The sequence below is a fragment of the Pseudomonas vanderleydeniana genome, assembly GCF_014268755.2.
In the GTDB taxonomy this organism is placed as follows: Bacteria; Pseudomonadota; Gammaproteobacteria; order Pseudomonadales; family Pseudomonadaceae; genus Aquipseudomonas; species Aquipseudomonas vanderleydeniana.
In genome coordinates this window covers 6,893,833-6,950,901 of record NZ_CP077093.1, presented here as the reverse complement: position 1 = coordinate 6,950,901, position 57,069 = coordinate 6,893,833, and the positions used below count along the sequence as shown (strand labels likewise).

Genomic DNA, 57,069 nt, shown 5'->3' with positions numbered 1-57,069 from the left:
GAGATACGGCCAGGAGAGCGGATTCTCGACGGTGCCCGGCGGCTGGGCTATGACTGCCCGCAAAGCTGCCGCAATGGCAACTGTCACGTCTGTGCGGCCCTGCTGGTGGAAGGGCGGGTCGCGCAGGCGGGCGCTGTCCGTGACCATGGCGAGTTCTACACTTGTATCGCCGAGCCCCTGGAAGATTGCGTGGTGCTCTGGGATGGTGTCCTGGCCCTGGGAGAATTGCCGGTGCGTAGCCTGGCGTGTCAGTTGACCGAATGCGTCGAGATCGGCGGCGATGTCTGGCGGGTACGCCTGCGGGCGCCGGCGGGCAAGCCGCCGCGCTACCACGCCGGGCAATACCTGATGATCGAGCGTGACAGCGGCGAGAAATCGGCGTTTTCCCTGGCCTCTGCGCCACATGCCGGGCGCGACCTGGAGCTGCATGTGCTGGCCCGTGAAGCCAGCGCGCGCAAGCTGATCGAGCAGTTGCAGCGCAACCGCATGGCGCGGGTCGAACTGCCGTTCGGCGATACCCACCTGGCCGAGTTGCCGGATGCGCCGCTGGTGCTGATCGCCGCCGGTACCGGCATGGCGCAGATGCACAGCCTGATCGAGCATTGCCGGTCGCGGGGCTTCGAACACCCGGTGCACCTGTACTGGGGCGTGCGGCGGCCCGAGGACTTCTACGCGCTGGAGCATTGGGACGAGTGGCAGAAGTTGCCCAACCTGTTCCTGCACAAGGTGGTCAGCGACCTGTGTGGCTGGGAAGGGCGCTGCGGCATGCTGCACGAGGCGGTCTGCGAGGACATTGCCGACCTGTCGAGCGTGCGGGTCTATGCCAGCGGCTCGCCGGCGATGATCTATGCAACGCTGGATGCGCTGGTCGAGGCGGGGATGGACGCGCACCAGATGCGTGCCGATGTGTTCGCCTACGCGCCCAGGCCCTGATTGGCCTTCAACTGAGACAGTGAGCGCTGTTGTGGTGAGGGGGCTTGCCCCGCTGGGGAGCGAAGCTCCCCTGATGCCGGCTACCTCGCATTACCTGACAGTTCCGGGTGGCAGGTCTGGGGACGGCTGCGCCGCCCAGCGGGGGCAAGCCCCCTCGCCACAACAGCGCTGCGAATGCGTCAGAATCGAACCCCGGTGGTGATCATCGCCGCATTGAACCCCAGTAGCACCAGTTCCGCCGCCACCGGCCCGTAGTAGGTGCCCACCGACGGAATCACCACCGGTGCCACGCCCAGGCGGTTCAACGGGATCTTGTCGCGGTACTCGCCGCGATAGCCCTGCAACAACCCTCCCGTCACCTTCGCATACAGCGGATAACGCGCACTGTCGAAGCGCTGCCCGACATAGCCATAGTACGAGCGCTGGCTGAACGAGTTGCGAAAGGTCGCCGCACCATACAGCCATCCCGAGCCGTCATGACGCTCCAGGCCGAGCAGGTCCTGGTTGTTGTTGTGTTCGGGGGCTGGCGAATAGTGCCGGGTATACAGGCTGGTCTGGGCGTACCAGAAGCCCTTTTCCACTGGCGTGTCCTGGATGGCGAGCGCGGCGCTGGCCGGGCCCAGTGTCAGGGCAAGGATGGCGGCGAGCAAGGTTCGATTCATGTGGCCTGGCCTCTCTGGCATGCGATGGTTCAAGGAGCTGGCCGTTATACGGAGCCTGGCCGCGGCTCGTCAGCTCCTGCTCTCTGAAAGGTCCGTAGGGATTTTTACCAATCTTGCGTTTAGCTTATCCATATTCGATTCCGGTATTTAATTTATTTGTTACATATCATTAGGCTATATGACATCGGACTACCGGCTTTGCATCCTGGCAAACATCAACACCATGACCGACACCGTTCGCCACACGGACCGATCGTGCGAACTCGGGGCATGAGGCCCCGACTTTGGATTCCAAGGGGAGCGGTATGGGGAGCAACACGCAACACCGGCTGTACTCGGCGATTTTGTCCGCTCATTTGCTGACCGCCGCAGGCGCGATGACCTTCACCTCGGTGGCTGCCGCCGACTCGGAAAACACCACGGCCGATGCGCCGAAACTCGATACCGTCATTGTCACCGGCACCCGCGCCCAGGAGCGCACCGCCAGTGGTTCGCTGTCGCCGATCGACGTGATCAGTGGCGACAGCCTGCGCAGCAGCGGCTCGGATGAGCTGGGCACGGTCCTGTCGCGGTTGATTCCCTCGATCAACTTCCCGCGTCCGTCGCTGGTGGATGGCGCCGAGCTGGTGCGTCCGGCGCAACTGCGCGGCCTGTCGCCGGACCAGGTGCTGGTACTGGTCAATGGCAAGCGCCGGCATACCAGTGCCTTCGTCAACCTCGGGGGTGCGGTAGGGCGTGGCTCGGCCCCGGCCGACCTGAATGCGATCCCGATTTCGGCGGTCGACCACATCGAGGTGCTGCGTGATGGCGCCTCGGCCCGCTATGGCTCCGATGCGATTGCCGGGGTGATCAACGTGATCCTCAAGAGCGCCGACCACGGCGGCTCGATCTCGAGCAAGTTCGGCGAATACAAGAAGGGCGATGGCATTCATCGCCAGCTCGACGGCAACAGCGGCTTCGTCCTGGGCGATAACGGTTTCTTCAACCTTTCCGGCGAAGGGGCCGACAACGACTACACCAACCGCGCCGGCAAGGACTATCGCCCGGCCAGCGTCGGCTCGACGACCTATGGCCAGCAGGTGTTCCGCCAAGGCGAGCCGGCCACCAACGAGGGCAAGCTGCAGTTCAACTCCGCCTACAGTTTCAACGACGCCGCCGAACTCTACAGCTTCGGTGGCTACAGCAAGCGTCGCGGCGAAACGGCGGCGTTCTACCGGGCGAGCAACGCTTCGAACAACATCCCGGCGATCTTCCCCGACGGCTACCTGCCACTGATCCACGGCAACCTCGAGGACACCTCGCTGGTGGTCGGCCTGCGCGGCCTGCTGGCGGATGACTGGCACTACGACCTGTCGGCCAACTACGGCAAGAACGAGTACGAGCTGAGCACCGAAACCATCAACACCTCGCTGGGCCTGAACAGCCCGCGCAAATTCGACAACGGCACCCTGAGCAACGACCAGCGCCAGCTGAACCTCGACCTGTCGCGCGAATTCAGCCTCGGCTGGCTGCCGTACCCGGTCTCGGTGGCGCTGGGTGCCGAGTACCTGCGCCAAGGCTACCAGATCAGCGCCGGCCAGCCCGAGTCCTACTACCAGAGCGGCAGTTCGGGCCTTGGCGGCTTCCGTGCCGCGGACGCCGGCAGCTACTCGCGGCACAACTTCGCCCAGTACCTGGACCTGGAAACCCATTTCACCGAGAAGCTCAGCGCCTCGGCAGCGGTGCGCCACGAGGACTACAGCGACTTCGGCTCCAACGTCAGCGGTTCGTTGTCGGCGCGCTACGACTTCACCCCGCAGGTGGCGGTGCGCGGCAGCATTTCCAACGGTTTCCGCGCGCCGTCCCTGGCCCAGCAGAACTTCACCTACACCTCGTCGCAACTGATCGGCTCGACCGTGCAGGAAGCCGGCACCTTCGCCGCCAACAGCCAGGTGGCGCGGCTGCTCGGCGCCGAGGACCTGAAGGCGGAGAAATCGCGCAACTACAGCCTCGGCCTGGTACTGGAGCCGGCGGACAACCTGACGGTGACGGCCGACTTCTACCGCATCGACATCCGTGACCGCATCAGCCTGTCGTCCAACCTGGTGCTGAACAACGCCGCGATCAACTACCTGCAGGCCAACGGGGTCGGCAACATCAACTACACCAGCGCGCGTTACTTCACCAACGCCACCAACACCAGCACCAACGGCATCGACCTGGTGGCCAACTATCGCTATCAGCTGGACAACGGCGCGCGCTGGAACAGCACCCTGGGCTATAACTACAACAGGACCAAGGTCACCGATGTGAAGGACAACCCGGCGATCCTCAATCAACTGGGGGTCAACCTGGTGCGGGTGGATCGTCGTGAGCGGCTGGGCCTGCTGGGCGATACCACGCCCCGGCACAAGCTGACGTTCGGCAACGACCTGAGCTTCGGCAACTGGGTGCTGCACAGCAACCTGACCCGCTACGGTTCGTTCACCAGCTACCAGGCCGACGCGATCAACGACCAGACCTTCAAGGCGGCCTGGCTGCTGGACCTGGCGGCGGACTACAAGCTCAAGCAGTGGACCTTCACCCTGGGCGGCGACAACGTCACCGACAAGTACCCGGAGAAGCTCAGCGCCTACGCCAACAGCGGCGGCAACCTGGCCTACAGCACTTATTCGCCGTACGGTTACAGCGGCGCGTTCTATTACGGTAAAGTGACTTACAACTGGTAACCACTCAGGAGCCCCGCGCGATTCGTCATGGCTGCTACAGATCCTGTGTTATCGGGTTTGGCTTATCCGCCGCGCCTTGAGCTGGGGGCGCAACTGACCCACGAACAATTGCTCAGCTCGATGCAGGCCACGATGGCCCGACACAAGGGAGGGCCGGTCTGGCTGTTTGCCTACGGTTCACTGATCTGGCGGCCGGAGTGTTCGGCAGTGGAGCGCGTGCGGGGGCGGGTGCACGGCTATCACCGTGGCCTGTACCTGTGGTCCCATGAGCATCGCGGCACGCCGGAGTTGCCGGGGCTGGTGTTCGGCCTGGACCGTGGCGGCTCCTGCAGCGGCTTTGCCTACCGGCTGCCGGAGGATCAACTGGAGGCGTCGCTCTATGCCCTGTGGCAGCGCGAGATGCCAGTGCCGTCCTATCGACCGCACTGGCTCAACTGCCGGCTGGAAACCGGACAGACGGTTCAGGCCCTGGGCTTCGTGCTCGAGCGGCATCTGCCCAGCTATGCCGGTAACCTGCCTGACAGCGTGCTGACCCAAGTGCTGCAAAGTGCTTGCGGGCGTTACGGCACCACCCGCGATTACGTCGAACAGACCGCCAGCGCCCTGCGCAGCCATGCCATGCCGGATCGCAACCTGGAGGCACGGCTCAAGCGCTGCCGCTCTGGCTCGCACTGAAGCCCGATGCATGCACGGGATTGCCCGTGTGGGAGACGGCCGGCTCCCACGGGGTGAGGTGGGTCAGGCGATAGCGCTACGGCTCGAACTGGCCGCGCGGGTGTGCCACAGGGTCGGGGCCAGGAAGGCCATGGACAGCAGGCAGGCCACCACCAGCAGGACAAAACCGCCATCCCAGCCGAAGTGGTCGACGGTGTAGCCCATGGCGGCACTCGCCGCGACCGAACCACCCAGGTAGCCGAACAGGCCGGTGAAGCCGGCAGCAGTGCCTGCGGCTTTCTTCGGTGCCAGTTCCAACGCCTGCAGGCCGATCAGCATGACCGGGCCGTAGATCAGGAAGCCGATGGAGAACAGCGCGATCATGTCGACGGTCGGGTTGCCGGCCGGGTTGAGCCAGTACACCAGGGTCGCCACGGTCACCAGGCCCATGAACACCATGCCGGTCAGGCCACGGTTGCCGCGGAAGATCTTGTCCGACATCCAGCCGCACAGCAGCGTGCCCGGAATCCCTGCCCACTCGTAGAAGAAATAGGCCCAGGAGGTCTTGTCGACGTCGAAGTGCTTGGCTTCCTTGAGGTAGGTCGGCGCCCAGTCCAGGACCCCGTAGCGCAGCAGGTAGACGAAGACGTTGGCCATGGCGATGTACCAGAGCATCTTGTTGCGCAGCACGTACTTGACGAAGATTTCCTTGGCGCTGAATTCGCTTTCGTGGCTGGCGTCGTAGCCTTCGGGGTAATCGTTCTTGTACTTCTCGACGGGCGGCAGGCCGACCGACTGCGGGGTATCGCGCATGGTGATGAAAGCGAATGCCGCGACGCCCAGGGCCACGGTCGCCGGTACGTAGAACGCTGCATGCCAATCGTTGAACCAGGCCATGCCGAGCAGGAACAGCGGGCCGATCAGACCCCCGCCGACGTTATGCGCGACGTTCCACACCGACACCACGCTGCCGCGTTCCTTTTGCGACCACCAGTGCACCATGGTCCGTCCGCTCGGCGGCCAGCCCATGCCCTGGGCCCAGCCGTTGATGAACAGCAGGATGAACATCATGGTGACGCTGGACGTGGCCCAGGGTGCGAAACCGAAAATGAACATCACCGCCGCAGAGATCAGCAGGCCGAAGGTCAGGAAGTAGCGCGGGTTGGAGCGGTCGGACACCAGGCCCATGAGGAACTTCGACAGGCCGTAGGCGATGGCGATCGCCGACATCGCCACACCCAGGTCGCCACGGCTATAGCCCTGTTCGATCAGGTACGGCATGGCCAGCGAGAAGTTCTTGCGCAGCAGGTAGTAACCGGCATAGCCGAAGAAGATCCCGGCGAAGATCTGCCAGCGCAGGCGTCGGTAGGTGCTGTCTATTTTTTCCTCGGGCAGGGGTGCCCGGTGTGCGGCAGGTCGAAAGAAGGCAAACATTCAAGAGCTCCAGATTTCTTGTTTTGACTGCGGATGCGAATGTTACATTTTCGTTACCGAAAATAGCAGGCTTTCTCATCTACAAATGTAAGAAATGGAGCATTCTTGATGTTGTTTTTTGAACATGTCGCGAAGGATTAAGTGAAGGACGTTTTCAGGGAGTCCCGCCATCGCCGGGCAGCAAGTGTTCCTGGATCCTTTCGCTGCGCGATTCGACCAGTTTGCCCTGATCATCGAAACGCAGGACCAGCAGCCAGTCGTAGACGTCATCCGGCCAGTGCTTGTGGCCCAGCAGCTTTTTCGTGTCGCCACCAAAGGCCTCGATCAGGTTGTCGATGTGGCCGTGATGCCAGGCGATCAGCAGCACCGGTGCCGGGTTGTCCTTGCCCAGTGACTTGACCAGCTTGTCGACCTGGTCGTCGGCGTACGGTTGTTCGATCGGCAGTTGCAGGCGTTGCGCGAGCGGGGTGAGGGTCAGGCGCGGGCGGTCGCTTTCCTTGCTGTCGCTGGTGGCGATCAGGCGTTGCGGTACCAGGTCCTGGTCCTTGAGCTTGAGCGGGTCGAAGTAGCTGGCATAGGCCTGGGCGCGTTGCTCGCCCCGGGGGCTGAGGCCGCGGCCCTGGTCGGGTTTTTCCGCGTGCCGGACGATCAGCACGGTGGTGTCGCGCAGGCCTTGCGTCTTCTGGGCCTGGGCCGTGACGGGCAGTATCAGCGCCGACAACAGCAGGGCACCAGGTAGCAGTTTGTGCAGCAGCGCAATCATCGATGTGCCTCCATGGGATTGGGAGCAGCGCCCGGGCTGGGCGCTGTCGGTCCATGGGGCTGAATATAGCCCTGTTCGGCGCGAGGGCCGGATGAAACCTGTGTCAGCGGACCTGGACCACCACCTTGCCCACGGCTTTGCGCTGGCCAAGCTCATCGATGGCGCGGGCCGCTTCGGCCAGCGGATAGGTCCGCGACACCAGCGGCTTGAGCCTGCCCTCGGCGAACCAGGCGAACAGTTGCTGGAAGTTCGCCGCGTTGTCCTGTGGCTGGCGTTGGGCGAAGGAGCCCCAGAACACCCCGACCACTGCAGCGCCCTTGAGCAGCGTCAGGTTCACCGGCAGCTCGGGGATGCGCCCGCTGGCGAAGCCGACCACCAGCAGCCGGCCGTTCCAGGCAATGGAGCGCACGGCCTGGTCGAACAGGTCGCCGCCCACCGGATCGTAGATCACGTCGGCACCGTTGCCATCGGTCAGGCGCTTGATCTCGTCCTTGAGGCTGGTTTCGCTGTAGTTGATCAACTCATCGGCGCCGGCGGCCTTGGCCACGGCGAGCTTGTCGGCGCTGCTGGCGGCGGCGATCACCCGTGCGCCCATCGCCTTGCCGATCTCCACCGCCGCCAGGCCGACACCGCCGGAAGCACCGAGCACCAGCAGGGTTTCCCCAGGCTGCAATTGGGCGCGTTGCTTGAGGGCATGCATCGAGGTGCCGTAGGTCATGCTGAAGGCGGCGGCGCTGGTGAAATCCATCGTGGCGGGGATCGGCAGCACGTTGTAGGCGGGTACCGCCACTTCCTCGGCGAAGCTGCCCCAGCCGGTCAGGGCCATGACCCGGTCGCCGACCTTGAGATGGCCGACCTTCTCTCCCACGGCCGTGACCACGCCGGCGGCCTCGCCGCCGGGCGAGAACGGGAAGGGCGGCTTGAACTGGTATTTGCCCTCGATGATCAGCGTATCCGGGAAGTTCACCCCGGCGGCATGGACCTGCAGCAGGATTTCGTTCTTCTTCGCAGTCGGACTCGCGATTTCCTCCAGCACCAGCGTCTCGGCAGTGCCGAAGGCTTTGCACAGTACGGCTTTCATCGGGCTATTCCTTTGGGAGTGATGGCCGATAAGTGTAGGAGTGTGAATCGAAGGGTCAACGAGCATGCCCTGGCCTGATAGTCACCTATAAGCTTTGTGCTTGGGCTATCTGGCACGGCTCGCTATGCTAGACCGCAAACCGGATTGAGGAGCGAATCGTGAAAGCGTGGATCATGTTGATGGTGGCCTTGTCGCTGCCGATGGCGGTGATGGCGGAAGAGGCCAAGGAAGGCGAGGGCGCGGCGCCCAAGGTCAGCTATATCAGCCTGAGCCCGCCATTCGTGGGCAACTATGGCCTGGACGGCACTCCGAAGCTCAAGGTCTACAAGGCCGACGTGGCGGTGCGGGTGACCGGTGATGCGGCAGCCCAGGCGGTCAAGGCCAACGAGCCGTTGATCCGCAACCAGTTGGTGGCACTGTTCGCCCAGCAGACCGTGGACTCGATGAGCAACGTCGAGGCCAAGGAAAAGATGCGCCAGGAAGCCCTCAAGCAGGTCCAGCAGGTGCTCACCGACGAGACCGGCAAGCCGCAGGTGGAAGACCTGCTGTTCAACAACCTGATCGTGCAGTAACGCGGGTTTCTCTGGTATCACGCTGCACCTGTAGGAGCCGGCTTGCTGGCGATAGCGATTTTTCAGTCATCATAGGGTCTCCTGATCCACCACTATCGCCAGCAGGCCGGCTCCCACAATAGGGAATCATCGCAAGGCAAGCACGGCCGCCCACTGCTCGGCCGTTACCGGCATGACCGACAGGCGGCTGCCTTTCTGCACCAGCGGCATTTGCGCCAGCGCCGCCTGCTGTTTCAGGTAGCCGAGGCCGAGCACCTTGGCGAAGGTCTCGACATGCCCGACCTGCAATGCACTCCAGGGATTCTTTTCGGCCGTGGCCTTGGGGTCGTGGTAGTGGCTTTGCGGGTCCAGCGCCGTCGGGTCCGGGTAGGCCGCCTCGACGATCCTGCCGATGCCGGCGATCCCGGGTTCAGGGCAACTGGAGTGGTAGAAGAAGAATTCGTCGCCCACCGCCATGCTCCGCAGGAAGTTGCGCGCCTGGTAGTTGCGTACGCCGTCCCAGCGGGTTTCGCCCAGCTTGGCCAGGCCTTCGATCGAGAGTTCGTCGGGCTCGGATTTCATCAGCCAGTAGGCCATGGTGGTGCTCCTTGGGCAGTTTGTCGGGCAATTTCATACAAACCGACAGTCGGTTGACGCCAGCGTTTGCGTAGTGGTTCACGTTATCGCAAAATGCCGGGATTTTAAGCTTGACGCTGCTGCACGGCTGACTCAACAAACCGCTGCTGTCATCGTATCTGAGTTGCCTAGGGGGGCAATCGATGAAACGCAAACCGGATCTGCTATGGACGTTGGTTATTTTGTTCGGTTTGGGTGTGGTGACTACGGGTTATGCCCAGGGCCTATGGTCCGGCAAGAAGGACGCTCCAGTCGAAGTCGCACAGCAACAGCCCCAGCAGTCGACCCTGTTCAAGCGCTGATCGTGCCAGAAAGGCGTCGCCACCCAGGCTGACGCCCTTGCCTCATTGCGCGATATACCACGCGCTGTCCGTCACCGTTCCCCGTAGCGGTACATCCCAACTGGCCTGGTCCAGTCTCGCCACCTTCTGACATTCGTGGGCCAGCCCGAGCAAGGTCGGCTTGCGCCAGTTCTGTCGACGCGACTGATAGGCCAGGCTGCGATCGTAGAACCCCCCACCCATGCCCAGGCGTCCGCCGAGCGGGTCGAAACCGACCAACGGCAACAGCACCAGGTCGAGCGCCCAGACCTTGCGCTGGGCGGCCGGGTTGATCCGCGGCTCGAGAATACGGAAGCGGTTGGGCCGCAGCTTTTCTCCGGGACGAATCCGCTGGAACACCATCTTGGTCCGTGGCCAGGCGCTCAACACCGGCAAGTAGGTGTACTTGCCCCGGCGCTGTGCCTCGCGCAGCAGCAGGCGCGGGTCGATCTCGCCGTCGGTCGGCAGGTACAGGGAGACATGGCGGGCGCGGCGGAACAGGGGGTGTTGGGCCAGCTGTCGATACAGGCCACGTGCGGCCTGGCGCTGCTCGCCGGGCGAGAGTGCGCGGCGCGCCTTGCGCAGCAGTCGTCGAAGTTGCGGGCGGGAAAGCGGCGCAGGTTCGGTCATGGATTCGTGCTGTAGGCAATGGAGCGGCCAGGACGGCAGCCCGTGAGGGCAAATGTCGGTGTGCACCGACACTGGCCCGGAACTCAGGCTCCCCGGATGTACCGCTGTCGACTTAGCCCTTGAACCCGAAAGTTCAAGGTGGAAGGTGCAGTAGGCGTTAAGGCTTTCCGTCTAGCGGACATGCACACCGGCCCAACGTGCAAATTCCAGGGTAGTGCAAATCGGCTCAGGGACATCGTCAACTGGCAAGCACCCCAGGGAGTGATGCCAGTATAACTGAAAGGGCCGTGGGAATCAGCCTTTGCTGGTGTCCGAATCGGAAGACAGCACCAGGTCCACCCGTTCCAGCAGGTCACGCACCTGTTCGCGCGTCGAGCTGCTGGCCTGTACGTCCGGGCGCTCCTGCTTGTGCAGCAGGTCGTGGGTGATGTTCAGCGCGGCCATCACGGCGATGCGGTCGGCACCGATCACCTTGCCGCTGCTGCGGATCTCACGCATCTTGCCGTCCAGGTAGCGTGCGGCGCTGACCAGGTTGCTGCGCTCTTCCTGGGGACAGATGATCGAGTACTCTTTATCGAGTATTTGCACGGTAACGTTATTGCTTGAACTCATGAGTCTTGCTCCAGGGCCTTGAGGCGCGCAATCATCGATTCAACCTTGCGCCGGGCGTTTTCGTTCTTTTCAATAAGGTGTGCGCGCTCCTCGCGCCAGGTCTTTTCCTGAGCTAATAGGAGTCCGTTTTGGCTTTTTAGTTGCTCGACCCGGTTAATCAACAGTTCGAGCCTGGCCATCAGTGCGTGCAGGTCGTTGTCTTCCATTCGTTATCTACTTTGATGTCGACTGAATATGACTGATGAGCGGTGTTGACTGGAGCGCTTGGCAAACGAGTTGTCCGCCTCGATGGTCTTGGCGTGTCCTCGAATGCTAGGATACAAGGCCTTCATTCTAGACATTGCGCCGTTCGGCGCCTAGCCGCCCATGCCTATTCAGAATTCCCCCTATAACGCCTTTGCCACCCTGTTGAGCAGCAATGGTCATCCGGTCTCGCCGGCCGAACTGCACGGCCTGTTGCTCGGTCGCAGCTGCGCCGGCGCCGGTTTCGAAGCCGACAGCTGGCTGGTGGACGCCGCCGAGCTGCTCGAAGGCGAGCCCCAGGACAACGTGCGCAACGCCCTGATCGGCCTGCAGGAGATGGTCAAGGGCGAACTGACCAGCGATGACATGACCGTGGTCCTGCTGTTGCCGAGCGACGACGCGCCGCTGACCGAGCGTGCCGCCGCACTGGGCCAGTGGTGCCAGGGCTTCCTCGCCGGTTTCGGCCTGACCTACCGCGCCAACGCCCTGAGCATCGAGGCCACCGAGGTGCTGCAGGACCTGGCCGCGATCGCCCAGGTCCAGGACGCCCTGGAAGAGTCCGATGACGGCGAGAGCGACTACATGGAGGTCATGGAGTACCTGCGTGTCGCGCCGCTGCTGCTGTTCACCGAGGTCAACAAGCCGGCCGAACCGGCTGCCAAGCCTTCGCTGCACTGAGTACGACAAGGGAGTTCCCTCTGCCCATGATCCACATCCCCAAAGCGGAGTACGCCCGGCGTCGCAAGGCGCTGATGGCGCAGATGGAACCCAACAGCATTGCGATCCTGCCGGCGGCGGCGGTGATGATCCGCAACCGCGACGTCGAGCATGTCTACCGCCAGGACAGCGACTTCCAGTACCTGAGCGGTTTTCCCGAGCCCCAGGCGGTGATCGTGCTGATCCCTGGCCGGGCCCACGGCGAATACGTGCTGTTCTGCCGCGAGCGCAATGCCGAACGTGAGCTCTGGGATGGCCTGCGCGCCGGCCAGGAAGGCGCGATCCGCGACTACGGGGCGGACGACGCGTTCCCCATCAATGACATCGACGACATCCTGCCGGGCCTGATCGAAGGGCGCGACCGGGTGTATTCGGCGATGGGCAGCAACCCGGAATTCGATCGACACGTGATGGACTGGATCAACGTGATCCGCTCCAAGGCTCATCTCGGCGCGCAGCCTCCGAACGAATTCGTTGCCCTGGATCATCTGCTGCACGACATGCGCCTGTATAAATCGGCGGCAGAGGTGAAGGTGATGCGCGAGGCCGCGGCGATTTCCGCGCGAGCCCATGTCCGCGCCATGCAGGCGGGTCGTGCCGGCCTGCACGAGTTCAGCCTGGAGGCCGAGCTGGACTACGAATTCCGCAAGGGTGGGGCGAAGATGCCGGCCTACGGTTCGATCGTCGCTGCCGGGCGCAACAGCTGCATCCTGCATTACCAGCAGAATGACGCGGTGCTCAAGGATGGCGACCTGGTGCTGATCGATGCCGGCTGCGAGATCGACTGCTATGCCAGCGACATCACCCGGACCTGGCCGGTCAGTGGCCGGTTCTCGCCCGAGCAGAAGGCGATCTACGAACTGGTGCTGGCCGCCCAGGAGGCCGCGTTCGCCGAGATCGCCCCGGACAAGCACTGGAACCAGGCCCATGAAGCCACCGTGCAGGTGATCACCCGCGGCCTGGTGGAGCTGGGGCTGCTGGAGGGCGAGGTCGACGAATTGATCGAGACCGAGGCCTACCGGGCTTTCTACATGCATCGGGCCGGTCACTGGCTGGGGATGGATGTGCATGATGTCGGCGACTACAAGGTCGGCGATCAATGGCGCGTGCTGGAAGTCGGCATGGCGCTGACAGTGGAGCCGGGGATCTACATTTCCCCCGACAACCAGAACGTGGCGAAAAAATGGCGCGGCATTGGCGTGCGCATCGAGGACGACGTGGTGGTGACCAAGCAAGGTTGTGAAATCCTGACCGGCGGTGTGCCCAAGACCGTGGCCGAGATCGAGGCGCTGATGGCCGCTGCCCGGGCTACGGCGGCATGAGCCGGGTCAATCTGGCGATCATCGGTGGCGGCCTGGTCGGCGCCAGCCTGGCGCTGGCGCTGCAGGCCGGGGCCAAGGCGCGTGGTTGGAAGATCGTGCTGATCGAACCCTTCGCCCCTGGGGACAGCTACCAGCCGAGCTATGACGCCCGGTCCTCGGCGCTGTCCTTCGGCTCCCGGCAGATCTACGAGCGCCTTGGCCTGTGGCAGTCGATCGCCCAGCGAGCCGAGCCGATCAAGCAGATCCACGTGTCCGATCGCGGCCGTTTCTCCACGGCACGGTTGTCGGCCATCGAAGAGGGCGTGCCGGCCCTCGGCTACGTGGTGGAGAACGCCTGGCTCGGCCAATGTCTCTGGCAGGGCCTGGACCAGGACGTGGTCAGCTGGCGCTGCCCGGCCGAGGTAACCCGCCTGCAACCGTTGGAAGACGGTTATCGCCTGAGCCTCAACGATGACACGGTGCTTGAGTGCGACCTGGCCGTGCTGGCCGATGGTGGTCGCTCCGGCTTGCGCGAGCAGTTGGGCATCGGCGTGCGCAAGCGGCCGTACAACCAGAGCGCGCTGATTGCCAATATCTCGCCGAGCGAAGCCCATCACGGCATGGCCTTCGAACGTTTCACCGATGAGGGGCCGATGGCCCTGCTGCCGTTGCCGGACAACCGTTGTGCGCTGGTCTGGACCCGCCTCGGGATGGATGCGCAGCGGCTCGCGGCGCTGGACGAACGCAGTTTCCTCAGCGAGCTGCAGGGGGTATTCGGCTATCGCCTGGGGACCCTGAAGCAGGTCGGTGCGCGGCACCTGTATCCGCTGACGCTGGTGGAGGCCGAGGAGCAGGTTCGCCCGCACCTGGCGGTGCTGGGCAATGCCGCCCACAGCCTGCACCCGATTGCCGGGCAGGGTTTCAACCTGTCGCTGCGCGATGCCCAGGCCCTGGCCGAGGCCCTGCTGGCCAGCGAGGCGCCGCTGGGCGACCTTGCCACCCTGCGTGGCTACCAGGAGCGCCAGCGCCTGGACCAGACGCTGACCGTCGGTTTTTCCGACCGTGTCACCCGCTTGTTCGGCAGTGGCCAGCCGCTGGTCGCGCTGGGGCGCAACCTCGGCCTGCTGGGTCTCGATCTGCTGCCACCGGCCAAGCGCTGGTTCGCCCGCCAGGCCATGGGCCTGGGAACGCGTGCCGATGTCTAGAGTCTTGTGTTGTCTCTGGCTACCACGAATCCTGTAGGAGCCGGGCTTGCCCGCGAAGGGGCCATCAAGGCCGCCAAAAAGCTTCGCGGGCAAGTCGGATCGCCGCACCGCCGGCTCCTACATCACTTGCTAAGGTTTGAAGCATGGAAATGCGCGCAGATGTGCTGATTGTCGGGGCCGGGATGGTCGGCAGTGCCCTGGCCCTGGCGTTGAAGGACAGCGGCCTGCAGGTGCTGCTGCTTGATGGCGGCCCGATGAGCGTCAAACCGTTCGATCCGCAGGCGCCGTTCGAACCGCGGGTCAGCGCCTTGTCAGCTGCCAGCCAGCGCATTCTCGAACGCCTGGATGTCTGGCCGGGCATTGCCGGTCGGCGTGCCAGCCCCTACCGCGACATGCAGGTCTGGGATGGCAGCGGCACCGGGCAGATCCATTTCTCGGCGGCCAGCGTGCACGCCGAGGTGCTCGGGCATATCGTCGAGAACCGGGTGGTGCAGGATGCCCTGCTCGATCGCCTGCACGACTGTGACATGGGCCTGCTGGCCAATGCGCGGCTGGAGCAGATGCGCCGCTCGGGTGATGACTGGCTGCTGACCCTGGCCGATGGCCGCAAGCTGCGTGCGCCGCTGGTGGTGGCTGCCGACGGTGCCAACTCGGCGGTACGGCGCCTGGCCGGTTGCGCGACGCGGGAATGGGATTACATGCATCATGCCATCGTCACCAGCGTGCGCAGCGGCAAGCCACACCGGATGACCGCCTGGCAGCGCTTTACCGATGATGGCCCACTGGCGTTCCTGCCGCTGGAGCGCGACGGCCAGCAGGACTGGTGCTCGATCGTCTGGTCGACCACGCCGAGCGAAGCCGAGCGGCTGATGGCGCTGGATGAAACAGCCTTCCGCCATGAGCTGGAGCGGGCGTTCGAGGGCCGTCTCGGCGAGGTGCTGGCTGTCGACCCGCGGGTTTGCGTGCCGTTGCGCCAGCGCCACGCCAAGCGTTACATCGCCGAAGGACTGGCGCTTATCGGTGATGCGGCCCACACCATCCACCCGTTGGCGGGGCAGGGCGTGAACCTGGGGTTCCTCGATGCCGCGGTCCTGGCCGAAGTGCTGCTACGGGCGATCGAGCGCGGTGAGCGGCTGGCCAGTGTGAAGGTGCTTGGCCGTTTCGAGCGTCGGCGCATGCCGCACAACCTGGGATTGATGGCGGCAATGGAGGGCTTCGAACGGCTGTTCCAGGCCGATCCGCTGCCGTTGCGCTGGCTGCGCAACACCGGCCTGAAGGTCGTCGAGCAGATGCCCGAGGCCAAGGCGCTGTTCGTCCGCCAGGCGTTGGGGCTGACCGGCGACCTGCCGGAGTTGGCCAGGGCCTGAGGCGCTGCCAGGGGATCGTGCAACATCTGGTAACGCCTCCGTTCCGACTTCGGTTGAGGGCGCAAATGTGAGTCACTATCATTTCGCGCTCATTCCGAACTCGAAGGAACGCTCCCATGCCGGCACCGAAGCGCCTACTGACAGCCTTGGCCCTGACCCTGATGGCGGGTACTGCCCACGCTGCCGATGAAGTGGTGGTCTATTCCTCGCGGATCGACGAACTGATCAAGCCGGTGTTCGATGCCTACACCCAGAAGACCGGGGTCAAGGTGAAGTTCATCACCGACAAGGAAGCGCCGCTGATGCAGCGGATCAAGGCCGAGGGCGAGAACGCCACCGCCGACCTGCTGCTCACCGTCGATGCCGGCAACCTCTGGCAGGCCGAGCAGATGGGCATCCTGCAACCTTTCACCTCGAAGACGATCGACAGCAATATCCCGCTGCAGTATCGCTCCTCGGCCCACCAATGGACCGGCCTGAGCCTGCGTGCGCGGACCCTGGCCTACTCGACCGACCGGGTGAAGCCGGCCGACCTCACCACCTACGAGGCGCTGGCCGACAAGCAGTGGGAAGGCCGCCTGTGCCTGCGTACGGCGAAGAAGGTCTACAACCAGTCGCTGACCGCCACCCTGATCGAAGTCCATGGCGCGGAAAAGACCGAGCAGATCCTCAAGGGCTGGGTGAACAACCTGTCCACCGACGTGTTCTCCGATGACATCGCAGTGCTTGAGGCGATCAACGCCGGGCAGTGCGACGTCGGGATCGTCAACACCTACTACTACGGGCGCCTGCACAAGCAGAACCCGAACCTGGCGGTGAAGCTGTTCTGGCCGAACCAGGGCGATCGTGGCGTGCACGTGAACCTCTCGGGCATCGGCCTGACCAAGCATGCCCCGCATCCGGAAGCGGCCAAGGCGCTGGTCGAATGGATGACCACGCCCGAGGCCCAGCGCATCTTTGCCGACGTGAACCAGGAGTTCCCGGCCAACCCGGCGGTGCCGCCGTCGGCGGAAGTGGCGAGCTGGGGCAAGTTCGTTCCCGACGCGCTGCCGGTGGAGATTGCCGGCAAGCGCCAGGCCGAGGCGATCCGCCTGATGGACCGTGCCGGCTGGAACTGAGCCGGCACTGGAGCCTGGTGAGGCGCCTACCTGTGGTGATCGGGCTTGGTTAACAGCTCCGTGTGGTTACAGGCTTGTGTGGCGAGCGGGCTTGCCCGCGCTCGGCTGCAACGCAGCCGCAAAATCGGCTACTGCGCTGCATCAGGTAGAGCGCGGTGGCTGGTTTCAGGGTCGCTTCGCGCCCCAGCGCGGGCAAGCCCGCTCGCCACAGACATTGCGGTTATCTGGATAGCCGTCTTACCTTTCCAGTTTCGAGAACTCTCTTGGCCCACCCCATCCAACGCCGCTGGTACCCCCTGGTCTTCGCCATCGCCGCCCTGGTGCTGTTGCCGCTGAGCGTGTTGATGCTGTCCTGGCAGTCGATCGATTCGCAGATCTGGTCCCATCTCTGGGACACCCAGATGCCGCGCCTGCTGGGCAATACCCTGACCCTGGTAGTCGGTGTCGGGGTCGGCGTCACCCTGCTCGGGGTCAGTCTCGCCTGGCTGACCAGCCTCTGCGAGTTCCCGGGGCGACGCTGGCTCGACTGGGCGCTGATGCTGCCCTTCGCCATCCCGGCCTATGTCCTGGCCTTCGTTTTCGTTGGCCTGCTGGACTTCTCCGGTCCGGTGCAGACCCTGCTGCGCGACGTGTTCGGCAGCGGCCTGCGGTTGCCGCGAGTGCGCTCCACCGGCGGGGTGATCCTGGTCCTGGTGCTGGTGTTTTACCCCTACGTCTACCTGCTGGCACGCAGCGCATTCCTGGCCCAAGGCAAGGGCCTGATGGAGGCGGCGCGGGTGCTCGGCCAGTCGCCCTGGCAGGCGTTCTGGCGGGTCGCGCTGCCGATGGCGCGGCCGGCCATCGGTGCCGGGGTGGCCCTGGCGCTGATGGAAACCCTGGCGGATTTCGGCGCGGTATCGGTGTTCAACTTCGATACTTTCACCACCGCGATCTACAAGACCTGGTACGGCTTCTTCAGCCTGTCCAGCGCTGCCCAGTTGGCCAGCCTGCTGCTGCTCGCGGTGATGCTGGTGCTCTATGGCGAACGGCGTGCCCGTGGTGCCAGTCGCGCCGGCAACGAGCGCCCCCGGGGCAGCGCGCTGTATCGGTTGCACGGCCTCAAGGCCTGGGCCGCCAGCGGCTGGTGCCTGCTGGTGTTTGCCTGCGCCTTCGTCGTGCCGCTGCTGCAACTGCTGGCCTGGTTCTGGCGGCGCGGTCGCTTCGACCTGGATGAGCGCTACACCGGGCTGATCCTGCATACCCTGTACCTGGGCGGCCTGGCCGCGCTGGTGACCGTGGCGGTGGCGATGCTGCTGGCTTTTGCCCGCCGCCAGGCGCCGACCCGGGCGATCCGCAGCGGGGTCAGCCTGGCCAATCTCGGTTATGCACTGCCTGGCTCGGTGCTGGCGGTGTCGATCATGCTCGCCTTCAGCTACCTGGACCGCGAGCTGGTGATCCCGCTGTCGAGCTGGCTTGGTGGTGCCGGCAAGCCCCTGCTGCTGGGCAGCCTCTCGGCGCTGTTGCTGGCGTACCTGGTACGTTTCATCACGGTGGCCTACGGGCCATTGGAAAACAGCCTGGAGCGTATTCGTCCGTCATTGCCGGAAGCTTCCCGTAGCCTTGGGGTGGGCGGACCACGACTGTTTTTCAAAGTGTATCTGCCGCTGCTGCTGCCCGGCACGCTGAGTGCGGCGCTGCTGGTATTCGTCGATGTGCTCAAGGAAATGCCGGCGACCCTGCTGATGCGTCCGTTCGGCTGGGACACGCTGGCGGTGCGGGTCTTCGAGATGACCAGCGAGGGCGAGTGGGCGCGGGCGTCGTTGCCGGCCCTGACCCTGGTGCTGGTCGGCCTGTTGCCGGTGATCGGCCTGATCCGGCGTTCGGCAAGGCAAATCGGTTAGGTGCCAGGTCGGTCCCTTGCGGCTACAATGCGCGGCATTCGGTGCGGTCCGTCTGACAGACCGGGTGTTGGAACACGGCTCAAGGCCCCATTCATAAAGGGCTGCAGCCAGTCCGTCGCCTGTCCGCACCTTCGCCACGCCCGGAAGGAGAAACCCATGGGACAGCGCACGCCTCTGTATGACCTGCACCTCGCCCTAGGCGCGAAGATGGTCGATTTTGGCGGTTGGGACATGCCTCTGCATTACGGCTCGCAAGTCGAGGAGCACCATCAGGTGCGGCGCGATTGCGGGGTTTTCGATGTGTCGCACATGACGGTGATCGATGTCGCCGGCAGCCAGGCCAAGGCCTGGTTGCAACAGCTGTTGGCCAATGATGTCGAACGCCTCGACAGCCCGGGCCGCGCCCTCTACAGCGCCATGCTCAACGAGCAGGGCGGGGTGGTCGACGACATGATCGTCTACCGCACGGAGGCCGGTTACCGGCTGGTGGTCAACGCGGCCACCCGTGACCAGGACCTGGCCTGGATGAACGCCAGGTGTTCAGGCTTCGACGTCCAGTTGCTGGAACGCCCCGAGCTGGCGATGCTGGCGATCCAGGGCCCACAGGCCCGACATCGGATCAGCGAACTGGTGAGCCAGTCCCGTGGCCAACTGATCCAGCAGCTCAAACCTTTCGAAGGCCGCAGCGACGGCGACTGGTTCATCGCCCGTACCGGCTACACCGGCGAGGATGGCCTGGAGATCGTGCTGCCGGCCGAGCAGGCGCCGGCATTCTTCAACGACCTGGTCGGTGCCGGTATCTCGCCGATCGGCCTCGGTGCCCGTGACACCCTGCGGCTCGAGGCCGGGATGAACCTCTACGGCCAGGACATCGACCTCAATGTCTCGCCGCTGGCCGCCAACATGGCCTGGACCATCGCCTGGGAGCCGGCCTCCCGCGACTTCATCGGCCGGGCCGCCCTTGAAGCGGAAAAGGCCGCCGGACCACGGCTCAAGCTGGTCGGCCTGGTCCTTGAGGAACGGGGTGTCCTGCGCGCTCACCAGGTGGTGCGTATCGCCGATATTGGCGAAGGTGAGATCACCAGTGGTAGTTTCTCTCCTACGCTTAGCAAGTCGATTGCGCTGGCTCGTGTTCCCACGGCGACGGCGGATCGTGCCGAAGTGGAAATTCGCGGCAAATGGTACCCGGTTCGCGTGGTCAAGCCGACGTTCGTGCGTCATGGCAAGACCCTGGTCTGATTTCAATTCCGGCAGGCCCGCAGGATGGGCAGCTGATACTTTTTTCGAGGACACTGAAACATGAGCACTATCCCTACCGATCTGCGTTATGCCGAAAGTCATGAATGGGCCCGCCTGGAAGCCGATGGCACAGTGACCGTGGGTATCAGCGACCACGCTCAACAGGCGTTGGGGGATGTGGTGTTCGTCGAGCTGGCCGAAGTCGGCAAGGTCTTCGCTGCCGGCGACGCGGCAGGCGTGGTGGAGTCGGTGAAGGCCGCTTCCGATATCTATGCGCCGGTGTCCGGCGAAGTGATCGCGGTGAACGAGGAACTGGCGGACTCGCCGGAGCTGCTCAACGAAGAACCTTACGATTCATGGATCTTCAAGCTCAAGCCCAAGGACAAGTCCGAGCTGGACAAGCTGCTGGACGCCGCTGGCTACAAGGCCGTCATCGGCGAGTGACCCGGCGTCCGGTTCGCGGGCAAGCCACGTTCCTACGGATTGTGTGATGTACGCAGAAAACGTGTACGACTCAATCCTGTAGGAGCGTGGTTTACCCGCGAATCGGGCAGGCGCCTCGCTCTCAGCGTGACAGTGCGGCCTTGACCGCGGCCACCGAGCGCTCGACATCGGCCTTGGTGAGCACGTTGAACATCGGCAGCGAGACGATCAGGCGACCCACCCGCTCGGCGATCGGGAACATGCCCTCCTTGAAGCCGCGGGCGCGGTACAGGCTCAGCAGGTGGATCGACGGGTAGTGGTAGCCGATGCCGATACCCTGCTGCTTCATGTCCTCCATGAAGGTATCCCGTGCCGGACGACCGTCCTGGCGCTCAGGCAGCACCAGCTGGAACATGTGCCAGTTGCTGTGGGTGAAGTCCTTCACCGGCAGTTGTGCGCCGTACTTTTCCTCGAAATCACTGCCGAAGCACTCGAAGTAGTACTGGGCCATTGCGCGGCGATGGGCGGTGATCGCGTCGATATGGGCGAATTGCCCCAGGCCGATGGCGGCGGCGACGTCGGTCATGTTGAACTTGCCGCCGAGCACGTCCACGTCCAGCCCGTCATGGCCGGTACGGGTCACGCCCTGCAGGCGATATTTCTCGGCCAGGCGCGCTTCCTCGGCGTTGTTCAGCACCAGGCAGCCACCCTCGGACGAGGTGATGTTCTTGTTCGCCTGGAAGCTGAACGAGACGAAGTCGCCGAGGGCGCCGATCTTCTGGCCGTTCCATTCCGAACCCAGGGCCTGGGCGGCGTCTTCGACGATGCGCAGGTTGTGTTTCTTCGCGATGGCGTACAGGCGGTCCATGTCCACCGGCAGGCCGGACAGGTACACCGGGATGATCGCCTTGGTACGCGGGGTGATGGCGGCCTCGACCTTGTCCAGGTCGATGTTGCGGGTCACCGGGTCGATATCGGCGAACACCGGAGTGGCGCCGACTTCGATGATCACGTTGGCGGTGGCGACCCAGGAAATCGGCGTGGTGATGACTTCGTCACCCGGGCCGATGCCGGCGATGCGCAGGGCGATCTCCATGGTGCAGGTGCCGGAGTTGAAGGTGCGCACCGGACGTCCGCCAAAGTATTCCGACAACTGGGCTTCAAAGGCCGCGACCTTGGGACCGCTGGTGATCCAGCCGGAACGCAGCACGTCGGCTACCGAGGCGATGGTCGCTTCGTCGATGGTGGGCTTGGAGAAAGGCAGGAAAGGAAGTTGGCTCATGGGGTCGTGACGTCCGATGTTAAGGCCGGGGAAATTATCCACAGGCGGTAAAGAGTAGACAGCAATGCCGCTATGCTGCCGATCATACTGATTTGATGTGAAATTTCGGTGCTTTTTGCTGTCCTGACGCTGAACGGACGCTTCGCGGCGGCCGGGATGACGGGCTGCTATGCTGCTTGCACAGTGTTCGAAACGCGGTGCTTGCCCGTGTTGCCCAGGCGCGCCGCCAGGAGAGAGCCCTAATGTCCCAGTTGCCGTCCCTCAGCCAGTTGCGAGATTCCCAGGCCTTTCTACGTCGCCACCTGGGGCCGGATGCCGCCGAGCAGCAGGCGATGCTCGCTGCCCTTGGACTGTCGAGTCGTGTCGAGCTGATCGAGCAGACGGTACCGCCGGCCATCCGCCTGAACCGTGAGCTGGACCTGCCGGCGGCCCTCGATGAGCAGGCTGCGTTGAGCCGGTTGCGTGGCTACGCCGAGCAGAACCAGCTCTGGACCAGCCTGATCGGCATGGGCTACCACGCGACCCTGACGCCGACGGTGATCCTGCGCAACGTGCTGGAGAATCCCGGCTGGTACACCGCCTACACCCCCTACCAGCCGGAGATTGCCCAGGGTCGACTGGAGGCGCTGCTCAACTTCCAGCAGATGACCATCGACCTGACCGGCCTGGAGCTGGCCAACGCCTCGCTGCTCGACGAAGCCACCGCCGCGGCCGAGGCCATGGCCCTGGCACGGCGGGTGGCGAAGTCCAGGAGCAATCTGTTCTTTGTCGACGAGCACTGTCATCCACAGACCATTTCCGTGGTCCGCACCCGCGCCGAAGGCTTTGGTTTCGAATTGCTGGTCGGTCCTGTGGATAACTTGAGCCAGCACCAGGTGTTCGGGGCCTTGTTGCAGTACCCGGATACCCATGGCGAGGTCCGCGACCTGCGGCCGTTGATCGAGCAGTTGCATGGGCAGCAGGCGTTGGCCTGCGTGGCCGCCGACCTGTTGAGCCTGTTGCTGCTGGCGCCGCCTGGCGAGCTGGGGGCTGACGTGGTGTTCGGCTCGTCCCAGCGCTTTGGCGTGCCGATGGGCTACGGCGGGCCGCATGCGGCGTATTTCGCCACCCGCGACGAGTACAAGCGGGCGATTCCCGGGCGCATCATCGGTGTCTCCCGCGATGCCCGCGGCAACCAGGCGCTGCGCATGGCGCTACAGACCCGCGAGCAGCATATCCGTCGGGAGAAGGCCAACTCGAACATCTGCACGGCCCAGGTGCTGCTGGCCAACATCGCCGGTTTCTACGCGGTCTACCATGGCCCCGAGGGCCTGCGACGGATCGCCCAGCGGGTCCATCGGCTGACCTGCATCCTCGCCAGCGGCCTGGAGCGCCACGGTATCGTGCGGCTCAACCGGCATTTCTTCGACACCCTGACCCTCGATGTCGGCGGCAGCCAGACGGCGATTCTCGAAAGCGCCCGGGCGGCGCGGATCAACCTGCGGATTCTCGGGCGCGGCCACCTGGGCCTGAGTCTCGACGAGACCAGCGACGAAACCACGGTGGCGCGGCTGCTGGATATCTTCCTCGGGGCCGATCACGGGCTGGACGTCGCCGAGCTGGATGCCGAGAACCTGGGCGGCGGCATCCCGGATGAGTTGCAGCGGACTTCCACGTACCTGACGCATCCGGTGTTCAACAGCCATCACAGCGAAACCGAGATGCTGCGCTATCTCAAGCAGCTGGAGAACAGGGACCTGGCCCTCAATCAGTCGATGATCCCGCTGGGCTCCTGCACCATGAAGCTCAATGCCAGCAGCGAGATGATCCCCATCACCTGGCCGGAGTTCGCCCATCTGCACCCGTTCGCCCCGCGCGAACAGGCCGTGGGCTACACGGCGATGATCGCCGAGCTGGAGTGCTGGTTGTGCGCGATCACCGGTTTCGACGCGATCTGCATGCAACCCAACTCCGGGGCCCAGGGCGAATACGCCGGACTGCTGGCGATTCGCAAATACCACGAGAGCCGCAAGCAGGGCGCACGTCATATCTGCCTGATTCCGGCGTCAGCCCACGGTACCAATCCGGCCTCGGCGCAGATGGCCGGGATGCAGGTGGTGATCGTCGAGTGCGACGAGGCCGGCAACGTCGAACTGGAAGACCTCAAGGCCAAGGCCCGGGAGGCGGGTGACAGGCTGTCCTGCCTGATGGCGACGTACCCCTCGACCCATGGCGTCTACGAGGAGGGCATTCGCGAGATCTGTGAAGTTATCCACAGCCACGGCGGGCAGGTGTACATGGACGGCGCCAATCTCAATGCCCAGGTCGGCCTGGCACGTCCGGCCGATATTGGCGCCGACGTCTCGCACATGAACCTGCACAAGACCTTCTGCATTCCCCACGGAGGGGGCGGCCCGGGCATGGGGCCGATCGGCGTGCGGGCGCACCTGGCGCCTTTCGTCGCCAACCATCCGGTGGTGCCCATCGAGGGACCGTTGCCGCTGAACGGCGCGGTCAGCGCCGCGCCCTGGGGCAGTGCGAGCATCCTGCCGATCAGCTGGATGTATATCGCGATGATGGGACCGCAACTGGCCGATGCCAGCGAGGTGGCGATCCTGGCCGCGAACTACCTGGCGCAGCAACTCGGTGGCGCGTTTCCGGTGCTCTACAGTGGGCGCAATGGCCGGGTCGCCCATGAGTGCATTCTCGACCTGCGCCCGCTCAAGGCCCAGACCGGGATCACCGAGGAGGATGTGGCCAAGCGCCTGATGGACTATGGCTTCCATGCCCCGACCATGTCGTTCCCGGTGCCGGGTACGCTGATGGTCGAGCCGACCGAGAGCGAGTCCAAGGCCGAACTGGATCGGTTCATCGAGGCGATGTTGAGTATCCGTGCGGAAATTGCCGAGGTGCAGAGCGGCCACTGGCCTGCCGAGGACAACCCGCTCAAGCATGCGCCGCACACCCTGGCGGATGTCACCGAGGCCTGGGAGCGGCCGTATACCGTGGCCCAGGCGGTCGTGCCGACGGCGCACACCCGGGCACACAAGTACTGGCCAACGGTGAACCGGGTGGACAACGTCTACGGCGATCGCAACCTGTTCTGCGCCTGCGTGCCGCTGGATGACTATCGCTGAATGGGCCGTGGGATGATGAAAAACGCCGACTGATCGTCGGCGTTTTTCATCGGCTCAACCTGCTGTCGATCACTCTTCAGCCAGGGCGTTCTTCGCCAGGATCGCGTTGGCCAGCTCCATGTCGCTGGCCTTCAGGTCCGGATTGTCGGCACGCACTTTCTGCATGGCCGCTTCCAGGTACGGACCGCGGATCGCGCCGTTGCTGGCGACGAAGCTGCCGGCGTCATCCTGGGCGGCGACGACCAGCTTGTGGTCCTTGAAGGTCAGGTAGGTCGAACCGGTGGTGGCCCCGGACGAAATGACGTTGCGCCAGAAACCGTCGGCCATGGCCGAGCCAATGGGAAGAGACAGCAGTGCCACGGTGGCGACAGCATATTTGAGACGCATGATGGTTACTCCGCTGGGGGTGATATGCAGTGTTGGATCGTCCCCACCCATACGGAGTTCCATTGCCCTCATTCAAGTGTTTCGACTTGCAGCACCGTGCCGTTCTGCGCAATCACCCGCACCCGCGTGCCGACCTCGGCATCCGGCCCGGTGACCAGCCAGACGCCATCGCCGACCTTGATCTTGCCGCGTCCGCCGCTGATGGCCGAGTGCACCACGAAGCTCTTGCCGATCAGCTCATGGCCGCGCTCGTTGAGTCCCGGCTGGTCACTGGCGATGTTCGCGGCGCGCTGGCGTTTCCACCAGAGCACCGCGGTCAGTATCGACAGCACGCCGAACAGCAGGAACTGCAGGGGCCACGGCAGGCCGGGAATGACGAAGGTCAGCACGCCGACCACCGCTGCGGCGATGCCGACCCACAGCAGGTAGCCGCCGGCGCCGAACACCTCGAGGATCAGCAGCAGGGTGCCGAGGGCCAGCCAGTCCCAGAAGGACAGATGTTGCAGGAATTCCCACATGGTGCTCGCCTCAGGCCTTCTTGTTGCCGTCGAAGGTGGCCTTGACGATTTCGCCGATGCCACCGACCGCGCCAATGACCTGGCTGGCTTCCAGCGGCATCAGGATCACCTTGCTGTTGTTGGCCGAGGCCAGCCGGCCCAGGGTCTCGACGTACTTCTGCGCGACGAAGTAGTTCACTGCCTGGACGTTGCCATTGGCGATCGCCTCGGACACCACCTGGGTCGCACGGGCTTCCGCCTCGGCCTGCCGTTCGCGGGCCTCGGACTCGAGGAACGCGGCCTGGCGGTTACCCTCGGCCTCGAGGATCTGCGCCTGCTTCTTGCCTTCGGCGGTGAGGATCGCCGAGGCACGCAGGCCTTCGGCTTCGAGGATCTGCGCCCGCTTGACCCGCTCGGCCTTCATCTGCCCGGACATTGCCGCCATCAGGTCGGCAGGCGGGCTGATGTCCTTGATCTCGATCCGGGTGATCTTGATGCCCCATGGCGCGGTGGCTTCATCGACGGTGCGCAGCAGGCGCTCGTTGATGGTGTCGCGCTGGCCGAGCATGGCATCGAGCTCCATGGAGCCGAGTACGGTACGGATGTTGGTCTGCAGCAGGTTGCGGATGGCGTGTTCGAGGTTGTTCACCTCGTACGCGGCCTGGGCGGTGTTGACCACCTGGAAGAAACACACGGCGTCGATCTGCACCGTGGCGTTGTCGGACGTGATGACTTCCTGCGGCGGGATGTCCAGCACGCTTTCCATCACGTTGATCTTGCGACCGATGCGGTCCATGACCGGGACGATGATGTTCAGGCCCGGCTTGAGGGTGGTGGTGTAGCGGCCGAAGCGTTCCACCGTCCACTGGTAGCCCTGGGGTACGACCTTGAACCCCATGAAGACGATGGCGATGGCCAGGCCGACGAAGAGCAGAAGTACGCTACCGATTTGCATGACGATTCCCTGTTCAAGTGATTACCGAGGTACCGATAATGAGCTGATTGTAGCGGCTCTGGCCCCGGAATAAGTGTGTCATTTGTGTTCAAGCCTGTAGGACGCAGCCCGTGCTAAGGTGCGAGCCATCGACCCTGCCGCGAGCACCCGATTGCGATGATCTTCGGCCCCGATCCGTCCGCCATCCTGTTCATTTTCCTGTTGGCCGCGCTGGCCATGGTCAGCGTGATCGGATTGCTGTGGGTACTGGTGGCCCTGCTGTTCGCGCGCACGCGCCGTCATCTGCGGCGCAATCCCTGGCGCTATGGCTGCCTGATCGTGGTGGGACTGGTATTCGCCGGGCTGGGCGCAACGATGTTGCGCGATTTCCAGCGCATGGAGGCCGAATCCGAGGCCGAGCGCCAGGCACTGAACCCGCGCCTGGAGACCGGGCTGCAACTGGGGGAACTGAGTTTCCCGGCGGGCAGCCAGGCTCATCTGGGTACCCTCGATCCCGAGGACTGGCAGGGCAACCCCCAGCCCCATGGCCTGGAGAGCCTGAAGTCGATCGAACTGGCGGCGCCCCTGGACGTATTGGGGATGCCGGTGTCGGCGATCGACTTCTCGCCGGGCTACAGCGAATCCGGCATGCGCCTGGAGCATGACCAGGTGGTGGAGGGCTGGTCCTGCAGCGCCGGTGTCTGGACGAGTTTCAGCCGCGACAGCGAGGACACGTACCGGCCGAGTCGCTGGCGTTTCAAGCAGTGCACCCTGGTGCCCGACGTGACGGTGGCAGGCGTGGCCTGGCCGGCCGGGACCATTGTGAGTGGCGATGGGCGGGGCTGGATGTTGCGGGCCGAGGATGCCGACAACCTGGAGATCGCCCTCGACGGCTTGCGGCTGTCCGCGCTGCGCATGTACCTCGACGGACAGCGCCGCATTGACAGTTGGGAAGGGCAACTGGCAAGGCCGGCCACGTTGGGCGAGTGGCTTTATCCACAGGGTACGCGGGTTCGTGGCGACGAGCGCGGTGCCCGGTTGTTCAGCCCGACCGGTGAGCTGGACGCGATCAATCAGCGTACGGGCGAGAAGGTCGCCGAGGGACGCTCGATCCTCCAGCGACGTGGTGACGCAACCCCGGTGGAGGTCAGGCCCAACAGCGAGGTCGGGGTGATCGACTGGTTCGTCATCACCCCGGAGAAATGAGCCTGCGCTCGCTCAGCGCTGTTCGCTCTGGGGCGTGACCCGCAGCACTTCCTCGATGGTGGTCAGTCCCGCCGCGACCTTCTGTGCGCCGGACAGGCGCAGGCTGCGCATGCCTTCCTTGAATGCCTGGCGGCGCACCGCCAGCAGGTCGGTGTCGGCATGAATCAGTGCCTTGATGCTGTCGCTCAGTTGCATGATCTCGTAGACCCCGGCGCGCCCGCGGTAGCCGGTGTCGCGACACTCCAGGCAGCCGACCGCCTGTTGCGCGCCGCTGGGCAGGGGCGCCTGCCAGGGGCGGGTGAGGACCTGCCAGTCCTCTTCGGACAGGTTCTGCGGCGCCTTGCAGTGCGGGCACAGTGTGCGCACCAGGCGCTGGGCCATGACCCCGAGCACCGTGGCCTTGATCAGGTAGTGCGGCACGCCGAGTTCGAGCAGGCGACTGATGGCGCTCGGTGCATCGTTGGTGTGCAGGGTCGACAGCACCAGGTGCCCGGTCAGTGCGGCCTGGATCGCCATCTCGGCGGTTTCCAGGTCGCGGATCTCGCCGATCATGATGATGTCCGGGTCCTGGCGCATCAGCGCGCGTACGCCGCTGGCGAAGGTCAGGTCGATGTTGTGCTGGACCTGCATCTGGTTGAAGGCCGGCTCGACCATCTCGATCGGGTCCTCGATGGTGCAGAGGTTGACCTCGGACGTCGCCAGTTTCTTCAGGGTGGTGTACAGCGTGGTGGTCTTGCCCGAACCGGTGGGCCCGGTGACCAGGATGATGCCATTGGGCTGGCGAGTCATGTCCTGCCAGCGGCGCAGGTCATCGGCGGAGAAACCCAGTTGATCGAAGTCCTTGAGCAGCACCTCCGGGTCGAAGATCCGCATCACCATCTTCTCGCCGAACGCGGTCGGCAGGGTCGACAGGCGCAGTTCCACTTCCCCGCCGTCGGGGGTCTTGGTCTTGACCCGGCCGTCCTGGGGCTTGCGCTTTTCCGCGACATTCATCCGGCCCAGGCTCTTGAGCCGGCTGACGATCGCCATGGTCACCTGGGGCGGGAACTGGTAGACGTTGTGCAGCACGCCGTCGATGCGAAAGCGCACGGTGCCCTGTTCCCGCCGCGGCTCGATGTGGATATCGCTGGCGCGCTGCTGGAACGCGTACTGGAACAGCCAGTCGACGATGTTGACGATGTGCGCGTCGTTGGCGTCCGGCTCCTGGTCGCTGGCGCCAAGGTTGAGCAACTGTTCGAAGTTGCCCAGGTTGTGGCCTTTTTGATCGACCATGCTGGCGCCGCTGACCGATTTGGCCAGGCGGAAGAACTCCACGGTGTAGCGCTGGATGTCCACCGGGTTGGCCACCACCCGCCGGATCGGCAGCTTGAGCACGTGGCTCAGGTCGGCCTCCCAGCCGCGTACGTGGGGCTGGGCACTGGCCACGGTCACGCTGTCGCGGTCGACCGCCACGGCGAGGATCTTGTGGCGCTGCGCGAAGGCGTAGGACATCAGCGGCATGATCGCGGCGACGTCGATCTTCAGCGGGTCGATGCGCAGGTACGGCTGGCCGGCCTGCTGGGCCAGCCACAGGGTCAGGTTCTCCAGGTCCAGCGGCTTGCCGGGACGGCTCAGGTCGGGCAGGTGCTGGCTGGCGATGAATTCCAGGGGGTGCAACTGGCTGTTCTGCGAGTTGCGCCGGGTGGTCATGGCGTGTTCGGCCGAGTCCTGGCTGATGAAACCCTGGCTGACCAGTTCGCGCAGCAGTTCATTGAGGTCCAGCCAGCGATCCGGGTTGAGAGAGGCAACGGGCATGCGAGCTCCTGTTCGGGCGGTCAGTAGTCCCTGTCTGACCGTAAGATGCCAAGAATAGTCGCGAGGTTACCTGACGTCTGTGCCGATACCGGAACGAAGCGTGTGATTTTTCCCTGCGAGCAGCCGCGCCTCACGATTCACTTGCCGGGCGGTCGTGGCAACGGCGTCTGCAGCAGCGCCTTGACGATGGCCGCGCTCCAGTCCCTGTAGCCGGTGAGGGTCAGGTGCTGGCCGTCGATGGTCGCCCACTGGCCCTTGCCGGAGAATTGCAGCGAGTCGATGTAGCGGCAGGGGGCGACGCTCTTGCCGAGGAAATCCGACATCGTCCGTACCCGCTCGTAGGTCTTGCCGTACTTGCCACCCTCGCTGCCCCAGCTCGGCCCGACCCAGACACAGGGGCTGTGGTGGGCGGCGATGGCCTTGACCAGGCTGTTGGTCTGCTGCCAGATCCAGGCCTTGGGGAAGCTCGGCTTGTCGTAGCTGGCCATGGTGTCGCCCATGACGATCACGGTGACATCCGGTTTGTCGCTGTCGAGCAGCTGGCCGATCGGCTGGGTGCTGGCGCTGTCCAGCACCGTGGCCTCGGCGCTGCCCCGGCGTTCGGCGCCGCCGCAGGGGCTGGGGGTCGCCTTGAGCCAGTCGCCGGCGCTGGCCCCGCAGACACCCAGGGAGTGTACCAGGGCACCCTGGCGGGTCAGGGCGTCGTGCAGCGGGTTGAGCAGGAAGTCGGGGGTCGCCAGGTGGCTGTCGCCAATGATCAGGAAGGTCAGGCCCGCCAGGGCGGATGAGGTGGCCATGCTGCACGCTCCGGCAGGTCAGTTGGAGTAGGGCGAACGGTACGGGCTGACCGGCAGGGCCATCGGCCCGCTGATCTTCTCGAACAGGTAGCGCAGGTACAGCGAGGCGTTGATCTCGCGATAGTCCTGGGCGTTGTCCACGCCCATCTCGCCGCCCAACAGCAGGTGCGAACCGAGGCGATACTCGCCTGCCGCGTTCAGGTTATAGCCGACCCCGGTGCTGCTTTTGCCGGGGTAGGTGAGGTTGTTGGCGGCTTGCTCGGCGCTGTGTCCGGGAAAGTAGTCGGCGCCTTTCTGGTTGATGTACTGCACCCCCAGCGCGCCGTTGAGCCGGTAGCTGAAACGGTCGGAGCGCTGCGACCAGTTGACCGGCACCGCCACGGAGAAGAACGTCTGCGGGCTGAAGTAGCCGCCGTGGCCGTAGGTGAAGAAACCCTGGTTGTTCTCATAGGACAGCACCAGGGTGCTCAGGCCCACCGTCAGCTTCTCGTCGGGCTGGTTGTCCAGGTACCAGTAGATGCCGCCGCCCAGTTCGGCGCGGGTGTTGTCCTCGACGTTGTTGCCGACCAGTTTGTGCAGGGCGCCATAGCCGTAAAGTCCGACTTCCTGGTCGTCGTAGCCGAGCAGTGCGCGGCCGCCATTGGCCGTCACGCCGCCCCAGGTGACGCCGGTACGACGGTCCTGGGTGCCGGCGAAGGAGGTCAGGCTGTCGGTGACCGGCCGGCGCGACAGGGCGATGCTGTAGTGCATGTTCGGGCTGGACACCATCGGTTGTTCAAGGCTGATGCCACCGATCACGGTGTTGTAGGTGAAGCCCACGGGGCTGACGCCGATGTCCGCCTTGATCCCGTGCGGCGGGCTCTCCACGGCGACCGCCAGCCCGACGCCGTTGGCCTGCTGCGAGCCGGGAGAGCCGCTGGGCAGGCCGCTGCCGAAGCGGCCGAGGCTGTAGTCGTGGGCGCTGCCGGCGTGCAGCGAGACCGGTGTCACCCGCAGTGCGACGCGGTTGTCGCCGGCCGGCAGGTTGGCTTCGAACGGCGCCTCGACGTCGGTCAGCTTGCTCAGGCCCGGCTCGTTGTTGTTGCTGCGCACGCTCAGGCCCTGGGCCACATAGCCGCTGCGTTCCTGGAGGATGTCGTTCAGCGCCCGTTGTGTCGGGCTCAGTTCCTCTGGCGCGGCCTCGCCTGGACGGCGGCCGGCGAAGGGGTTGCCGGCCGGTGCCGGGTCATCCTCCAGAAGGCTGTCGGCGCTGCCATACAGCGGCGTGGTCAGGGACGGATCGGCTGGCATGGTGTCGGCCGACTCACTGGCGGTACGCAGCGGATCTTCCGCGCGCGCCACCACCCGACGTGGCTGGCCGGGCAGGTCGAGGAAGGGATTGTCGCCGTCGCTGTCCGTCGTACCGAACGGCGGATTGGCGCGTCGCTGGCTGCCCTCGATGGCTACCGCCTGACGCAGCAGTTCGGCGGCCTCGCTGCTGCGGCCCATGGCGCGATAGGTGGTGGCGGCGCTGGTCAGCACCTTGGGCACGCCCGGCTTGAGTGCCAGGGCGGTCTTGAGGGCCTTTTCGGCCCGCGCATTGTCGTGGGCCTGGGCCGCTAGGCTGGCGACGCTCAGTTGCAGGTCGGCATTGCGCGGATCGTTTTCCAGCAGCGGCTTGTACAGCGCCATGGCCTTGGCGTTGTTGCCGTTGGCGCTGTACAGCCGCGCCAGTGCCGCGTTCGCCTGGGGATCGCGCGGCGACTGGCGCAGGATCGGCTTGAGCATGTCGTAGGCGGCGACCAGGTTGCCTTTTTCACGCAACTGGTCGGCCTGTTTGATCCGGTACAGCTTCACCAGGGCGGCGTAGTGACGGCGATCGCTGTCGCTCAGGCGGGTCCCCTGCAGGTTGCGCAGGATGTCGGCGGCGTCGTTGTCCTGCTCGGCCTTGAACAGGATGTCGGCGTAGAGCAGTTGCAGCTTGCTGTCGGGGTTGGGCGAGCGCTCCACCAGGTCGCGCATCAGGGCCACGCCCTGTTGCGGCTGGCCGGCGTCGATATAGGCCGAGGCGAGAATCGCCACGCGCTCGGGTTTGCCCTCGGCCAGGGCCTGGCTGCGGGCGAGCAGTGCCTGGGCTTCCTGGCGCTGGCCGCGACGCAGGTTGGCGACGGCGGCTTCGGTCTGCACGTGCAGGGCGATCTCCTTGCCGAATTCGTCCATTGCCCGGCTACGACGGGCCGGCGGTATGCGCGCGAGGCTGGCCTGGGCGTCTTGCCATTCGCCCAGCTGCGCTGCCAGCAAGGTACGGGTGTAGAGCGCGTCGGGCTGGTCGGGGTGGCGCTTGAGCAGGTCATTGATCTGGTCGCGGGCGGCCTGGGTGCGGCCCCGGCCGAGGTAGATCCGGGCCAGGGCGAAGCGGGTCCAGGCGTTACCGGGATCATCCGTGAGCGCCTGTCGGTAGGCCTGCTCGGCGGCCTTCAGGTCGCCGCGTTGTTCGGCCACGCGGGCCACCTGGGTCGCGCGCAGTGAGCGGATCGGGACCTCGGCATTCAGCCGCGCCTGGGCTGCGGGCGACAGCGAGTCGATCAGCTTCAGCGCTTCATCGGCCTTGCCCTGTTGCGCCAGGACCCCGACCAGGCCGTTGAGGGCCTGAGGGTCGTCGCGATGGTTGGCAAGGATGCGCCGGTAGGCCGCCTCGGCCTTCGCCAGTTGTCCTTCCTGCGCCTGCAGGTTGGCCAGCGCCACCTGGCTGGCCGGCTGCCCGGGGCTCTGGCTGGCGGCCTGTTCGATCATCTTGCGCGCCTGGTCCTGGCGTCCGGCTTTCCGGGCAGCGGTCGCGCCGGCCATCAGTCGCCAGTAGCGCACGTTATCCAGCGCCTGGCGCCAGGGATGTCCGGCTGGCTGGCGAGTGGCCCGGACCAGCAGGTCTTCGGCTTCGTCCAGTCGCTCCTGCTTCTGCCGTACGATGCCCAGGCCGCCCAGTGCGTCGGGGTCGTCGGGTTTATCCTGGAGGCGAGCCTGGAACGCCTGCTCGGCGGCCGCCAGGTCGCCGGCTTCAAGGGCCTGCAGGCCGCGCGCGTCCAGTGGGTCACGACGCCAGGCTGCGGCCTTGGCGGTGCTGGCGTTGCTGCGGGTGAGGGCCTTGCCCTTGTTCATCAGCTCGCGGATCTCCCGGTCGTCCGGGTGGGCGGCGAGGAACTGTTCGAACAACGGCACCTGCGCCGGTGCCGGTGGGCCGATCCAGGTCAGCGCGAAGCGCCAGGTCTCGTTGGCGTCGCTGCCGACCTCCTTGTCCCGGGCCAGCACGGCCAGGCGGCGAATGCCCTCGGCACGGGTGTCGAGGTTGCGCACCATGTGCTTGGCCAGGAACAGTGCCGCGGCGCGGTCATCGGGGTGTTCGCGCAGCAGCCGTTCGAGGCCGGTACGGGCCTCCTGCTCGCCGCCGCGGGTGTAGCCGAGCAGAAAGTAGAACTCGCGGGCCAGGTCACCCTGCGGTTGGCGGCCGTTGAACAACTGCCGGTAGACCTTCACCGCTTCGTCGTACTGGTTGCCGTCGACCAGTTTCCGCGCCCGGGCCAGCAACTGCGCCTGCTCGTCGCTGCCCAGGGCTATGTCCTGCTCCAACTGCCGTGCCTGGCGCGGCGGCGGTACCAGTGCCTGCAGGCGGGCCAGGTACTTGCGCGCTTCGTCCGGGCGCTTGAGCTGCATGTTGCCCAGGCCCAGGCCGTAAAGCGCCTCGGGTTGGTCGGGGGCGAGCAGCAGCAACTTGTTCCAGGCATCCATCGCCCGATCGGGATTGTGCTGGGCCTGCCAGTAGCGGCCCTGTTCGATCAGTTGCGCCTGTGGATCATCGGCCCGGGCGGCGGTGCTGGCCAGGGCGACCAGCAGCGCCAGCGGCAGGGTCCGGCGCAGGCTCGTGCGCCTCGCCAGCCGGCTCATGACAACCGCCGCTTGGCCTGGGCCCGCAGGCCGAGGAAGATCAGTGCACAGAGCAGGGCGAAGCCGAGCAGCACGCTGAACAGCAGCCAGCCGACATGCCGTGACAGCAGCAGTTGCAGATGGCGGAACCAACCCAGGTGGCCGACGTAGTACGGCTGGTCGGCGGTCAGGCTGGTGACCTGCTTGTCCTGCACCACCGCCAGGCGGCCCTGGATCTGCTCCTTGTAGTCGTCGCCGCCGATCATCGCCGCTGTCACTTCTTGCAGGCGGGCCGGTTCGCTGCTGGCGATCACCACCACGCTGCGCCCACCCTTGAGCGGTGATTCGAAACCGGCGAGGTAGGGCGTGCCGCTGCCCGACCAGGCCAGGGCCGTGCGGGTCTTGCGGATCGCCGCCTCGGTGTCGGGGCTGAACCAGTCGTGGATACGCAGCGCCAGGTCGCTCAGGTCGAAGAAGTGGTGGCTGCTTTCGCTGCGTGCCGGCAGTGCGTCGGCCCAGCGCTTGAGCAGCGGCTGGTCGCCACCGGCGGCCAGCACCAGCAGGTCCTTGTCGCCGACCGTGTCGATGTCGCGGGCCTGGATGAACTGCACGCCGGTCGTTGGGTAGCCGGTGGAATCACCGAAACGGCCGAACACGGTGAGGTAGGCGCTGAGCAGCTCGGGAGCGGGATTGTCGGGCATGACCACTGCGGTTTCCGAGAGATCGGCGAGGCGGGTGAAGGGGAAGCCGCTGTCGCGGAACTTGGCCAGGTCGGGCATCGGCGTGTAGTGGTCCAGGCCGCTGAGGTCCAGGGTCGAGTCCGGTTCGATCTGGCCGCGCATGTCCTCGACGATGACGTCGCGGCATTCGCCCTGTTTCACGTAGTCGTACATGTAGCGCAGTTGCAACTGGGCCTTGAAGGTGGAGATGTCCAACGGCAGGAACATGCTCGCTTCGCGCGGCAGGCTGTCATCGGTCTTCAGCCACTCCAGCCACTTCGGCGGGTTGTCCAGGTTGGCGACCGACGGTAACTGCATCGAGCGGATCAGGTGGTCGTTGAGGTGCACCAGCAGCGCCGAATTGGTCGAAAACTGTTGCGGGGTGTAGCGGTACCGGAGCTGCAGCGGCACGCCACGGTTGCGCCATTCGAACAGGTCCGGCGGCAGGCGCAGCGGTACGATGATCTCGCGTGGGTTGTAGCCGGAGACGTGCAGTTGCTGGGCATCCACCAGTTCGCCGAGCTTGACCGGTCGATCGGTCGGCAGCCAGTTGGGCGCATCGTAGGGCAGCCTTGCCGGCACCGGATCGAGTCGATCGATCAGTGCGGTCGCCCCGGACAGTGCCTTGCTGCCCAGGGCGACGGCGAGGGCGGCGGTCTTCAGTTCCGCATCGTTGCGCCCGCTGATCACCAGCAGCTTGCCGTACGGGTCGTTGGGGTTGGTCATCATGGTCACGCTGGCGCCGGTGGCCGGGTTGCCCGACAGTTCGCCCAGGGGCAGTGCTTCACGGCGGGTCACCAGCACGATGGCATTACCCCTGGCCGGCAGTTGGCCGATGCTGGCGGGGAAGGTCGCGGTGCGGTAGCTGGCCAGCGCGCCGAACTTCGACGACAGCGCGGCAGCGGCCTCCAGCTTGGCGAGGCTGGGCGACGTGTCGAAGACGAACGGCAGCGTCAATGGCCGGGCATCGTGGCGATCGAAAAACGGTGCCGGCAGCAGGGCCAGGTCGTTCTTCAGGGCGATCGGTGAATACTGGATGTTCAACTGGCTGTCATTGCTGACCCTGGCCCACAGGCTCGAATGCAGCGGGTCTTCACACTGCATGGTGTAGTGGCCGATCAGTTGCAGGTCGAGCCGGTTGAAGTCGGTGATCAGCCGCGCCGGTATTTCCACCACCTTCTCCAGGTCCTTGCCGGCTTCCTCCTTGGGCAGCGGCAGGCTGGCGGCGACCTTGTCGTTGACCAGTACGTTGAGCTGCGACAGCTCGGTCAGCATCGACGGTGAATAGCTGAAGCGCAGCACCAGCTGCAGGCCGGTGACGACCTGGTCGGTACGGATGCCGAAGTCGGCGCTGTCGGTGGACTCGACACCCCTGAGGTACATCGGGTCGCGGCGCCCGAGCTGCTTGAAGCTCAGGCTGTAGCGGTTGCCTGGGGTGGCCGGGGCCTCGGCACTGCTGGCGGGCATGCCTGCCGGGCTGCCGTGAACCTCGGCCTGCGGCAGCGCCCAGCCGGTGTCGGGGAGCAGGCTGCGGCAGGCCAGCAGTGCCAGGGCGAAACGGATGCAGCGTCCGGCGCTGCCAACGGAGGAGGTCGTGGTCATGGCGTGTCCAGGGCGGAGGGTGGGGAGGAGCGGCGGGCCAGGGGCAGCAGGCGCACGGTGGCCCTGAGCAGTTCGGCGATGCCATGCAGGCCGATGGCGCTGACTTCACGCAGGGCAGCCAGCGGCGAGTCCGGTTTGCCGGTGCCCCAGCTCATCGCCCAGGTGTCGGCGCGGGCGAAGGTCAGGTGGACCAGGTCACTCTGCTGGCGCAGGGTCAGGGGGTCGAACTGGATACCGAGATTGCGGCCCTGGCTGGACACCACGGTGCCGTCGAAGTCGTAGCGTTGTTCATGGCGGAACAGCGAGACCCGCAGGCGTTCGCCGCGCGCGATCGACTGGCCCTCTGCGAGCCGCAGGCCCAGGCCATGCTGAGAGAAGTCCTCGGTGATGCTCTGCAGCAGCCGGCCGTCAGCCCGTTGCAGGCTGACCGGCAGTTGCGCCTCGACCCTGGGCTCGCTGCGGATCTGCCGGCTTTCGCTGGCGACCGCCAGGGCGGCACTGGTGACCATCACGTTGTACAGCGCCCACAGCTGGTTGAGCAGCACGGTGATATCGGTGGTGTCGTCGGCACCGAGGTAGTCGTAGATCCCGAACAGGACGCCGGCGATGTTCAGGAGCAGCAGCACGATATAGGGGCGGGCCATCTTCCAGTCGAAGAACTCCGGGTGCAGGTCGCCACCCTTGTCGGTGACGTTGAAGTGCCCGGAGCGCGGCCGGATCATCGCCATCAGCACCGGCGGCAGGATGTACCAGGCCAGTACCGTCTCGTAGACCTCGTTCCAGTAGGAGTGGCGGAACCGCCCCTGGATACGCGAGTTGGTCAGGTTCGCCAGCAGCAGGTGCGGGAACGCGTAGGCGGCGACCATCAGCGGGGCGGCATGGAAGATCTGCGCGCCGAAGATCAGGTAGGCCAGCGGCGCGGTGAGGAACACCATGCGCGGAAAACCGTAGAAGAAGTGCAGCATGGCGTTGGTGTAGCAGACACGCTGGCCGAGGGTCAGCCCACGGCCGAGCATGGGATTGTCGGTGCGGAAGATCTGGGTCATGCCGCGCGCCCAGCGAATACGCTGGTTGATGTGCCGCGACAGGTTCTCGGTGGCCATGCCGGCGGCCTGGGGCAGGGCCAGGTAGGCGGTGTTGTAGCCGGCGCGGTTGAGCTTGAGCGAGGTGTGGGCGTCCTCGGTCAGGGTGGTTTCGTCCATGCCGCCGACGGCCTCCAGCGGTGCGCGCCGCATCAGGGCGCAGGAGCCACAGAACATCGCCGCGTTCCACAGGTCGTTGCCGTCCTGCACCAGCCCGTAGAACAGCTCGCCCTCGTTGGGGACCGAGTGCCAGGTGTCGAGGTTCTTCTCGAACGGATCGGGCGAGAAGAAGCAGTGCGGGGTCTGCAGCATCGCCAGCCGTGGGTCCTTGAGGAACCAGCCCATGGCGATCTGCAGGAAGGAACGCGACGGTACGTGGTCGGCGTCGAAGGCGGCGATGTATTCGCCCTGGGTGACCCGCAGCGCGGCGTTGAAGTTGCCGGCCTTGGCGTGCAGGTTGGTGTCACGCGTGAGGTAGTGGGCGCCAACGCTTTCGCAGAACTCGCGAAACTCCTCGCGGTGCCCGTCGTCGAGCACATGGACCCTGAGCTTGTCCTCCGGCCAGTCCAGTCCCTGGGCGGCGAACACCGTAACCTTGACGATCTCCAGCGACTCGTTGACGGTGGTGATGAACACGTCGACGCTCGGCCACTGCTCGGGAGCCTGCTCGAGCAGGATCGGTCGGCGCCGCAGCGGCCAGGCGGTCTGCACGTAGCCGAAGACCAGCACCACCAGCGCGTAGAGTTCGGCCGCCACCAGGGTGTAGCCGAACAGGGTGTCGTGGAAGTTCTCCAACTGCAGGGTTTCGCTCAGACGCCAGTACATGTAGCGCAGCGAGGCGATCAGCGACAGGCTGATCATCGCGATGATCGGCAGGCGCCCCTCGAAGCGCCGCAGCACCAGCGCGGCAACCACCAGCAGCAGGCCGAGCAGGGCCTGCTGGGACAGGCTCGCCGGGGCGCTGATCACCCCGGCCAGTACCACCGTGCAGAGCAGGGCGGCGCTCCAGAGGATTGTCCGGCGCAGGCGGCCGGGCCACTGCCGGGCATGCCGGAGGCTACTGCCGAGCAGACGCTCGACGCGACGTTCGAGGGTCATGACAGGCGTGGCTCCAACTGGTCATGGAGTTTGTCGGCGATGGCCAGGATGTCCTGGCAGCCGCGGGCGTCGGCGCTCTGCTCGAACGGATTGCATTCGTAGGCCAGGGCTTCGGCGATGGCCTCGTCCCAGGCGACGCTGCCGAGCAGTTGGGGCCTGAGCTGGTTTTCGAGGATCTGCGCGATATCCACGGACAGCGCATGGGAGCTGTCCACGCCGTTGATCACGAAGCGACAGCTGGCGGGCCGCTCGCCGCCCAGGTGAGGGGCGAGGGTGTCGACCAGGTGTTCGAGCGCGGCGTGGGAGGCGGCATCGGGGCGGACCACGGCGACGATCAGGTCGGCCAGGCGCAGCGCCTGTTCCTGGAACACGCTGCTGCCGGCGGGGGTGTCGATGATCAACGTGTCGTGTCGGCCAAGGTTCAGATCGGCCAGGTGCCGGGCCAGCCAGTGCGGGTCATCCTCGAGCTGGCGTTCGAGGCTGTGCAGCTGCTGTGGCTCGCTTTCGCCGAAGGGCAGCAGCCGGGTGCTGGCGTAGCCGGTCTGGGCGAGTTCCTGCCAGCCGCGGCGCTCCAGGCTGGCGCGGCAGATGCCCGTCGCCTGGGGAAAGATGCCCAGGTGCCGGTATTGGGCGTTCTGCGCGTCGAGTTCGAGAACCACGGCCTGGCGGTCGGCGCCGTTGAGCAGGATCGCCAGCAGACTGGCCAGGGTGCTGCGGCCTACGCCGCCGCGGGTCGAGACCACCGCGACAATCCGTGCCGCGACGTGGGGCATGACGCGGGCCTGCCGGTGTTCTTCGGCCTTCGCCTGGCGCTGCTGGGCGAGGTCGGTGAGCAGCATGCGCAGGGAGGGTGATGCCTCTGCGGACACGCCGGGCTTGGCCTGGGCAGGCGGAGTGGGAGGCGGTGGAGTGGGAAGGGGTTTTTCGGTGAAGGCCCGGCGGGTCCCCTCGATTTCCCGATAGCGCTCGGTGTTGGCCCCGAACTTGCGCATCAGGTTTCTAACATCATCGTCATCTGAAGGCTGCATGACAGTATCCGTACCATTCCAGAAGATCTTGAAAGGGGACAGATACGGCTAATCACACAATGCCGTCGTACTGCGTGCCGTGAGGCAATCGATGGTGTTCTTAAAGTGTCGCCTGTGTGTCGTGCCGATAGAACCCAAGGGACTTGAAGATGTTCCCGGCGGTTTTATCGAGCGGGTCAGATTCAAATGTAGACCAGATTTTCCGCTGCAAGGAAATTTTGCTGGGCGAGCGCGGGGGCTGCCTTTGAGCTGTGGTGGGAGATTCTATGGTTGTGGGCAAGACTTGAGGGCCTATTCGCGGGCAAGCCACGCGCCTACAGAGGAGCGCGGTCGTTGTGGGAGACGGCCGGGCGGTGCTCCGCTTGCTGGCGATCCGCCGACGGCGGCCATTCAACCAAATTCCGTGGCGATCTCGAGATCGCCATCGCCAGCAAGCCGGCTCCTGCAAGAGTGCGCTGTTACAGGCGTGACAGGGCCTTCCAGGCACGGCCCTGGGACACGGTCAGTGCCTGCTGCACGCGGGCCTCGAGCACTTCTTCGCTGATATCCAGCTCGGCCAGTTGCGCCAGCTTGTTCAGTTCGCCGAACAGGCGGTCCAGCTCCGGCAGTTCCAGCACGCCACGGGCCAGGTGCAGCCAGGCCTGGATACGCTCGATGCGTGGCAGTTGTTCGGCGAGGTCTTCCGGCTGCTGCTGGTAGCGACCCAGTTGCAGCGACACGGCTTCCTCGGCCAGCAGGCGTGGCAGCCAGCTCTGCAACTGCGCGGCACCCTGGCGGTTGCCACGGTTGGCGCGTTCGACCGTCCAGCTGCGGGCCAGCAGCCAGCGCGAGGTGTTCAGGGAGAACTGGCCCCAGCGCACATCCTCCAGCTCTTCGAGGAACTGCTCCGGTGCGGCCTTGCGCACGTCCTCGTCTTCCAGGCCGGCATTGACCAGCGGACGCCAGTCTTCCAGCAGCGCATCCAGGGCCTTGCGCAGTTCGCTGGTCGATTGCCGCGGAGCCACCTGGCCGAGGCTGCCGACCAGGGCCCGCAGTTCGATCAACTGCTGCAGCCAGTCCTGCAGCAGGCGCCAGTGACCGTTGAAACGGTACTGTTCGGCCAGTCGCTGGCTGCTGCCGAGCAGGTGCCAGGCCAGGGCGGTGAAGGCGTCGTCCACCGAGGTTTCGGCGGTCAGCTGTGGTGCCGGCAGGCTCAGCGAGTAGCTGTTGGCGTCGAACAGGCGGTAGCCGCGCTCGGCCTTGCTGATGTCGCAGGGCATCAGCGCCAGCTTCTCGGCCAGTTCGGCGGCCAGTTCCAGCAGGGCTTCGGGCTCGCCTTCGCGCAGTTCCAGCTCCAGCTCGCAGATTTCTTCCTTCTGCTTGCCGGCGATGACGAAACCGAGGTCCAGTGCGGCCTCGATCACCACCTTGGCCTTGCCACGGCCCCAGGCGATTTCGGCGCGCTCGCGGACGAAGTCGGTGGTGAAGATCGGCTTGAGGGTTTTCTTGTCCAGTTCGGCCAGTTGCGCCGGCCAGCATTCGCCGTCGAGTTTCTTCACGTCCAGCTTGGCCTTGTCCAGGTGCCAGTCGTACTCGTTGCGCTCTGACAGGCCGGCAACGCTCTGGCCGCGGGTCTTGAGGGTCTGGATCACTTCGTCGCCGTCACGGCGCAGGCGCAGGGCAACCTTGGCCTTGGCCAGGTCGCGTTCGGGGGTGTCGAAATACTGGTTCATCAGTTCACGACGTTCCCAGCCGCTCTTGTTGCGCTTCTTCAACAGCGGGTGCTCGCGCAGGGCGGCGAGGGTTTCGCGGCTGACGCGGAGTTTGATTTCGGTTTCTTTCTGCATGGCCGGAAAATCCAGGATCGGGAGTGCAGCCGGGGAAAAGAGTGGCTGCCTTGGGGGATGCAGTGTACAGGACAAGCGCGCGGGACGCGTCGTGGCGGTTTATTCCGGCCGCCGGATGGCTCTATGATGGACTTCGTCTGGGATGTTGAACTTTGCGCAATCCTTGTAGGAGCCCGGCTTGCCGGCGAATGGGGCCTCAAGCCGGGCCTGGAACCCTGGAGCCTTCCCCAAGGGGGAATGTGCACCTGACGTGGTGTGAATGAGGAGCAAGCGTATGCCTTTGCCATCGATGAAAGACCAGTTCGCTGCCCTGATCGCAGTCCCCTCCGTCAGTTGCACCCAGCCGAGCCTGGACCTGAGCAACCGTCCGGTGATCGACCTGCTGGCCGGCTGGTTGAGTGACCTGGGCTTCACCTGCGATATCCAGACGGTCAGCCCCGGCAAGTTCAACCTGCTCGCCAGCTTCGGCAGCGGCCCCGGTGGCCTGGTGCTGGCCGGGCACAGCGACACCGTGCCGTTCGACGAGGCGCTGTGGCAGACCGATCCGCTCAAACTCAGCGAGGTCGATGGCCGCTGGGTCGGCCTGGGCAGTTGTGACATGAAGGGCTTCTTCGCCCTGGCCATCGAGGCGGTCCGGCCGTTGCTCGACCAGCCGTTCAAGCAGCCGTTGCTGATCCTGGCCACCTGCGACGAGGAAAGCTCGATGTCCGGCGCCCGTGCGCTGGCCGAAGCCGGGCGCCCGCTGGGCCGCGCGGCGGTGATCGGCGAGCCGACGGGGCTCAAGCCGATCCGCCTGCACAAGGGCGTGATGATGGAACGCATCGACATCCTCGGCCGCAGTGGGCATTCGTCGGACCCGAGCCTGGGGCACAGCGCCCTTGAAGCCATGCACGACGTGATCGGCGAACTGCGCGGCCTGCGCGGGCAGTGGCAGCGCGAGTACAACAACCCGCAGTTCACCGTGCCGCAGCCGACCCTGAACCTGGGTTGTATCCACGGTGGCGACAACCCCAACCGCATCTGCGGCCAGTGCGCCCTGGAATTTGACCTGCGGCCGCTGCCGGGCATGGACCCGGGCGTGCTGCGCGCGGCGATCCGCGCCAAGCTCGCGCCGCTGGCCGAGCGGCACCAGGTGAAGATCGACTATGCGCCGTTGTTCCCCGAGGTACCGCCCTTCGAGCAGGTGGCTGACGCCGAACTGGTGCGGATCGCCGAAAAACTCACCGGCCATCGTGCACAAGCGGTAGCGTTCGGCACCGAAGCGCCTTATCTTCAGCGCCTTGGCTGCGAGACCCTGGTATTGGGCCCCGGCGACATCGACTGTGCGCACCAGCCGGGAGAATTCCTCGAAATGTCACGTTTGCAGCCTACCGTACAGCTGTTGCGCGAGCTGATTGAACATTATTGCTTGAGCCCGGCCCCGACCTTGCGTTAAATGCCAGGCCAAACCATTCATTACCCCGTAAGGAGAGCGCGCGTGTCGCCAAGCCTGTTCCGACGATAACCAACAGCCTGTTGTGCGTTTTTACGTTGCACCCATTTTTCATTGGCTGTTTTTTATACAGGTTCAGGTCATGCCCGAATACGTTAACTGGCTTCGCCACGCCTCTCCCTATATCAATGCCCACCGCGATTGCACCTTTGTCGTCATGCTGCCCGGCGACGGTGTCGAGCACCCCAATTTCGGCAATATCGTCCATGACCTGGTGTTGCTGCACAGCCTTGGCGTGCGCCTGGTGCTGGTCCACGGTTCGCGTCCACAGATCGAGAGCCGCCTGGCCGCCCGTGGCCTGACCCCGCATTACCACCATGGCCTGCGCATCACCGATGCAGCGACCCTGGAATGCGTGATCGATGCCGTTGGCCAGTTGCGCATCGCCATCGAGGCGCGCCTGTCCATGGACATGGCGGCTTCGCCGATGCAGGGCGCGCGGCTGCGTGTCGCCAGCGGCAACCTGGTGACGGCACGGCCGATCGGCGTGCTGGAAGGTGTCGACTATCACCACACCGGCGAAGTCCGCCGGGTCGACCGCAAGGGCATCAATCGCCTGCTCGACGAACGCTCCATCGTGCTGCTGTCGCCGCTGGGCTACTCGCCCACCGGGGAAATCTTCAACCTGGCCTGCGAAGACGTCGCGACGCGCGCGGCAATCGACCTGGGCGCGGAAAAACTCCTGCTGTTCGGTGCCGATCACGGCCTGATCGATGAAAATGGCCATCTGGTCCGCGAGCTGCGGCCGCAGCAGGTGCCGGCGCACCTGCAACGCCTGGGCAGCGACTACCAGGCCGAACTGCTCGATGCGGCGGCCGAGGCCTGCCGTGGTGGCGTGGCCCGCAGCCATATCGTCAGCTATGCCGAGGACGGCGCGCTGCTGACCGAGCTGTTCACCCGCGATGGTGGCGGTACGCTGGTCGCCCAGGAGCAGTTCGAGCGGGTTCGCGAGGCGGCGATCGAGGACGTCGGCGGCCTGCTCGAGCTGATCAGCCCGCTGGAAGAACAGGGCATCCTGGTGCGGCGTTCACGTGAGGTGCTGGAGCGCGAGATCGAACAGTTCAGCGTGGTCGAGCGAGAGGGGATGATCATCGCCTGTGCGGCGCTGTACCCGATTGCCGATTCGGACGCGGGTGAACTGGCCTGCCTGGCGGTGAATCCGGAGTACCGGCATGGTGGGCGTGGCGACGAACTGCTCGAACGCATCGAGACCCGGGCGCGGGCGCTGGGGCTCAAGACCTTGTTCGTCCTCACCACCCGTACCGCGCACTGGTTCCGTGAGCGTGGTTTCGCCCCGAGCAGCGTCGAGCGCCTGCCGAGTGCGCGGGCGTCGCTATACAACTACCAGCGTAATTCGAAGATTTTCGAGAAGGCGCTCTGAGCTTCCGAGCCCTTGGGTAGGGCTTCAGGGCTTATTCGCGGGCTGGCCCGCTCCCACAGGGGATCTCAGTCGATCACGGGTTTGTGACCAGGCACGAACCCTTGTGGGGGCGGGCTTGCCCGCGAAAGCGTCAGACCTGCTGGCGCAGGATCAGTTGCTGATCGCCAGGATGCTCGCCTGGTAGGCGCCGACGAACACGTCGAAATCACCGACTTCGTTCTGTTCCAGCTCCAGCTGCTGTACCAGCGACTGGCGGGCGCTTTCCTCGAACGCGGTCTGCTCTTCCTTGGTCAACGGCTGCGCGCGGAAGTACTCGGCGTGGGCCAGGCTCTGGCGCATGGCGAACTGGGCGAAGCTTTCCTTGTGTTCCGTCATGCTTGCCAGGACCCGGGCCGATGGGGTCAGGGACGAATCCTTGACCTTCGCCCGCTGCTCATCCAGCGCCCTGGCGTGATCATCACCGCCATGGCTCTGGTCCAGCAGGGCCGCCAGCGGGGCAATTCGTTCGAGCAGCTCGTTGGCCCACTCCTTCATGTCCACCGGCTGGCCGTTACGCTGCAACTGCAGGCCCGGGCGCCGACCTTCCTTGACCACGGCGAGGAAGTTCGAAGTGGCATTGCCACACTCGCCGCTTTCGAGCTGCGGGCTGTCGTTCAGGGCGCAGAACAGCAGGAACGCATTGAGGAACCGGGCCTCGTTCAGGTCGATGCCGGTCGGCAGGAACGGGTTGATGTCCAGGCAGCGCACCTCGACGTACTGCACGCCGCGGGCCATCAGCGCCTGGATCGGCCGCTCGCCGGTGTAGGTCACGCGTTTCGGGCGGATGTTGGAGTAGTACTCGTTCTCGATCTGCAGGATGTTGGTGTTGAGCTGGACCCACTCGCCATCCTTGTGGGTGCCGATCTCGACATACGGCGCATACGGGGTCGCCACCGCCTTGCGCAGGCTGTCGGTATAGCTGTTGAGATCGTTGTAGCACGGCGTCAGGCCGGCCTGGGCGTTGCTCTGGTAACCCAGGTCGCTCATGCGCAGGCTGGTGGCGTAGGGCAGGTACAGCGTTTCGGCGTCGAACTGTTCCAGCGAATGCGCGCGCCCGCGCAGGAAGCCGGCATCCAGGGCGGGCGAAGCACCGAACAGGTACATCAGCAGCCAGCTGTAGCGGCGGAAATTGCGGATCAGCGCGATATAGGCCAGCGACTGGTAGTCGCGATCGGTGCCGGTGAAGCCCTCGGCCTGCTTGAGCACAGGCCAGAGTTTTTCCGGCAGCGAGAAGTTGTAGTGGATCCCGGCGATGCATTGCATCGTCTTGCCGTAGCGCAGGGCCAGGCCCTGGCGGTACACATACTTGAGCCGGCCGATGTTCGAGGTGCCGTAGTAGGCGATCGGGATATCTTCCTCGGCGGGCAGCGGACAAGGCATCGACGGACTCCACAGGTACTCGCTGCCGAGCTTGCTGTAGGCGAAGCGATGAATCCTGTCCAGGCTGCCCAGGGTGTCGGCCGGGTCGGTCAGGGCCGGAGTGATGAACTCCAGCAGCGACTCGGAATAGTCCGTGGTGATCTGCTCATTGGTCAGCGCCGAGCCAAGCTCTTCCGGATGCGGGGTCTGCGCCAGTCGGCCTTCAGAGGTGACGCGCAGGCATTCGCGCTCGATGCCGTGCAGGCACTGTTCGAGCAGGGAGAGGTGGTCGCGCTCGCCGAGCAGAGCCAGGCGGCGGTTGAGAAGTTCGCTCAAGTTGGATTCCTTCACGCGTCGGTCGCCCCAATATGGGGGTGGGCAAGACGGTCTACAAGGGTGAAGTTGAGAACTGGCGTTGTCGCCTGGTAAATGTCGGAAAACGCCGATACTTCGTCCCTGAGTCGGGCGCGGCGCCGGAGGAAAATTCCGACACCGCGCATGCAGTGCCGAAATTAACCCAAATCGAGACGGAACAGATAGTGGCCTGTGTGGCTAATTCGCATACTCGACTCCGAGCCCATGGCTTCGCCAGACTGCGTTGCCATTCCTCGCCGTAGCCCTGCTACGACTCGTCATGGCGCCTTGCCTGGCAAACCCCTGGAGCCGAATTTGAATATTCGAATTAACCGTACAGGCCACTAGAGAACAGCGAACGTGCCTTGTGCTTTCGCGACAAGTTTGTCGCCCTGGCGCACGTCGGCCTCGACCACCAGCGTACGGCGGCCGGGGTGGATGACCCGGGCGGTGCACAGCACATCGCCCTCGGCCACCGCGCGCATGTAGTTGATCTTGCACTCGATGGTCGCGCTGCGCTGGTCGAAGCCATGGGTGGCCGAGCAGGCCAGGCCCATGGTGATATCCACCAGGCTGAACAGCGCGCCGCCATGCAGCACGTTGCCACGGTTGCGCAATTGCGGCGTCAGCGACAGGGCCACCTCGGCAACGCCGGTGTCCAGGCGTTGCAGGCGGCAGCCGATCAGCTCACTGAAGGCGCTCTGGGTCAGGCCCTCGGGAATATCCATCAACGCTTCTTCAACTGCTTGGCGTTGGCGAACAGCGAGGCCATGGCGTTGTTGGCCGGGGCGGCGGTTTCCTTGCGCGGGGCGTTGTTCTGCGGCTGGCGTGGTGCTGCACCCGGACGCGAGCCACGGGCGCCGTCGATCTTCTCGCCCGGGGTGTCGCTCATGCGCATCGACAGGCCGACGCGCTTGCGTGGGATGTCGACTTCCATGACCTTCACCTTGACCACGTCACCGGCTTTCACCGCTTCGCGCGGGTCCTTGACGAACTTTTCGGACAGCGCCGAGATGTGCACCAGGCCGTCCTGGTGGACGCCGATGTCGACGAAGGCCCCGAAGTTGGTCACGTTGGTCACCACGCCTTCGAGGATCATTCCCAGTTCGAGGTCCTTGAGGTCCTCGACACCTTCCTGGAACGCGGCAGTCTTGAACTCGGGGCGTGGGTCGCGGCCCGGCTTGTCCAGTTCCTGGAGAATGTCGGTGACGGTCGGCAGGCCGAAGGTCTCGTCGGTGAACTTTTTCGGGTCCAGGCGCTTGAGGAACGCGCTGTCGCCGATCAGCGAGCGGATGTCGCGGTCGGTCTCGGCGGCGATGCGCTGCACCAGCGGGTAGGCTTCCGGGTGCACCGCGGAGGCGTCCAGCGGGTTGTCGCCGTTCATCACGCGCAGGAAGCCGGCGGCCTGTTCGAAGGTCTTTTCACCCAGGCGCGGGACTTTCTTCAGCGCGGCGCGGGTCTTGAACGCGCCGTTTTCGTCACGGTGCGTGACGATGTTCTGCGCCAGGGTCGTGTTGAGGCCGGAAATCCGCGCCAGCAGGGCCACCGAGGCGGTGTTCACGTCGACGCCGACGGCGTTCACGCAGTCCTCGACCACCGCATCCAGGCCACGGGCCAGCTTCAGTTGCGAGACGTCGTGCTGGTACTGGCCGACACCGATGGATTTCGGGTCGATCTTCACCAGTTCGGCCAGCGGGTCCTGCAGGCGGCGGGCGATGGACACGGCGCCACGGATCGACACGTCGAGGTCCGGGAACTCCCGTGCGGCCAGCTCCGAGGCCGAGTACACCGACGCGCCGGCTTCGGAAACCATGACCTTGGTCAGGCGCATGGCTGGATATTTTTTGATCAGGTCGGCGGCCAGCTTGTCGGTCTCGCGGCTGGCGGTACCGTTGCCGATGGCGATCAGGTCCACCGAGTGCTTGGCACACAGCGCAGCGAGGACGGCCAGGGTCTGGTCCCACTTGTTGTGCGGCACGTGCGGGTAGACGGTGGTGTGGTCCAGCAGCTTGCCGGTGGCGTCGACCACGGCGACCTTGCAGCCGGTACGCAGGCCCGGGTCGAGGCCGAGGGTCGCACGTGGGCCGGCCGGGGCGGCCAGCAGCAGGTCGTGCAGGTTGTGGGCGAAAACGTTGATCGCCTCGGTTTCCGCGCCATCGCGCAGCTCGCCGAGCAGGTCGGTTTCCAGGTGGGTGTAGAGCTTGACCTTCCAGGTCCAGCGCACCACTTCGCCCAGCCATTTGTCCGCAGGACGGTTCTGGTTCTGGATGCCGACGTGCTGGCCAATCATGCCTTCGCAGGGGTGCAGGGTGCCTGGCAGCTCGTCGCCGACTTTCAGCGAGGAGGCGAGAATGCCTTCGTTGCGGCCACGGAAGATCGCCAGGGCGCGGTGCGACGGCATGCTCTTGAGCGGCTCGTCGTGTTCGAAGTAGTCGCGGAACTTGGCACCTTCCTCTTCCTTGCCGGCGACCACGCGGGCGCTGATGATGGCTTCCTGCTTGAGGAAGTTGCGCAGTTTCTCCAGCAGGCTGGCGTCTTCGGCGAAGCGCTCCATGAGGATGTACTTGGCGCCTTCGAGGGCGGCCTTGGTATCGGCGAAGCCCTTTTCGGCATCGACGAAGCGTGCGGCTTCGGTTTCCGGGGTCAGCGACGGGTCGTTGAACAGACTGTCGGCCAGCTCGCCAAGGCCGGCTTCCAGGGCGATCTGGCCCTTGGTGCGGCGCTTCTGCTTGTACGGCAGGTACAGGTCTTCGAGGCGGGTCTTGGTGTCGGCGAGCTGGATGTCACGGGCCAGGGCAGGGGTCAGCTTGCCTTGTTCCTCGATGCTGGCGAGGATGCTGGCGCGCCGTTCGTCGAGTTCTCGCAGGTAGCGCAGGCGTTCTTCCAGATGCCGCAGTTGGGTGTCATCCAGGCTGCCGGTGACTTCTTTCCGGTAGCGGGCGATGAAAGGCACGGTCGAGCCTTCATCCAATAGGGCGACGGCCGCTTCGACCTGTTGTGGGCGTACGCCGAGTTCTTCGGCGATGCGGCTGTTGATGCTGTCCATAAAACCACCTGACAAAGTGTGAAATCAGGCGCGCCGGGCCTTTGGGCCTGTCGGGCGAGCCTGGTTTGGGATCAAAAGGCGCACCTTGTGACCCGTGAAATCAGCACATTGCTGTGAGCCTTTGAAAAAAAGATGGCATCGAACAGCAATGATCAGACGTTGCCTGACGCAGAAGGCGGGGCATTATAACCAGCGTTCCGGGCTTGGGGGGACTGTGCGCATGTAGGCATAAAGCGGTGTTTGCTGGTAGTCGAGGAAAAATCTGCTAACAATGCACAGGATACGCATGAGGGTCCCAGGCCCCATAATGCGCGCCGAGATCAAAGGAGCAACCAATGAGCAGCACTGCACAAACTGCTGAAGGCGAAAAAATCCTCATCGTGGATGACGATCCGGGGCTGAGCAGCCTGCTGGAGCGTTTTTTCACCAGCAAGGGCTATCGCGCCCGCGCGGTGGCGAACACCGAGCAAATGGATCGTCTGCTGTCACGTGAAGTGTTCAATCTGGTAGTACTCGACCTGATGTTGCCGGGTGAAGACGGCCTGACGGCCTGCCGTCGCCTGCGCGCGGCGAACAACCAGGTACCGATCATCATGCTCACCGCCAAGGGCGACGAACTGAGCCGGATCAAGGGTCTGGAACTGGGCGCTGACGACTACCTGGCCAAGCCGTTCAACCCCGACGAGCTGATGGCGCGGGTCAAGGCCGTGCTGCGTCGCCAGTCCGCCCCGGTGCCAGGCGCGCCGGGCAGCGAGGACGAAAGCGTCACCTTCGGCGACTACGAGCTGTCCCTTGCCACCCGTGAGCTCAAGCGCGGCGAAGAAGTGCACATGCTCACCACTGGCGAATTCGCCGTGCTCAAGGCACTGGTGATGCATGCCCGCGAGCCGCTGACCCGTGACAAGCTGATGAACCTGGCCCGTGGCCGCGAGTGGGATGCACTGGAACGATCCATCGACGTGCAGATTTCCCGCCTGCGTCGCATGATCGAGCCTGACCCCTCGAAGCCGCGTTACATCCAGACCGTCTGGGGCGTGGGTTACGTGTTCGTGCCGGATGGCGCCGCGACCAAGTGACCGGTGATTTGTAGGAGCGAATTGCCCGGGTGTGCGCAAGCCGCCCGGGCAAGTCGCGATCCGCAATTGTGCGAGCCCGCCTGCTCGCTCCTGCAAAGTATGTAGCGGCTGTATTTATGAAGACCCCTGTCTGGTTTCCCCAAAGCTTCTTCTCGCGCACCCTCTGGCTGGTGCTCATCGTGGTGCTGTTCTCCAAGGCGCTGACCCTGGTCTATCTGCTGATGAACGAGGATGTCCTGGTGGACCGCCAGTACAGCCACGGCGTGGCGCTGACCCTGCGTGCCTACTGGGCGGCCGACGAGGACGATCGCGACAAGATCGCCGAGGCGGCGGGGCTGATCCGCGTGGTCAGCGGTGGCGTGCCGGAGGGCGAGCAGCACTGGCCGTACAGCGAGATCTACCAGCGGCAGATGCAGGCCGAACTCGGCGCCGATACCGAAGTCCGCCTGCGCATGCATGCGCCGCCCGCCCTGTGGGTGCGTGCGCCGAGCCTGGGCGCCGGCTGGTTGAAGGTGCCGCTGTATCCGCACCCGTTGCGGGGGCAGAAGATCTGGAGCGTGCTGGGCTGGTTCCTGGCGATCGGGTTGCTGTCGACGGCCTCGGCCTGGATTTTCGTCAGCCAGCTCAACCAGCCACTGAAACGCCTGGTCTTCGCCGCGCGGCAACTGGGCCAGGGGCGCAGCGTGCGCCTGCCGATCAGCGACACGCCCAGCGAAATGACCGAGGTTTACGGTGCCTTCAACCAGATGGCCGAGGACGTCGAGCAGGCTGGTCGCGAGCGTGAGCTGATGCTGGCCGGGGTTTCCCACGATCTGCGCACGCCGTTGACCCGCCTGCGGCTGTCCCTGGAGCTGATGGGCGACCACAGTGACCTGAGTGCGGACATGGTCCGCGATATCGAGGACATGGACGCGATTCTCGACCAGTTCCTCGCCTTCATCCGTGATGGGCGCGATGAGTCGGTGGAAGAAGTCGACCTCAGCGACCTGGTGCGCGAGGTGGTGGCACCCTACAACCAGAACGAACAGCGGGTGCAGATGCGCCTGCAACCGATCCAGCCGTTCCCGCTGCGGCGCGTATCGATGAAGCGCCTGCTGAACAACCTGATCGGTAATGCGCTCAATCACGCCGGGGAATCGGTGGAGGTGGCCGCCTATGTCTCCGGCGACACCAACGCACCCTATGTGGTGCTGAGTGTCATGGACCGTGGCGCGGGTATCGATCCGGCGGAACTGGAAGGCATCTTCAATCCGTTCACCCGCGGCGACAAGGCTCGCGGTGGCAAGGGCACCGGCCTGGGGTTGGCGATCGTCAAGCGGATCGCCTCGATGCACGGCGGCAACGTCGAGTTGCGCAATCGTTCCGGTGGTGGCCTGGAGGCCAGGGTCCGCTTGCCACTGGGCCTCATGCTGCCGCGTGATGCGGTCTAGCGCTCGGCCCGGCGTCGGTTGAGGGAAGGGCTGCTCAGCCCTTGCCCTTGGTCCGGGTCATGTTCGGCCCGCCATTCTTCTCGATGTGCTGGATGATCATCCCGGCGACATCCTTGCCGGTGGTGGTTTCGATCCCTTCCAGGCCCGGCGAGGAGTTCACCTCCATCACCAGCGGCCCGCGATTGGAGCGCAGGATATCCACCCCGGCCACGCTCAGGCCCATCACCTTGGCCGCGCTGAGGGCGGTCATGCGTTCTTCCGGGGTGATCTTGATCAGGCTGGCGCTGCCGCCACGATGCAGGTTGGAGCGGAACTCGCCGGGCCTGGCCTGGCGTTTCATCGCCGCGATCACCTTGTCGCCGACCACGAAGCAGCGGATATCCGCACCGCCGGCTTCCTTGATGTATTCCTGGACCATGATGTCCTGCTTGAGGCCCATGAATGCCTCGATTACCGATTCCGCCGCCGTTGCCGTCTCGCACAGCACCACGCCGATGCCCTGGGTGCCTTCCAGTACCTTGATCACCAGCGGAGCGCCGTTGACCATCTCGATCAGGTCGGGAATGTCGTCCGGCGAGTGGGCGAAACCGGTGACCGGCATGCCGATGCCACGGCGCGACAGCAGTTGCAGCGAGCGCAGCTTGTCCCGCGAGCGGGCGATCGCCACCGACTCGTTGAGCGGGAAGACCCCCATCATCTCGAACTGGCGCAGGACCGCACAGCCATAGAAGGTTACCGAGGCACCGATACGCGGGATGACCGCGTCGAAGCCCTCCAGCGGCTTGCCGCGGTAGTGGATCTGCGGCTTGTGGCTCGCAATGTTCATGTAGGCGCGAAGGGTGTCGACCACTACCATTTCATGGCCACGCTGGACGCCGGCTTCGACCAGGCGACGAGTGGAATACAGACGCGGGTTACGCGACAGCACAGCGATCTTCATGCAACACCTGTGGCAGAGGTAGTAGTCACCGGGAACACCGGCTTGTCTTGAACGTATTTGTGCCCGGGATTGACCACCAGTTGGCCATCGACCAGGGCCTTGGAGCCAAGCAGCAGGCGATAGCGCATGGACTTGCGGCAGGCCAGGGTGAACTGCACCTGCCAGACCCGGTCACCGAGGGCCAGGGTGGTGGCGATCACGTAGCGGACCTGCGCATGGCCGTTGGAACTCTTGATGGTCTTCATCGCCAGCAGCGGGGCCTCGCAGCGCCGATGGCGCAGTTGCACCACGGTGCCGAGATGGGCAGTGAAACGCACCCACTTCTCGCCGTCGCGCTCGAACGGCTCGATATCGGTGGCGTGCAGGCTGGAGGTGCTGGCGCCGGTGTCGATCTTCGCCCGCAGGCCCGCGACTCCCAGATCCGGGAGCGCGACCCACTCGCGCAGACCCACGACGGTCAAATGGTCAAATGTCTTCAAAATGCTCAACCGGTGAGAAACCTGCTTAGGCCGCCAGGCAGCGGAGATGGCGGTATTCACGCAGAATAATGGGTAAATGGCGACAGATATCTGCGCGACTTTTTTACAGGTCGTGAACATATCCCCTGGTCATTCGGCATTCTAGACCGGGTGGGGAAATTCAGCTTCGACGGCAACGGTAGTACAGTTCAGCAATATTTCAGTTTGAGGAATCCCCGTGGCACAAAAATCGGAAGAGGATGACAAGGTTCGACTCGACAAGTGGCTGTGGGCGGCACGCTTCTACAAGACCCGCGCCCTGGCGAAGACGGCGATCGAGAGTGGCAAGGTGCATTGCCGTGGCGAGCGCTGCAAACCTTCGAAGGAACCACGGGTGGGCGACGAACTGCAGATTCGCACCGGCTTCGATGAGCGTACCGTGGTGGTCCAGGCGCTGTCGGTCGTGCGCCGGGGGGCACCGGAGGCGCAGGCGCTGTATGCCGAGACCGCTGCCAGTATCGCCAAGCGTGAGGCCGAGGCGGCCCAGCGCAAGGCCGGTGCCCTGGGTCTGGCCACCGATGGCAAGCCGACCAAGAAGCAGCGTCGCGACCTGTTCAAATTCCGTGGGGTGGGCGGCGAATAATCCCGTCTGTCCTTGACTGACAGCCATTCGCCCCCATGTTGCTTGGTCAGAACCCCGATTTGTTCATAAAATGCTCAGATTCTCTGAGTTGAACACCTTTATTCCTACTTCCAGAATCGAAACCTATGTCAGATCTACCAGACACCGATTACACCCAACGCTTCATCTTCGATGACAGCGACACGCGTGGCGAACTGGTGTCGCTGGAACGCAGCTACGCTGAAGTCCTGGCCAAGCACCCCTATCCGCAGCCGGTTGCACAACTGCTCGGCGAACTGATGGCCGCCGCCGCGCTGCTGGTCGGTACCCTGAAGTTCGATGGCCTGCTGATTCTCCAGGCTCGTTCCGAAGGCGCGGTACCGCTGCTCATGGTCGAATGCTCCAGCGAGCGCGAGATCCGCGGCCTGGCCCGCTACGAGGCCGAGCAGATCGCTCCGGGCGCGAGCCTGGCCGAGCTGATGCCCAATGGTGTCCTGGCGCTGACCGTCGACCCGGTCAAGGGCCAGCGCTACCAGGGTATCGTCGACCTCGACGGCGCGACCCTGTCGGATTGCTTCACCAACTACTTCGTCATGTCCCAGCAGGTCGGCACCCGCTTCTGGCTCAATGCCGACGGCCAGCGTGCCCGCGGCCTGCTGCTGCAGCAACTGCCTGCCGACCGGATCAAGGACGAAGAGGAACGCGCGGCCAGCTGGCAGCACGTCACCGCCCTGGCCGGTACCCTGAAAGCCGAGGAATTGCTCGGCCTGGACAACGAAACCGTGTTGCACCGCCTCTATCATGAGGAAGCCGTGCGCCTGTTCGAAAACCAGCCGCTACGCTTCCATTGCAGCTGCTCGCGCGAGCGTTCCGGCAACGCCCTGGTCAGCCTGGGGCTGGAAGATGCCCAGCAACTGGTGGCCGAACGTGGCGGTGCGATCGAGATCGATTGCCAGTTCTGCAACCAGCGCTACCTGTTCGATGCGGCCGATATTGCGCAATTGTTTGCCGGTGCAGGGGTCGAGACCCCGTCAGATACTCGTCACTAAAACGCTTCAGCGCAGGTAAATCTCCTGTCAAACGCCGGAAAATGGGCGTTCTGACAGGAGGGCCCTACTTTTTTTGGGCATTTCTGGCATAATCCGGCGCACTTTTTTCACGGTAGTAGTGCACCACTTTCTACTACAAAACGTTTGGAGCACTCGGCCCCTGGCCGACGGGAAATTTCATGACGCAAGCAAACAATGCCGTGTACACCGATCTGAGTGTCGATGATCTGGTCAAAGAAGCCCTGGCCCGTGGTGAAGGCGAACTCGCCGATACCGGCGCGCTGGTCGTCCGTACCGGTCACCGTACCGGTCGTTCGCCGGTAGACCGTTTCATCGTGGAAGAGCCTTCGACCCAGGACGCCATCGCCTGGGGCCCGATCAACCGCAAGTTCCCGGCCGACAAGTTCGACGCCCTGTGGAACCGCGTCGAGGCCTTCGCCGGCGAGCGCGAGCGTTTTGTTTCCCACGTTCATGTAGGCTCCGATCCTGCGCACTACCTGCCGGTCAAGATGACCACCGGTACTGCCTGGCACAACCTGTTCGGCCGTTGCCTGTTCATCAACCCTGAGGCTGGCCAGTACAACGCCGGCGGCAAGGTCGAATGGCAGATCCTGAACGTTCCGGACTTCGAGTGCGTGCCTGAGCGCGACGGTACCAACTCCGATGGCACCGTGATCATCAACTTCGCGGCCAAGAAAGTCCTGATCGCTGGCATGCGCTACGCCGGTGAAATGAAGAAAGCCATGTTCTCGGTGCAGAACTTCCTGCTGCCGGCTGCCGACGTCCTGCCGATGCACTGCGCGGCCAACATGGGCGAAGCGGGCGACGTGACCCTGTTCTTCGGCCTGTCGGGTACCGGCAAGACCACCCTGTCGGCTGACGAAAGCCGCTACCTGATCGGTGACGACGAGCACGGTTGGGGCGAGGGCGTGGTGTTCAACATCGAAGGCGGTTGCTATGCCAAGTGCATCGACCTGTCCGAGAAGAACGAGCCGGTCATCTGGAAAGCCATCCAGCACGGCGCCGTGCTGGAGAACGTCGTACTCGATGCCAACAAGAAGGCCGACTACGCCGACAGCAGCCTGACCCAGAACAGCCGCGCGGCCTACCCGCGTGAACTGATCGAAAAACGTGCACCGAAGAACCTCGGTGGCGAGCCTAACGCTGTTATCTTCCTGACCTGCGACCTGACCGGCGTACTGCCACCAGTGTCGATCCTCAGCGAAGAGCAGGCGGCCTACCACTTCCTGTCCGGCTACACCGCGCTGGTCGGTTCGACCGAAATGGGCTCGGGCGGCGGCATCAAGTCGACCTTCTCCACCTGCTTCGGCGCGCCGTTCTTCCCGCGTCCGGCTGGCGAGTACGCTGAACTGCTGATCAAGCGTATCCGTGGCTTCGGTTCCAAGGTCTATCTGGTCAACACCGGCTGGACCGGTGGTGGCTACGGCGTTGGCAAGCGCTTCAACATCCCGACCACCCGTGGCGTGATCGCCGCGATCCAGAGCGGCGCTCTGGTCGGTGCCGAGACCGAGCACCTGGACACCATCAACCTGGACGTGCCACTGGCCGTACCAGGCGTCGAAACCGGCCTGCTGAACCCACGCAACACCTGGGCTGACAAGGCTGCCTACGACGAAGCGGCAAAAGCCCTGGCGGGTCTGTTCATCGAGAACTTCAAGAAGTTCGAAGTGAGCGACGCGATCAAGGCGGCTGGTCCGAAGCTGTAATCGGGTCCTGCTCTTCGCTTGAAAAAACCGCCCTTCGGGGCGGTTTTTTTATGGGGGGCGAAAAGGTCGTCGGTGATCTTTCATCCCTGTGCGGGAGTGCCTGGAGACTGCGCCGGGTCTACCACCTCAGGCAGGACCGAGGGCTCGGCAGCCACGGGGGTGGCCGGTTCGGATGCCGGCGGAGTCTGCGGTGGGCGATAACTGCTGCGGTTGTAGGCCATGTAGCCGAGCATGCCGACCAGGAGCAGCAACAGGATCCGCAGGCTGTGGGACTTCCTGCGCAGTCTGCGCGGGGCTCTCTGCTTGCTCGGGTGTGTTCCCAACACCACGTCGATCTGTTCCGGATGCAGGCGT

Annotated in this window: 47 protein-coding genes and 1 other RNA gene (2 of these 48 cut by a window edge); 22 read left to right on the top strand and 26 right to left on the bottom strand. The window is 64.8% G+C overall.

Going from position 1 to position 57,069, the window contains the following annotated elements; genetic code table 11:
- On the top strand, positions 1-933 hold the 3' portion of the coding sequence (locus HU752_RS31310; RefSeq protein ID WP_186683562.1) for a CDP-6-deoxy-delta-3,4-glucoseen reductase. Its footprint begins 36 nt before the window's first position; only the last 933 of its 969 coding nucleotides appear in the window; its start codon lies off the left edge, out of view; it ends in the stop codon at positions 931-933.
- A 179-nt stretch (positions 934-1,112) separates the two neighbouring features.
- On the opposite strand, the gene HU752_RS31305 is transcribed toward HU752_RS31310, so the two are convergent.
- Entirely contained in the window at positions 1,113-1,595 is a 483-nt protein-coding gene (locus HU752_RS31305; protein WP_186683563.1) for a sn-glycerol-3-phosphate transporter, read from the bottom strand.
- 305 nt (positions 1,596-1,900) lie between these two features.
- Here HU752_RS31305 and HU752_RS31300 point away from each other — a divergent pair, with 305 nt between their 5' ends.
- Positions 1,901-4,303 (top strand): TonB-dependent receptor plug domain-containing protein, encoded by a 2,403-nt coding sequence (locus tag HU752_RS31300; protein ID WP_186683564.1) that lies wholly within the window; start codon positions 1,901-1,903, stop codon positions 4,301-4,303.
- 27 nt (positions 4,304-4,330) lie between these two features.
- Positions 4,331-4,978, top strand: coding sequence for a gamma-glutamylcyclotransferase (locus tag HU752_RS31295; protein ID WP_026144976.1), 648 nt, complete (start codon positions 4,331-4,333; stop codon positions 4,976-4,978).
- A gap of 63 nt (positions 4,979-5,041) precedes the next feature.
- Here HU752_RS31295 and glpT read toward each other — a convergent pair whose 3' ends face one another.
- The 3 genes from glpT to HU752_RS31280 form a co-directional block, all read right to left on the bottom strand.
- Positions 5,042-6,391 (bottom strand): glycerol-3-phosphate transporter, encoded by a 1,350-nt coding sequence (gene glpT, locus HU752_RS31290; protein ID WP_186683565.1) that lies wholly within the window; start codon positions 6,389-6,391, stop codon positions 5,042-5,044.
- 154 nt (positions 6,392-6,545) lie between these two features.
- Positions 6,546-7,154, bottom strand: coding sequence for a flagellar basal body-associated protein FliL (locus HU752_RS31285; protein ID WP_186683566.1), 609 nt, complete (start codon positions 7,152-7,154; stop codon positions 6,546-6,548).
- A 103-nt stretch (positions 7,155-7,257) separates the two neighbouring features.
- Positions 7,258-8,235, bottom strand: coding sequence for an NADPH:quinone oxidoreductase family protein (locus tag HU752_RS31280; protein WP_186683567.1), 978 nt, complete (start codon positions 8,233-8,235; stop codon positions 7,258-7,260).
- A gap of 158 nt (positions 8,236-8,393) precedes the next feature.
- Between HU752_RS31280 and HU752_RS31275 the strand changes: the two genes are divergently transcribed.
- Positions 8,394-8,807 (top strand): flagellar basal body-associated protein FliL, encoded by a 414-nt coding sequence (locus tag HU752_RS31275; RefSeq protein WP_186683568.1) that lies wholly within the window; start codon positions 8,394-8,396, stop codon positions 8,805-8,807.
- Positions 8,808-8,933: 126 nt separating this feature from the next.
- Here the strand turns inward: HU752_RS31275 and HU752_RS31270 are convergent, their stop codons facing one another.
- Complete coding sequence (locus tag HU752_RS31270) at positions 8,934-9,383, bottom strand: EVE domain-containing protein (protein WP_186683569.1); 450 nt, start codon at positions 9,381-9,383, stop codon at positions 8,934-8,936.
- Positions 9,384-9,565: 182 nt separating this feature from the next.
- On the opposite strand from HU752_RS31270, the gene HU752_RS31265 reads away from it, so the two are divergent.
- Complete coding sequence (locus HU752_RS31265; protein ID WP_186683570.1) at positions 9,566-9,724, top strand: hypothetical protein; 159 nt, start codon at positions 9,566-9,568, stop codon at positions 9,722-9,724.
- Positions 9,725-9,766: 42 nt separating this feature from the next.
- On the opposite strand, the gene HU752_RS31260 is transcribed toward HU752_RS31265, so the two are convergent.
- The 4 genes from HU752_RS31260 to HU752_RS31245 form a co-directional block, all read right to left on the bottom strand.
- Positions 9,767-10,372 carry a 5-formyltetrahydrofolate cyclo-ligase gene (locus HU752_RS31260; protein ID WP_186683571.1) on the bottom strand — a complete coding sequence of 202 codons (606 nt, stop codon included), beginning with the start codon at positions 10,370-10,372 and terminating at the stop codon, positions 9,767-9,769.
- An 85-nt stretch (positions 10,373-10,457) separates the two neighbouring features.
- Positions 10,458-10,636: non-coding RNA, 6S RNA (gene ssrS, locus HU752_RS31255), on the bottom strand.
- A 30-nt stretch (positions 10,637-10,666) separates the two neighbouring features.
- A complete protein-coding gene (locus tag HU752_RS31250; protein WP_186683572.1) occupies positions 10,667-10,984 on the bottom strand; it encodes a cell division protein ZapA in 318 nt (105 codons plus the stop codon).
- On the bottom strand, positions 10,981-11,190 hold the full coding sequence (locus HU752_RS31245; protein ID WP_186683573.1) for a TIGR02449 family protein: 210 nt from the start codon (positions 11,188-11,190) through the stop codon (positions 10,981-10,983). The genes HU752_RS31250 and HU752_RS31245 overlap by 4 nt, the downstream gene beginning before the upstream one ends.
- A gap of 160 nt (positions 11,191-11,350) precedes the next feature.
- Here HU752_RS31245 and HU752_RS31240 point away from each other — a divergent pair, with 160 nt between their 5' ends.
- The 8 genes from HU752_RS31240 to gcvH all read left to right on the top strand — a co-directional run bounded on the left by HU752_RS31240 (position 11,351) and on the right by gcvH (position 20,498).
- Complete coding sequence (locus HU752_RS31240; RefSeq protein WP_186683574.1) at positions 11,351-11,905, top strand: YecA/YgfB family protein; 555 nt, start codon at positions 11,351-11,353, stop codon at positions 11,903-11,905.
- Between the two features lie 26 nt (positions 11,906-11,931).
- Positions 11,932-13,266 (top strand): Xaa-Pro aminopeptidase, encoded by a 1,335-nt coding sequence (gene pepP / locus HU752_RS31235; RefSeq protein ID WP_186683575.1) that lies wholly within the window; start codon positions 11,932-11,934, stop codon positions 13,264-13,266.
- Complete coding sequence (gene ubiH, locus HU752_RS31230) at positions 13,263-14,450, top strand: 2-octaprenyl-6-methoxyphenyl hydroxylase (RefSeq protein WP_186683576.1); 1,188 nt, start codon at positions 13,263-13,265, stop codon at positions 14,448-14,450. The genes pepP and ubiH overlap by 4 nt, the downstream gene beginning before the upstream one ends.
- 149 nt (positions 14,451-14,599) lie before the next feature.
- Positions 14,600-15,817 (top strand): 2-octaprenyl-3-methyl-6-methoxy-1,4-benzoquinol hydroxylase, encoded by a 1,218-nt coding sequence (locus HU752_RS31225; protein ID WP_186683657.1) that lies wholly within the window; start codon positions 14,600-14,602, stop codon positions 15,815-15,817.
- A gap of 116 nt (positions 15,818-15,933) precedes the next feature.
- A complete protein-coding gene (locus HU752_RS31220; RefSeq protein WP_186683577.1) occupies positions 15,934-16,935 on the top strand; it encodes an extracellular solute-binding protein in 1,002 nt (333 codons plus the stop codon).
- A 263-nt stretch (positions 16,936-17,198) separates the two neighbouring features.
- Positions 17,199-18,815 (top strand): ABC transporter permease, encoded by a 1,617-nt coding sequence (locus HU752_RS31215; RefSeq protein ID WP_186683578.1) that lies wholly within the window; start codon positions 17,199-17,201, stop codon positions 18,813-18,815.
- A gap of 156 nt (positions 18,816-18,971) precedes the next feature.
- The gene (gcvT, locus tag HU752_RS31210; protein WP_186683579.1) at positions 18,972-20,054 is read left to right on the top strand and encodes a glycine cleavage system aminomethyltransferase GcvT; all 1,083 of its coding nucleotides are present in this window, start codon (positions 18,972-18,974) and stop codon (positions 20,052-20,054) included.
- Positions 20,055-20,114: 60 nt separating this feature from the next.
- Entirely contained in the window at positions 20,115-20,498 is a 384-nt protein-coding gene (gcvH, locus tag HU752_RS31205) for a glycine cleavage system protein GcvH (RefSeq protein ID WP_186683580.1), read from the top strand.
- A 121-nt stretch (positions 20,499-20,619) separates the two neighbouring features.
- Here the strand turns inward: gcvH and HU752_RS31200 are convergent, their stop codons facing one another.
- On the bottom strand, positions 20,620-21,759 hold the full coding sequence (locus HU752_RS31200; RefSeq protein ID WP_186683581.1) for a DegT/DnrJ/EryC1/StrS family aminotransferase: 1,140 nt from the start codon (positions 21,757-21,759) through the stop codon (positions 20,620-20,622).
- 242 nt (positions 21,760-22,001) lie between these two features.
- Here HU752_RS31200 and gcvP point away from each other — a divergent pair, with 242 nt between their 5' ends.
- On the top strand, positions 22,002-24,875 hold the full coding sequence (gcvP, locus tag HU752_RS31195; RefSeq protein WP_186683582.1) for an aminomethyl-transferring glycine dehydrogenase: 2,874 nt from the start codon (positions 22,002-22,004) through the stop codon (positions 24,873-24,875).
- A gap of 69 nt (positions 24,876-24,944) precedes the next feature.
- On the opposite strand, the gene HU752_RS31190 is transcribed toward gcvP, so the two are convergent.
- From HU752_RS31190 to HU752_RS31180, 3 genes are all read right to left on the bottom strand, one after another.
- Positions 24,945-25,262, bottom strand: a complete 318-nt coding sequence (locus HU752_RS31190) for a DUF2388 domain-containing protein (protein ID WP_026145033.1) — start codon at positions 25,260-25,262, stop codon at positions 24,945-24,947.
- A 68-nt stretch (positions 25,263-25,330) separates the two neighbouring features.
- Entirely contained in the window at positions 25,331-25,780 is a 450-nt protein-coding gene (locus HU752_RS31185) for an NfeD family protein (protein WP_186683583.1), read from the bottom strand.
- 10 nt (positions 25,781-25,790) lie between these two features.
- Complete coding sequence (locus HU752_RS31180; RefSeq protein WP_186683584.1) at positions 25,791-26,714, bottom strand: SPFH domain-containing protein; 924 nt, start codon at positions 26,712-26,714, stop codon at positions 25,791-25,793.
- A 156-nt stretch (positions 26,715-26,870) separates the two neighbouring features.
- Here HU752_RS31180 and HU752_RS31175 point away from each other — a divergent pair, with 156 nt between their 5' ends.
- Positions 26,871-27,899: a hypothetical protein gene (locus tag HU752_RS31175; protein ID WP_186683585.1), complete on the top strand. Its 1,029-nt coding sequence runs from the start codon at positions 26,871-26,873 to the stop codon at positions 27,897-27,899.
- A gap of 12 nt (positions 27,900-27,911) precedes the next feature.
- Here HU752_RS31175 and tfpB read toward each other — a convergent pair whose 3' ends face one another.
- The 7 genes from tfpB to HU752_RS31140 form a co-directional block, all read right to left on the bottom strand.
- The gene (gene tfpB, locus HU752_RS31170; RefSeq protein WP_186683586.1) at positions 27,912-29,693 is read right to left on the bottom strand and encodes a type IV pilus assembly ATPase TfpB; all 1,782 of its coding nucleotides are present in this window, start codon (positions 29,691-29,693) and stop codon (positions 27,912-27,914) included.
- A 137-nt stretch (positions 29,694-29,830) separates the two neighbouring features.
- The gene (locus tag HU752_RS31165; protein ID WP_186683587.1) at positions 29,831-30,490 is read right to left on the bottom strand and encodes an SGNH/GDSL hydrolase family protein; all 660 of its coding nucleotides are present in this window, start codon (positions 30,488-30,490) and stop codon (positions 29,831-29,833) included.
- 18 nt (positions 30,491-30,508) lie between these two features.
- On the bottom strand, positions 30,509-34,408 hold the full coding sequence (locus HU752_RS31160; RefSeq protein ID WP_186683588.1) for a cellulose biosynthesis protein BcsC: 3,900 nt from the start codon (positions 34,406-34,408) through the stop codon (positions 30,509-30,511).
- A complete protein-coding gene (bcsB, locus tag HU752_RS31155) occupies positions 34,405-36,708 on the bottom strand; it encodes a cellulose biosynthesis cyclic di-GMP-binding regulatory protein BcsB (protein WP_186683589.1) in 2,304 nt (767 codons plus the stop codon). Before bcsB ends, HU752_RS31160 begins: the two co-directional genes overlap by 4 nt.
- A complete protein-coding gene (gene bcsA / locus HU752_RS31150) occupies positions 36,705-38,888 on the bottom strand; it encodes a UDP-forming cellulose synthase catalytic subunit (protein WP_186683590.1) in 2,184 nt (727 codons plus the stop codon). Before bcsA ends, bcsB begins: the two co-directional genes overlap by 4 nt.
- A complete protein-coding gene (gene bcsQ / locus HU752_RS31145) occupies positions 38,885-39,916 on the bottom strand; it encodes a cellulose biosynthesis protein BcsQ (RefSeq protein WP_186683591.1) in 1,032 nt (343 codons plus the stop codon). The genes bcsA and bcsQ overlap by 4 nt, the downstream gene beginning before the upstream one ends.
- Positions 39,917-40,374: 458 nt before the next feature.
- Positions 40,375-41,742, bottom strand: coding sequence for a CYTH domain-containing protein (locus HU752_RS31140; RefSeq protein ID WP_186683592.1), 1,368 nt, complete (start codon positions 41,740-41,742; stop codon positions 40,375-40,377).
- Between the two features lie 274 nt (positions 41,743-42,016).
- On the opposite strand from HU752_RS31140, the gene argE reads away from it, so the two are divergent.
- Together argE and argA are read left to right on the top strand one after the other, a co-directional pair.
- Positions 42,017-43,177 carry an acetylornithine deacetylase gene (gene argE, locus HU752_RS31135; protein WP_186683593.1) on the top strand — a complete coding sequence of 387 codons (1,161 nt, stop codon included), beginning with the start codon at positions 42,017-42,019 and terminating at the stop codon, positions 43,175-43,177.
- A gap of 139 nt (positions 43,178-43,316) precedes the next feature.
- Positions 43,317-44,615, top strand: a complete 1,299-nt coding sequence (gene argA / locus HU752_RS31130) for an amino-acid N-acetyltransferase (protein WP_186683594.1) — start codon at positions 43,317-43,319, stop codon at positions 44,613-44,615.
- Positions 44,616-44,765: 150 nt separating this feature from the next.
- On the opposite strand, the gene gshA is transcribed toward argA, so the two are convergent.
- The 3 genes from gshA to HU752_RS31115 form a co-directional block, all read right to left on the bottom strand.
- On the bottom strand, positions 44,766-46,349 hold the full coding sequence (gshA, locus tag HU752_RS31125) for a glutamate--cysteine ligase (protein ID WP_186683595.1): 1,584 nt from the start codon (positions 46,347-46,349) through the stop codon (positions 44,766-44,768).
- Positions 46,350-46,711: 362 nt separating this feature from the next.
- Positions 46,712-47,095 carry a PaaI family thioesterase gene (locus HU752_RS31120; RefSeq protein ID WP_186683596.1) on the bottom strand — a complete coding sequence of 128 codons (384 nt, stop codon included), beginning with the start codon at positions 47,093-47,095 and terminating at the stop codon, positions 46,712-46,714.
- Positions 47,095-49,413: a Tex family protein gene (locus HU752_RS31115; RefSeq protein WP_186683597.1), complete on the bottom strand. Its 2,319-nt coding sequence runs from the start codon at positions 49,411-49,413 to the stop codon at positions 47,095-47,097. Before HU752_RS31115 ends, HU752_RS31120 begins: the two co-directional genes overlap by 1 nt.
- Before the next feature lie 335 nt (positions 49,414-49,748).
- Here HU752_RS31115 and ompR point away from each other — a divergent pair, with 335 nt between their 5' ends.
- Positions 49,749-50,489 carry an osmolarity response regulator transcription factor OmpR gene (ompR, locus tag HU752_RS31110; protein WP_010450644.1) on the top strand — a complete coding sequence of 247 codons (741 nt, stop codon included), beginning with the start codon at positions 49,749-49,751 and terminating at the stop codon, positions 50,487-50,489.
- Positions 50,490-50,605: 116 nt separating this feature from the next.
- Complete coding sequence (locus HU752_RS31105; protein ID WP_186683598.1) at positions 50,606-51,919, top strand: ATP-binding protein; 1,314 nt, start codon at positions 50,606-50,608, stop codon at positions 51,917-51,919.
- 34 nt (positions 51,920-51,953) lie between these two features.
- Here HU752_RS31105 and rimK read toward each other — a convergent pair whose 3' ends face one another.
- Together rimK and rimB are read right to left on the bottom strand one after the other, a co-directional pair.
- Complete coding sequence (rimK, locus tag HU752_RS31100) at positions 51,954-52,859, bottom strand: 30S ribosomal protein S6--L-glutamate ligase (protein ID WP_186683599.1); 906 nt, start codon at positions 52,857-52,859, stop codon at positions 51,954-51,956.
- The gene (gene rimB / locus HU752_RS31095; RefSeq protein WP_496198576.1) at positions 52,856-53,338 is read right to left on the bottom strand and encodes a retropepsin-like aspartic endopeptidase RimB; all 483 of its coding nucleotides are present in this window, start codon (positions 53,336-53,338) and stop codon (positions 52,856-52,858) included. Before rimB ends, rimK begins: the two co-directional genes overlap by 4 nt.
- Positions 53,339-53,555: 217 nt before the next feature.
- Between rimB and HU752_RS31090 the strand changes: the two genes are divergently transcribed.
- From HU752_RS31090 to HU752_RS31080, 3 genes are all read left to right on the top strand, one after another.
- Positions 53,556-53,960, top strand: a complete 405-nt coding sequence (locus HU752_RS31090) for an RNA-binding S4 domain-containing protein (RefSeq protein WP_186683600.1) — start codon at positions 53,556-53,558, stop codon at positions 53,958-53,960.
- A gap of 125 nt (positions 53,961-54,085) precedes the next feature.
- On the top strand, positions 54,086-54,988 hold the full coding sequence (gene hslO / locus HU752_RS31085; RefSeq protein ID WP_186683601.1) for an Hsp33 family molecular chaperone HslO: 903 nt from the start codon (positions 54,086-54,088) through the stop codon (positions 54,986-54,988).
- Between the two features lie 179 nt (positions 54,989-55,167).
- Positions 55,168-56,715, top strand: a complete 1,548-nt coding sequence (locus HU752_RS31080; RefSeq protein WP_186683602.1) for a phosphoenolpyruvate carboxykinase — start codon at positions 55,168-55,170, stop codon at positions 56,713-56,715.
- A gap of 80 nt (positions 56,716-56,795) precedes the next feature.
- Here the strand turns inward: HU752_RS31080 and HU752_RS31075 are convergent, their stop codons facing one another.
- Positions 56,796-57,069 carry the 3' portion of a hypothetical protein gene (locus HU752_RS31075; RefSeq protein ID WP_186683603.1) on the bottom strand. Its footprint extends 41 nt past the window's final position, so the window shows 274 of its 315 coding nt (coding positions 42-315); its start codon lies beyond the right edge, outside the window; it ends in the stop codon at positions 56,796-56,798.

What these genes read in the sequence shown, in the direction of transcription:
- HU752_RS31305 (WP_186683563.1), bottom strand. Translation starts at nt 1,595, where the DNA reads ATGAATCGAACCTTGCTCGCCGCCATCCTTGCCCTGACACTGGGCCCG.
- HU752_RS31300 (WP_186683564.1), top strand. Translation starts at nt 1,901, where the DNA reads ATGGGGAGCAACACGCAACACCGGCTGTACTCGGCGATTTTGTCCGCT.
- HU752_RS31295 (WP_026144976.1), top strand. Translation starts at nt 4,331, where the DNA reads ATGGCTGCTACAGATCCTGTGTTATCGGGTTTGGCTTATCCGCCGCGC.
- glpT (WP_186683565.1), bottom strand. Translation starts at nt 6,391, where the DNA reads ATGTTTGCCTTCTTTCGACCTGCCGCACACCGGGCACCCCTGCCCGAG.
- HU752_RS31285 (WP_186683566.1), bottom strand. Translation starts at nt 7,154, where the DNA reads ATGATTGCGCTGCTGCACAAACTGCTACCTGGTGCCCTGCTGTTGTCG.
- HU752_RS31280 (WP_186683567.1), bottom strand. Translation starts at nt 8,235, where the DNA reads ATGAAAGCCGTACTGTGCAAAGCCTTCGGCACTGCCGAGACGCTGGTG.
- HU752_RS31270 (WP_186683569.1), bottom strand. Translation starts at nt 9,383, where the DNA reads ATGGCCTACTGGCTGATGAAATCCGAGCCCGACGAACTCTCGATCGAA.
- HU752_RS31265 (WP_186683570.1), top strand. Translation starts at nt 9,566, where the DNA reads ATGAAACGCAAACCGGATCTGCTATGGACGTTGGTTATTTTGTTCGGT.
- HU752_RS31260 (WP_186683571.1), bottom strand. Translation starts at nt 10,372, where the DNA reads ATGACCGAACCTGCGCCGCTTTCCCGCCCGCAACTTCGACGACTGCTG.
- HU752_RS31250 (WP_186683572.1), bottom strand. Translation starts at nt 10,984, where the DNA reads ATGAGTTCAAGCAATAACGTTACCGTGCAAATACTCGATAAAGAGTAC.
- HU752_RS31245 (WP_186683573.1), bottom strand. Translation starts at nt 11,190, where the DNA reads ATGGAAGACAACGACCTGCACGCACTGATGGCCAGGCTCGAACTGTTG.
- HU752_RS31240 (WP_186683574.1), top strand. Translation starts at nt 11,351, where the DNA reads ATGCCTATTCAGAATTCCCCCTATAACGCCTTTGCCACCCTGTTGAGC.
- pepP (WP_186683575.1), top strand. Translation starts at nt 11,932, where the DNA reads ATGATCCACATCCCCAAAGCGGAGTACGCCCGGCGTCGCAAGGCGCTG.
- ubiH (WP_186683576.1), top strand. Translation starts at nt 13,263, where the DNA reads ATGAGCCGGGTCAATCTGGCGATCATCGGTGGCGGCCTGGTCGGCGCC.
- HU752_RS31225 (WP_186683657.1), top strand. Translation starts at nt 14,600, where the DNA reads ATGCGCGCAGATGTGCTGATTGTCGGGGCCGGGATGGTCGGCAGTGCC.
- HU752_RS31220 (WP_186683577.1), top strand. Translation starts at nt 15,934, where the DNA reads ATGCCGGCACCGAAGCGCCTACTGACAGCCTTGGCCCTGACCCTGATG.
- gcvT (WP_186683579.1), top strand. Translation starts at nt 18,972, where the DNA reads ATGGGACAGCGCACGCCTCTGTATGACCTGCACCTCGCCCTAGGCGCG.
- gcvH (WP_186683580.1), top strand. Translation starts at nt 20,115, where the DNA reads ATGAGCACTATCCCTACCGATCTGCGTTATGCCGAAAGTCATGAATGG.
- HU752_RS31200 (WP_186683581.1), bottom strand. Translation starts at nt 21,759, where the DNA reads ATGAGCCAACTTCCTTTCCTGCCTTTCTCCAAGCCCACCATCGACGAA.
- gcvP (WP_186683582.1), top strand. Translation starts at nt 22,002, where the DNA reads ATGTCCCAGTTGCCGTCCCTCAGCCAGTTGCGAGATTCCCAGGCCTTT.
- HU752_RS31190 (WP_026145033.1), bottom strand. Translation starts at nt 25,262, where the DNA reads ATGCGTCTCAAATATGCTGTCGCCACCGTGGCACTGCTGTCTCTTCCC.
- HU752_RS31185 (WP_186683583.1), bottom strand. Translation starts at nt 25,780, where the DNA reads ATGTGGGAATTCCTGCAACATCTGTCCTTCTGGGACTGGCTGGCCCTC.
- HU752_RS31180 (WP_186683584.1), bottom strand. Translation starts at nt 26,714, where the DNA reads ATGCAAATCGGTAGCGTACTTCTGCTCTTCGTCGGCCTGGCCATCGCC.
- HU752_RS31175 (WP_186683585.1), top strand. Translation starts at nt 26,871, where the DNA reads ATGATCTTCGGCCCCGATCCGTCCGCCATCCTGTTCATTTTCCTGTTG.
- tfpB (WP_186683586.1), bottom strand. Translation starts at nt 29,693, where the DNA reads ATGCCCGTTGCCTCTCTCAACCCGGATCGCTGGCTGGACCTCAATGAA.
- HU752_RS31165 (WP_186683587.1), bottom strand. Translation starts at nt 30,490, where the DNA reads ATGGCCACCTCATCCGCCCTGGCGGGCCTGACCTTCCTGATCATTGGC.
- HU752_RS31160 (WP_186683588.1), bottom strand. Translation starts at nt 34,408, where the DNA reads ATGAGCCGGCTGGCGAGGCGCACGAGCCTGCGCCGGACCCTGCCGCTG.
- bcsB (WP_186683589.1), bottom strand. Translation starts at nt 36,708, where the DNA reads ATGACCACGACCTCCTCCGTTGGCAGCGCCGGACGCTGCATCCGTTTC.
- bcsA (WP_186683590.1), bottom strand. Translation starts at nt 38,888, where the DNA reads ATGACCCTCGAACGTCGCGTCGAGCGTCTGCTCGGCAGTAGCCTCCGG.
- bcsQ (WP_186683591.1), bottom strand. Translation starts at nt 39,916, where the DNA reads ATGCAGCCTTCAGATGACGATGATGTTAGAAACCTGATGCGCAAGTTC.
- HU752_RS31140 (WP_186683592.1), bottom strand. Translation starts at nt 41,742, where the DNA reads ATGCAGAAAGAAACCGAAATCAAACTCCGCGTCAGCCGCGAAACCCTC.
- argE (WP_186683593.1), top strand. Translation starts at nt 42,017, where the DNA reads ATGCCTTTGCCATCGATGAAAGACCAGTTCGCTGCCCTGATCGCAGTC.
- argA (WP_186683594.1), top strand. Translation starts at nt 43,317, where the DNA reads ATGCCCGAATACGTTAACTGGCTTCGCCACGCCTCTCCCTATATCAAT.
- HU752_RS31120 (WP_186683596.1), bottom strand. Translation starts at nt 47,095, where the DNA reads ATGGATATTCCCGAGGGCCTGACCCAGAGCGCCTTCAGTGAGCTGATC.
- HU752_RS31115 (WP_186683597.1), bottom strand. Translation starts at nt 49,413, where the DNA reads ATGGACAGCATCAACAGCCGCATCGCCGAAGAACTCGGCGTACGCCCA.
- ompR (WP_010450644.1), top strand. Translation starts at nt 49,749, where the DNA reads ATGAGCAGCACTGCACAAACTGCTGAAGGCGAAAAAATCCTCATCGTG.
- HU752_RS31105 (WP_186683598.1), top strand. Translation starts at nt 50,606, where the DNA reads ATGAAGACCCCTGTCTGGTTTCCCCAAAGCTTCTTCTCGCGCACCCTC.
- rimK (WP_186683599.1), bottom strand. Translation starts at nt 52,859, where the DNA reads ATGAAGATCGCTGTGCTGTCGCGTAACCCGCGTCTGTATTCCACTCGT.
- hslO (WP_186683601.1), top strand. Translation starts at nt 54,086, where the DNA reads ATGTCAGATCTACCAGACACCGATTACACCCAACGCTTCATCTTCGAT.
- HU752_RS31080 (WP_186683602.1), top strand. Translation starts at nt 55,168, where the DNA reads ATGACGCAAGCAAACAATGCCGTGTACACCGATCTGAGTGTCGATGAT.